The sequence below is a fragment of the Synechococcus sp. MIT S9504 genome (genome assembly GCF_047497135.1).
Classification (GTDB): domain Bacteria; phylum Cyanobacteriota; class Cyanobacteriia; order PCC-6307; family Cyanobiaceae; genus Synechococcus_C.
Window position 1 is genome coordinate 985,299 of sequence record NZ_CP138942.1, and the last position, 51,865, is coordinate 1,037,163.

Sequence of the window (51,865 nt, forward strand, 5' to 3'; positions counted from 1 at the left end):
TCCAGTGTTCAGTAGAAAAGGTGCCAATTGACAAAATCAAAGTCTGAATCAAGATGATTTTACGTAACTCAAAATTATCAGCAGTTTTGTTGCCTGGATTTGGTTGTGATCTCGACTCCATGTTGGAATTAGATCATGCTATAAATGAATTTCCCAGTGTCAGTCATACAAGATGCGAGTTATTCACTTCAGAAGTATCATTAGAGGAAATGGCTTGTAAAGTTGTTAAGCAATATTCTGACTCAGAGCTTCTTTTGTTCGGCTTTTCAATGGGTGGTTGGGTCGCACAGGAAGTGGCAAGCAGGATGAGATCTCAGGTAAAAGGCCTGGTGATGATTTCGTCTTGGTCAGAAGCACCTTTTCAATATCTTCAAGTTATTCATAGCCTCTATAATGACCTGAGATCCGGGAAAGAATTGGATTCATTTAGATCAATTGTTGAAGAGGGATTTATCAATAAAAAGACCAGCCATTCCATGGCTAATCGTTGGTTATCAATGGCAAAAAGAATAGGTCCTGATACTTTTCTCAGGCAAATAAAAGCTATACTTGAAAGGCCAGATGTGAGTGAAAATATTCCTAATATTCAATGTCCAATACTTGCAATTGCTGGAGCCGAAGATACATTGCTAAAGCCTTCTGAACAATTTGAATACGTGCAGCATCACAACAAGTGTGAAACAGAAATACTTGATTTATGTGGTCATAATTTAATCTGGGAGAGACCATTAGCACTTTCTAAAACTGTTTATCAATGGCTTCATTTGAATCTCGATTTACAGGAGAGATCTTAATAACTCAACCTAGGAGCATCTGAAAACCTCTCGCCAGTTAAAAGTAAAAATATCTCAATAACACTTTCATGTGCAATGATTTTCATTGCTTCTAAGCTGCATCTGTTTTGGATACACTTTTGGGAGTGTAAAAGATATTTTGTTTGTGATTTGAATAACGCTCAATAAAAGATTTCTGAAGAAGAGTTGGAAAGAGCGGTTGATCGTTTATCTTTTTCAGATTGTTAGAATGTGGCATAGCTGCAAACAACCATATGATATTGTATTAAAACGTATTTGCTGAGTGTTGCTTGCAAGATCATACAGTTGCTGAAGCTCACTAGATCTCTAGCGATATGGCGATAAGGTTCGGCTGAGCAGCCAGGGAAGTTCCTTCGATTGCCGTTCTTTTTACTGTTTCAATCGCCTCCAAAGATTACAACTCAGCTCTTAATGCGCGGCTATTTTGTTCGGAGATGGATAGTGACTACTCAATGCCATCTGCCTTATTTTTTGGGTCTCATTGCACGTGGCTTCGCTTTGATCATTTTACGATTCCCGACAAGTAATATCTTTGCTTTAGTTTGATTGTCAGCCATCATTGCTCATCAAGAATTTTGAGTATTTTTCCATGTTGACCAATAGCTATTGAAGCCTTAAAGCCCAGTTTTCCGCCTTTACATTTAGATTGGGCCAATAGGAATTACTGCATCGTTTGTTATATCCATGATCTTGTTTTGGCGATGATTATCATCTGAAGTTTGAATAAGTTATGAACTGCCAAATTGCTGACCTGCCACGATGCCACGATAATTTATTTCCAAGACCTTGTAGGCTATCAATACAGCAGCCTGCGATCATGCTAAAGGGAATCGCTTGGGGGATCAGCACTTCTTTCCTCTTTAGCGTCTACATTGTGTTGTCTAAAAATCTTCTCGGGCATTTCGCCTCCCCGTGGCTGCTGCTAGCTTCTGGTATCGGAATTGTTGCTTTATTATTATCAATTATAAAGCGACGTCATGTTTACAAAGAGTGGAATCGGAGACAGTGGAGTCTTGTTGTCTCAATGGCTTTATTGAGTGGAGTATTTAATTTTTCTACGCTCTTGTGTATTAATTACTTGCCTGCATCAATTGCTGCAATGTTCCTCAGTCTGTCCTCTGTTGTGCTACTTCTTAGAACCTGTAGAATTGAATCAAGACCGCCGATACCATTGGAACTAGCGGCTGTTATCTTTGCTGCTGCAGGCGCTTTTCTGGTCTTAGGAGTGAAGATTCAGACATTTCCATTCATTGGACTGTTGTTTGGGGTTTCCACTCTGATATTTAGCACTAGCGCTGACATTTTGACCGGCAGAATGCGCGGAATGGTCAACACGAAAGAAGTCGTTTTTTCAAAACAGCTGAGCAAAGTTGCATTTGCTTGTTTAGGCTTGATTTTAATTTCTCGATTACCGTCTACACTTACCCTGCGCTAGCAGTTCTTTGGTCTTTATTGCTAGCTGCAGGCATTTTGAGAATGCTGGAAAGCTTTACTGCATCAAAGACTGTATTTGCCCTGCCACCTGTAACCTATCAGAATATATTACTGCTTAATCTGCCGATTGTTGCATTTGCAGAATCCTGGATATTCGATATTCATCTAGATTTCTATCAGTGGATTGGTGTTGTACTTATCATGCTATCTGCTCTTAGCGCGATCTTTTCCGGTCAGAAACGCCTCAAAGCACTCTGAAAAAAACAAAATCATGGTTGGCATATTTCTTTTTGCTCAATTCTTTGGCATTGTTAACGATTTTTAGCAGCTGCCTAGCAGTGTCATGTCTAAGAGTACCTTTGTCTGCAGCGATTCCATGCAGGTCTATGGGGCTAGTTCAAACAACTAGGGCTTGGATCTCCGGAGCAGTGTGAGTTTTTAACCAGTTGAACTCTTCATTAGCATTAGCTTGCGTGGAGATCATCTCTTTGCTTCAGTCTTCCGCTTCCATTGCTTCCATTGCCTTGGACAATGCATGATTGTTGATGGGGCGTTGTGGCAACTCTTGTTGATACTCAGCAATCTTTGCAATGATGCTCATTCGCTCCTTTTGAGCAGATTGCATTGCATCAGACTAAATTTCTACAATTGATTTGATTTTATTAAGGAATGAACTAAGTCCTGCAGAGATTAGTTCGCCATCATTTTTAGAAGTAGCATCGTTTATATAGTTGGTTGGACTATGTTGAATAATCCTTTTTCGGTATCAATCTGCTTGGTGATAAGGCTGTTGTTGGCAGATGTGCCAGCTCTAATACATGTATTGCAGGCTACTTAAGTAATGTAAGGATTAATTGGTATGTAGAGGAAAAGCCTCTATACCTGCATTGTTTAAAGGGGGTTTATGGAATTGCCCAAATACACCTTTCTCAAAAACGATAATGGTTTGACTGAACAGTGGTGGAAGGAACGTATCCAGTATTTGCTTATGAATAAGCAATTGCAGGATGCCGATGCTCTTTACCGTGAGTTTGATGTCTCTCACGACGGTTACTAAGTTCTTCTTCGTCTGTAGCAGCAACGGCTGCATAAAGAGCTAGTGCTTTGATACGCTTGTTTCTTTTTCGAGCTTGCTCGCCAAACAGTTTTGTTTCTGTGTATCAGTGTTTCTTTCCAGATTGAATAATAGATATGTAGCTTTAGGAATCATCAGGATGTCAAAAGGCAGTGTTTCAGTTCTTGCTGTGACTGCTGCAAAGCCTCTTTTACAGCCTCATATTCCATCATTTTGGAGTGATTGACAGTGCCTCTTTCCCGTTGCGGCATGTGTAGGGCCGCGTTTTTTGATCTGCCTGAGCTGCTGGTTCTTCTCAGTTCCTTCTCATCCGACTTGCTGACCGCGATTCACTCCATGTGGGAATTGAAAATGGCTCATTTCTTCAGGAACGATGTCAAATGATATTTGGAAAATTGCTTTTTTCTCTTCTGTTGGTTTCCGTTTTCCTGTGATCCATTGCGACACAATGGATCTTACTAATCAAAGTACCACTGTTCAATTGAACACACAGATGCTCTGATGAAGATTCGTCAGATTGCCCCACCCCTGGACGGTTCTAGATGGATTCTGTTCGTGTGTTGCCTGCCTTGCTCTGGATCGTGTCTGTTCGCAGCAACTTGCGTCGTTCGGCAGGTACTGAGATGGGCAGATCGAACTCGAACGTCCTTTGAGTTGGATGATCTTTGATATCCATTCATAGCCAGCTGTTACAAGCTTCGCTCACAACAAACCGCCAGACCCCATTGTTCATGCCATAACTCTCCCATCCGTATTGCTAAGGGTCTTTTCATCAGCGATCCCGATCGACGTGGAGCTCGGTCTCTCGCAGAATGGTCTGATGGTCAGCCCACGACTTCACCCCCGCACCATCGAGGCCGTTAAGGAACGCGCCGACATCGTGGATGTGGTCGGTGAGCACGTTGTGCTCAAGAAGAAGGGCCGTGAGTTCGTAGGGATCTGCCCGTTTCACGATGACAGCAAGCCGTCCATGACGGTGTCTCCTGCCAAGCAGTTCTATTACTGCTTCTCGTGCGGCGCGGGAGGGAACTCCATCAAATTCCTGATGGAGTTTCAACGCCAGAGTTTCAGTGAGGTGGTCCTTGATCTTGCCCGCCGCTACCAGCTTCCGGTGGAGACCGTCGACGGTCCTCAGCAGGAGAAACTCAAACAGCAGCTATCCCGCCGCGACAAGCTGCACAGGGCACTTGCGCTGGCCTCCGGCTGGTTTCGTGCACAGCTCAGGACCGACGCCGGTTCTGAGGCTCTTCGCTACCTGCGTGAGACGCGCGGATTAAGCGAAACCACTCTCGACCAGTTTGAGCTCGGGTATGCGCCGGATCAATGGGACGGCCTGCTCAGGCATCTGCAGCAGGTGGAGGGTCTCGCTCCCGAACTTCTGGAGGCAGCTGGTCTGGTGGTTCCCCGCAAGGGCGGGAACGGTTTTTATGACCGCTTCCGCCATCGCGTGATCGTTCCCATCCGTGATCGTCAGGGCCGGGTGATCGGGTTCGGTGGGCGCAGCCTTGATGGCAGTGAGCCCAAGTACCTCAACTCACCTGAAACGGAGGTGTTCGAGAAAGGAAAGCATCTTTTCGGGCTCGACCGAGCCTCTTCGGCAATCCGCAAGGACGACCGTGCTGTCGTTGTGGAGGGTTACTTCGATGTCATCGCACTGCATGCGGCAGGTATCACCAATGCGGTGGCCTCCTTAGGCACTGCTCTCAGTAGTCAGCAGATCACCCAGCTGTGCCGGTGCAGTGATGGCAAACGCATCATTTTGAATTTTGATGCCGATGGAGCCGGCGTCCGTGCCGCCAACCGGGCGATTGGGGAGGTGGAGCAGCTTGCACTCCAGGGACAACTGGAGTTGAGGGTCCTGCACCTTCCATCCGGCAAGGACCCTGATGAATTTCTCAAGGATCGCGGCGCCGGTGATTATCGGGCTTTGCTGGATCAGGCGCCGCTGTGGCTTGACTGGCAGATCGAACAGGTCCTTGAAGGCAGAGATCTAAGCAAGGCGGATCAGTTCCAGCGTTCGGTGGCTTCGCTGGTTGCGTTGCTGGGCAAGCTTCCCCAGTCCGCCATTCGCACCCACTACATCCAGCAGGTGGCAGAGCGCCTCAGCGGTGGGCAAGGCCGTCTTGCTCTGCAGCTGGAAGACGATCTCCGTCAGCAAGTCCAGGGCCAGCGTTGGCATGGTCGTTCAACCCGACATGAAAAGGCTGGAGAAGCTTCTCAGCGTGAACGTTCGGAGGCGGAGATCCTGCTGCTTTATCTCCATTGCCCATCCCATCGGGCTGGCATCCGCCAGGAATTGAGGAGCAGAGAGCTCGAGGACTTTGCACTTCAGCACCACCGGCTGCTCTGGTCAGGCATCACGGATCTCGAGGAAGGCAATCTCGGCAGTGTGCGTCTGGAAGCGATCAGTCGCGGTGAGGATCGCGGCGACGAATTGGCGGATCTCGATCTGCCTCGACTGCTCACCGATCAGCTCCTGCTGGAAAACAGTGATCTGGTGGCGCGCCTTACACCCCTGCTCGAACCGGATGAGCTGCAGCGTGTGTCACTCTCGCGGCCTATGGATCAGCTGCGGGGAACGGCAGCGATGCTCGAGCGCCAGAAGAGCCACAAACGCTGCCGACATCTGCTCGAAGCCTGGACTGGACAGCGTCTGCAGACCCTGGAGCGATGCATCGCCGTCTTGATCGAGCAGGAGAAAGATGAGCAGTCATCTCCCGCTGCTGAGATGGAAGTTGACATGGAGCAGCGCATTCACGCCATGTTCGAAGACCTCAACGCTGAAGCCCTGCGTTTTCAGGAGCTGTATTACAGCGAGCGTCGACACATCCAACATCTCGATCAACAGCGCTGTGCCGGTTATGCCTCGGACACCAGCTCCGCTCCTTCTGCTTCCGTCAACGGTTGAGTCAGCTGCCCGCGGACCAGTCGTGCCAACAACGCCATTGAGTGCCCTGGCCAGCGCTGCTCTTTCAGCAGCTTTTCCAGTTCGCCCGCACGTTGGAGTGTGAGCTCAAAGGCCTTCCGATGCTGGTTTGGCTCAAGCGTTGAGACATAGACGTGAGCCCTGGCCTGCGTGTTTGGGACTCCCTCATTCGAGAGGCCGAGACCTCTCCGGAACAGATCGGCATCAAAGTGTCCCAACGCTGCCGTCATCCCCATGGCATCGGCGACGATTTCGTCGTACAGATTGATGCGCATTTCACCAACCAGCCTGCGGCAGGCGATATGGGTGAGTTCATGTTCCAGCCTCCAGGTCTGCGACAGGTCCAGCCAGCGTTCCATTGGTGGCTCACCAGGAATTGTTTCCATCGATAGAGAGGCGTAAGGAGCCCGGTGTAAAAGGAGGATCTGGCATCGTGCTTGCACGCCTAACGCGCGGATCAAACCCCAGTGGATCAGGCCTGAAATCGCCTGAGCGTGCACAGTGGGTTGAATCGGAACCGCTTCACAGCGGTGGGCCAGACAGCGCACGGCCAGCACGAAATCCTCATGGTTGCGAAAAGTCAGCACTGGAACGGCACCGGTCGGATGCTGCGCAATGGTGAGCGTTGTTCCTGACGGGTCACGCAGGACTGGCGCGTGCTTGAGGTCTGCAGCCTGTGCTTGTTCACCCCGCATCACCAGTCGTTGATAGGCATCGCTGCTGTGTACGTCGATTCCCGGTTGCAGTAACAGCTGCGGTAGGAGCTGACGGAGATCATCCCAACACCCCGCAGGGTCCCTGTCCGCCAGCCAGCGATCCCACCACTGTTGCCGGTCATCGGAGACCATCGGCAGATCGGGCCAGATGGCGTCGGCCTCTTTAAATCTCCGGCAATACTCCTCCAGCGTCTGCATGGGCCACCGACTTCGCTGCCCCGTGTCTAGCCATGCCGCATCCAAACGCTCTCCTGATCTCCTGAGAGCTCAGCGACCCATCCAACCGCCATCCACGACCAGTGTTTCTCCATGCACGTAGCGCGAGGCCTCACTGGCCAGAAACACCACCGGTCCGCGCAGATCATCAGGTGATCCCAGGCGCCCGGCGGGGATGCGTTCCAGAATCTGACGCGATCTGAGTGGATCTGACTGCAGTGCCTCAGTCATCTCTGTGTCCACGTACCCGGGTGCGATGGCGTTCACCCTCACACCGCGTCCTGCCCATTCATTGGCCAGTGAGCGTGTGAGGTTGGCCAGGCCCGCTTTGCTGGCGGCATAGCTCGCCACATTCAATCCACCCTGATCGCTGAGCACGGAGGCTGTGGAAATGATGCTTCCCTTGCCGCGAGCCAGCATCACTGCCCCGATCCTGCGACTGACTCTGAATGCTGCACTGAGGTTGACCTCCAGCACCGTGTCCCAGAGCTCATCGCTGTGCTCCTCCGCCGGTGATCGGCGCACGATGCCGGCGTTGTTCACCAACACGTCGATGACCGGATGCTGGCTGAGAACCTGGTCCAGAACGAGGTCGACGGTATGGCGGTCGCTGAGGTCGCAGCGAAAACCAGAAAATCGACGACCACGCTTACGGATTGCATCTCCCACTTCACTGCTGTCGGGGTTGAGCGATGCACTGATGCCAACAATGTCCGCTCCTGCTTCGGCCAGTGCATCCGCCATGGCCTGGCCGATCCCACGCCGGCAGCCCGTTACCAGTACCACCTGACCATCAAGCCTGAACAGCGAATCCTGCATTGTTCTGCTGGTCCCTCAATCTCCATTCTCGAGCTTTTAGGCACTGTGCAGTGGCCCAGGTCGTAGCCATGATCAACAAGCTCATTTCCCGTGTCCGATGTCTGAATTCTTTGAAGCGTTCTGGCATGGGGAGGGCATTGGCGATGGCGGAGATTTGGAGGAGGCGTTGCAGGCCTATGTGTCCGTTAAACCGGATGACAACGACTGGATTGCGGCCTGTGCAATGAAGGAGGCTGCTCCCCGGATTGAGCGGTTTTCGTCATTCGAGGCCTACCTCGATAACAAGGATCCTCTGGAGGTGATCGAGGTCTCACCACAGATGATTGTGGTGGCGATTGAACAGCTGCCTGTCTGATGTCCCATCCTTCAGTTGATTTTGCGGCCAGCGCTCCAGTGAACAACCTCTGGCCTGCTCTTGTGGAGCGACTCGGACTGGAGCGTTCGCAGCGTGCAGTTCGCCAGGCTTTGGATCTTCAGGCCATGCAGGGCAGTGCTGCAACGTTGCCGGTGTTGTTCTGCGAGACCTGTGGCCTGGCCCTTGCCAGCACTGATTTGCTGCGCGAGCAAACTGGGCTTAATGCTCATGGCGATGATTACGTGCTCTTGTACTCCCCAAAAAGCCAGTCAGTGCAATTGGTTTGCCCGAAGTAGGCATCAATCAAAAACGCTGTGTTGAGTTTTGTAAAATGACTCTGTTAGAAGAATGTTAGAAAATTGTCTCAAAAATCTGTGCTATGGAGGCTTTTCAAATCGCTGAGATCGGTTGCAGCGTAGGGGTTTTGGGGGATTGAGGCAGGAAAGACTTCAGGAGGTTCAGGTGCAAATTGCTCAGATCTGTTCCAGTGCAGGGGTTTTCACTGACTTTTTGCCTCTTTGGGACTGACTATCTGCCTCTTCGGGCTAACTCTTTTGATCCATGCAACACTTCAGCTCTAGGGCAAGAATTGGGGCCGTTGCACTGCTCGAATGATCTTTAATTTCACCCGACTTCTTGATGCTGGTGTTGCGGTGAATGACGAGATCCACGTGCACATCCACGAGCTGAAGAACCCCCTTCTGACCCCTGAGGACCGGGAGCACATTCAGCGAAACATGGCCGGTGGTTGCGCCCGTGGCCTGCAGGTCGTGGCGCTCCATCAGATTCACCTCAGCCACATGCTCGATGAGTTGGCGGTTGAGATGGCTGAAGCTTGATCAGGCCGTTGGAGCAAATCAAAGAGAAGCAGGGTTAAACCGCTGGGAGAATGTGGGTCACGAGATCAGCGTTGACCCACCTGATCACGCCTGAATCCACATCAGCAATCTGGAATAGGTTGTGCATTGAAGGGTCTCGGGCAGCACCGCCGCAGTGGATCACCTGCCCCATCCACCAATCCTTGTCGGCCTTCTCTCCCGTCAGATAGTCGTGGCGCACGATCACCGTCATGCCTGGAACCACGCTGAGGAAGATCGGCTGTTCTGAGGGGTCCTGTTGGTTGTAGATCCCGTGATCGACTGACACACTATCTAGGCTAGGACGCCTGTACTAGCCATGAGAGCAAAAAGGGCTGCTCAGCCAAAGGGTTTGTTTAGGAGCCATAGAACCACTGCAAATATTGATGCGGTCGTCGCTGAATTGCGGTTCACGCAAGCGATCTTTCCGGTGAGTGCAGCGCCATAGGCCGCCCCGTAAACAAAGCAAAACAGCACTGTGTAGAGAAGAAGGAGCCAGGGATTCATTAATGCAGTGAGCAACTGACCAGAGCTCTAGCAACACTGCTAAACCCGAGCCAGAACCCTTTCAGCCGCAGCAATCAGCTCTGACTCTCTGGCAAAAACAAGCCGGATGGTGCCCGAAACGGGTGACGCTGCTGCTGGCCATCGCTATGACTTTTGTACTGGCCAATCACCCATGTCAGAAGAACAACTCAAAGCCTTCCTGGAGAAGGTCAAAGCAGACACAAGTCTTCAGGAGAAGCTCAAAGCTGCTGCTGATTCAGATGCAGTTCTTGCGATTACAAAAGAGGCTGGATTTATGATTTCAGCCAGCGATTTTAAGAACGTTCGATCTGAATTATCAGAAGAAGAACTGGAAGGCGTAGCTGGCGGCACTATACCCCCCATTGTTAATTGGATTGGTGAGAAAATGGACAAGGGTTGTGCTGGTACCTTGTTTGCTGCTAGCTACACTAGCTGTGTAGCTATGGGCACTGCCAATAAGGAGTGTGGTTAATTTAATTTTTATCTGAAACCTACTCGTCTAAGCACCCAGCCGCCGCATGAAATTTATTACTTCAATGCTCTAAATAATCCCATAAATCAGCCTCCGATGCCTGGCACGATTGAGCGCAGTAATTATTAGCCAAAGACACTTCAGCAGACCATTGCCATAATAAATAATTAACAGACTTGACACCTATGTCAGAAGAACAGCTCAAGGCTTTTATCGCCAAAGCCAAGGATGACCAGTCCATTCAAGACAAACTAAAGGCAGCAAAGACTCCTGAAGACGTCGTAGGGACCGCTAAAGAGCACGGCCACGAATTCACTGCTGATAATGTCGCTGAACTCAGTGAAGAGGAACTGGAAGGCGTGGCTGGTGGGCGTAGTTATAACTGGGCCTCCTGGTGTTCTGAGTGAGCCTACAACTCAAAGTATTGTGGTATTGAAGTATAACTGGGCCTGCTGGTGAAGCCTGGCTGCCTTTGATTGGTTGTGGATTGATTCTGAGCCTACTTATTATAAAACAGCCTCACACCAATCACCCCCCGCCACGAGCGTGGTTTTTTATTGCCCTGGAGCCCTCGGCAGGATATGCGTCATCAGGTCAGCGTTGCGTTGAACCAGCGGATCCTCACTGAAAAGCCCCACTCGTGAGAGCGGGGCATTGCGTTGAAACGTTGTGGCTCAGGAAGCGCCTACATCGCAAAGCTCACTCCAACCGAGTTGTGGTTCCAGGTAGCTCCTACAAAGCGGTCCAGTAGTGCTGCTATCTCCGGGGACAGGGCTGAGCGACCCTGCGAAGCTGTGCATGCCAGGGACTGGCTCGAAGGTTTCGGACATGTCTTCGAAAGTAGCTCCGGGGCCAAGACGGTATCTCTCAGAAGTATTTCCAGCTGCATCACGAAAGTTTCCAGCCTCATCTTTGCCCCAAATACTGTTCATCGCGCCTTGATGCATCGGCATCTGGGGAGGTGTTGTATCTAGGACGATCCCACCGCCAGGTGCTTCAAGACCGCCAATCTCTGGATCAGGTCGTTGTCCAATCTCAACGGGTTTCACTTCACGAGGATCAAAGCTGCCGGTCAGCTCATCTGCCTGTTTAAGCGAAGCACCTACATCACAGACTTCACCCCAGCTCAAACCCTTCCGACCGATCAGGTCATCATTCGTAGAAACGTCCTGCAACTTTGCTTGCCTTGGTTCAAAGCTTCCAAAGCTGTCCTTTTCGGGGTGAGGTACGACGTCGAAGGTCACGAAATGAGGCATGGATCTGAAAGCGGTGGAGGCTTGTTTCCTCTCGAAGGACACACCATCTCCGTAATCAACAGCTGACTTGATGACCTGCCTCAAGGAGAGTTGTGAGGTTCGTCACATCTCCCTTAGATCGCAAGAAGGATATGGGTCACCAGATCAGCGTTGACCCAGCGGATCACGCCTGAATCCACATCCGCGATCTGGAACAGGTTGTGCATGGAGCGGTGGTGAGGAACCGCTGCAACATGCACTGCCTGTTAGAGGTGGGCTTCCTCATGATCCCCCAAAAGCCCCGTGACCACATCACCTGATCGGGTGATTTCGAAAGCTTTTCCGAACTCGCTTGACGACCCCTGCGATCCTGACTTAGTGCATTTGTACTACGGCGAATAGGGGTGATGGAGGAGTGGGATTTTGTGGATGAACGGGAGCTGCAGAACTGGAAGGGAGCCCGGATCTGCCTGACCTGTCAGCACTTCGCCTATGGCGTGGATGGTCATTGCAGAACGATGGTGGCTTGCAATCTCAGGCAGCAGCAGCTGCAGCAGGGCGATCACCTGATCAAGCGTTGCCGCCACTGGACGCCCACCTGGCAAGACCAGGCCGGATGGTGCCCGGAGTACGGGTGACGCTGCAGCTGGCCATGGCTAAGCCTTCTGTACTGGCCAGTCACCCATGTCCGAAGAACAACTCAAGGCATTCATCGCCAAAGTCAAAGGCGATTCCAGTCTTCAGGAAAAGCTCAAAGCAGCTGCTGATATTGACGCAGGTCTTGCAATTGCGAAAGAGGCTGGATTTAGTATTTCTGCTGATGACGTTCGGACTAAGATTTCAGATGATGAGTTGGAAAGGGCTGCTGGGGGTGAATGCGGAAACGTTAGCTGTGTTAATATTTATTTGCTGACGTTAGGAAAGGATAAGGAAGTAGAGCTGTAGTTTACTCATCAAATCCCTTGCATTAGCAGAGAATTTTTATTTCTTCAATCATCCCAAATAGCCCACGAATCAGCCTTCAATACCTGGCACAATTAAGCGCAGTAATTATTAGCCAAAGTCACTTCAAGGCATTGTTGCTATAACCGCTAGATTCTCCCTATACCCATGTCAGAAGACCAGCTCAAAGCGTTCCTAGAGAAGGTCAAAGCTGACACCAGCCTTCAGGAAAAGCTCAAAGCAGCTGCTGATAATGATGCTGTTGTTGCGATTGCAAAAGAAGCTGGGTTTAGTATTACTGCTGACGATTTGAAGATCGCTCAGTCAGAGATTTCAGACGAAGAATTGGAAGGGGTGGCTGGTGGCGAACCAACGCCATGGGATCCTGAGTGGTACAACTGAGCTGGATGGGTGTGGATTGCTAGCTGGTGGGGTTGTATTTCGTGAGCCTATATTGCACTCATCAAAGCCCCTGCAACCGCAGGGGCTTTTTATTTCTTCAATCTCGCCAGTAATCCCACAAATGAGCCTCCGATACCTGGCTCGATTGAGCGCAGTAAATATTATCCAAAGTCTTTGGAGTAGACCGTTGCTATAACCGTCTAAGACACAGGCTACTAATATCAGAAGAGCAACTCAAAGCGTTCCTAGAGAAGGTCAAATCTGACACCAGCCTTCAGGAGAAGCTCAAGGCTGAGCGTGTTGATGTTGTAGCTATTGCTAAGGCTGCTGGCTTCTCTATCACGCCTGACGACATAAATTCACTTCGAGAAAACATTTCTGAAAAAGAGCTAGAGGCTATCCTTGGTGGTGCCGGATCTGCTAATCCTCAGGGCGAGGATCCATGGTGCACTTGGGATTACCCCATTTGCATAAATAATAAATAACACAAAGCAAACTTTAATACCTGGCACAATGGAGCGCAGTTGAGCAGAGATAGTCAGGGCCACATTAGTAATCAAGACTGCAATCAACTAGCAACTCTGGCCAATACTCGTTCAGCAGCAGCCCGATCCATAGGGACGCCCGAGCACCGGTGGTTCGTTATGGCCTGCAGGGATCCCCAGGCACTGCCTATGGGCCGGCTCCCGCACTCATGCCACCAAGCATTGATGGTTTCTTAGAATAATTAAATCCACTGCCGATCCTCATGGATTTTGAGTTTGAGAATCGTGAGGTCAGGCCCAGATTAATTGGCCACACTTTCAAAAACTCAATTTACAGAACTACCTTGCATTGCAACTGGAATTCGAGGCACGGGGAAGCCAGCTTTTCCCAGAACTTCAACAATCATGCGGTTGGTGTCAAAGTAAACCTGCCAATAGTTAGTCACTTCAGTGTAAGGTCGTACCGCCAATCGAGGACCACGTTCACTGAACTCAAGGACTTCGACATCAGCTTCTACACCGTCCATTTGGTTCGGAACAGATTTAATGCCTTCCTTCAATAATTTGATCGCTTGTGCAACGTCTGCACTGTTATCAAGTTGAGCAACAAGCTCTACCATCCTATAAGGATTGGCGGAATAGTTCTTGATTGTGTCGTTAAATAGTTTTCCGTTGGGGACGTAATGAATAACATTATCAATTGAAGTAATCGAAGTAACGAACATCCCCACCTCTTTGACTGTTCCTTCAACTCCACCACCATCAATATAATCTCCCGTAGAGACTGGGCGTAACACCTGGAGAAATACGCCTGCTGCGAAATTTCCGAGCATGCCGCTCCAAGCAGCGCCAATTGCAACACCAGCACCAGCAAGGAGTGCGGCGAAACTTGCAGTTTGAATTCCAAAAAATCCAAGGATTGCAACAACAAGAACCACCCTGAGGGTGACACCAAGAATATTTAGGAGATATCTGACGACTGTCGGGTCGAGAGCCCATTTCTTTAAAGACTGGCGCATGACCCGCAAAGACAGGCCGATCAGCCAGCCTCCGGCGATCCATAAAGCGACAGCTCCCGCCAGTTTAAATAAAAATGAAATAATAATTGCCGAAATTTCTGCACTGTCAAAGAACGACAGGGCAGAAGATGCCCCTAGCAAAAACATCAAAAGGAATGCAAAGATACAACTACTAATAACTCAACACGTTCCTGCACGTCATTTGAATTATTGCAGCCAGAAACAATATGAAACAACTCGGTATTTCCTAATTGATTAATGTAAAAGTGCAATTATATCTATTGGCGAGGAATCATGTTCACCTTGTTTTCTCATTACGTACTCACCCACCATTAAGACATAATCGGTTAATGACCTCGCTCTGAAATGAAGGGTTACTACTTGTTCCTGGCATTACCTTTGGCTGCGTAGATGTCCTTCACCCTGCGCAGATATTCACGAATTAGGAAGACGCCTCGGTTGGGGGCAAACTCATCGGTGTTGTGCTGCAGGGCCAGAGCTTTCTCGTTGATGCCCATCACCTCTAGTGCCAGGGACAGGATGCTGAGCAGGTCTTCCATGCCCTCGTCGACTGCCTTCTTTGCCTCAAGGCCAGCGATGTTGATCGCCTCTTCTGTGATGTTGGCTGCTTTGTTGATCAGCTCTTGGTTGTCCTGTGCAGCAGTGTTCAGAGCACCGACTGAACGGCTGGCATCGTTGGTTTGCTGCTGCAGGTCTGCCAGAGCTCTGCGATACGTCTCGAAGGAGCCGTTGATCTGCTCCCGATTGTTTTTCGGCAATGCCAGTGACTGCTGTTGCAGGGTCTCGCCCGTCTTTGCAGCTTCTGCCATGGCGGTGGTTCGCTCAAGCAGATCGCTAACGGTGGCTTGCATCCCGGCAACCTCCTCAGAGAGCTGCATCGACCTTGCGTAGATGGCGCTGCTTGCAGCGTTCCACTCAGTCATTGCCGTCACGTCGGGGCTGGTGCCGAACCGTCCTGAGAGCTCTGCCAGCCCAGCATTGACCTGCTCAACATCAGCCTGCAGCTGACCGAAAGTGTCCTGAGTCTGTTGCTGCTGAATCCTGGTGTTGAGCAGTTCACGCTCACGTTGTTGGCGTTCTGCTTCTGCCGCTGATGGGAGCTGAACCTCGCGGTGCTGACTTTCGATCCAAGCTTTTCGGCCATCGATCGGAATGGAGTCGGGGACTTCCCAAGAGCTGCCTTTCAACTCGTCGATCTCTCCTCTGTAAGTGACCTTCTGCATGGGTCAGTAACCCCTTTGAGCGGCTTACAGCAGTTGGGCCTGCTGCATGGCGATGCCTTGCGCGTACATCTGCTGCATGGCGTGCTCATGCGCCTGCTGCTGAGCAGCTTCGGCCACTGCTTTTTCAGTCGGTGTCTGCACCCCTGCCTCAGTCCTGAGTCGCTTGGCTGCTGCAGGGTCGAGCTCCTCCAGGCGTATCGCTTGAGTGAAGTTCCGGGCTTTGTACGGACTGGCCTTGATCAGCTGTTTCACCTCAGCTGAGATGGACTCCTTCTGACGTTGTTCTTGGGTTTTGGGGGTGGGGCTGAGGCTTCCTTGCAGGGCATCAGCCACCAGGCCGGCTGGTGCAGATCTGCTCAGCAAGCTCACCAGCTCGGGGTCAGACGCTGCTAGCTCAAAGAATTTCGATGCGTTCTATGGTTAGGGGTCACGGATATCACTGGCGATCAGGGCTTGATTGAGCCACCAAGGAGTTGAGTCGATGTCCACGTGATGGCACGCAAAATTCAGCTTCCACTGTCGAAAAGCTCCAGCTCCAGTACCGCAGCCTGGGCCGCAATGACCTTCGCCTGTATTACAGCACTGGCGGTCTGGGGGCTGGCGAATGCTTATCCCCACCTTTGAACACTGAGCTTCTGACTAGAGCAGCTTCTGTGCTGAACAGCTGAAACCCCTGCCCTGAGATGTTGGATGCGTTTTGTATCCATTTGAACGACTAAACCATTGGCGTTTGTTCTATAAGGAGTTTGTAGCAACAGCTACCAACAACGTTCACCTCTTGCTTCAGAGAGGCGCAGTTCGATTCAGGCCAAGGAACGGGGACCTGAACTTGCTTCGAGGAACCATCCATGACAGCTCTTATCTACAGAGGCCAGACCTACACCCCCCATCACACTGCTGTTCCAAAGCAGAGTGTTGAACTCACATACCGGCGCGAGCACTACAACGCCCGTCGCAGGCAGGCAGCGCGGGACCTTCATCCCAAGCTTGCCTATCGCGGTGTCTCCTACGCCAGGTAATCCAATATCGCTTGGGTATGTGGCCTCGCCTCGGCGAGGCTTTTTTTGTCGAAGTCTGATGTCACAACGCGTGTTGGTCCATAAAGAGGAAGGCCGCCCTTCCCGCTGGAAAGACGGCCTAACTCGCTCGTTTGTGCATTGTTCAACCCATCGCTTGTGGAGATAGGAAGGGGTCGAAGCTTCTGGCTAGAGGCGCCCTGGGGCCATCGCTCTAGGTGTCGGGTTGTTTCCTTCTGGGGCACCTCAGGCGGTGCAAACGAAGCGGCGATTGGCGTGACGTCTCTGATGTGTACCTAACCAATCGACCAACCCAGGTCATTGTTGAGACTGTTGGAGCAGGGGCCAGAAGTCAGTCTGCTTCTCCGATCTGCTCAGGTGGAGTATCGACCATGTTTGGTTCCTCCGGTTGCGTGGCCTTACTATCCACCCGCTGTGGTGCTTTTGGCATCAGTCGAATCGCGCATTGCCTTCGCTGAGAAAAGCTTTAATAGTGGGAATGGCGTGCCCTGATTCGGAAGCAGGCCAGATCCGAGACAGCTTTGATCAACAGCAATCAAGCTGCTTGCCGGGGCAAGGCTTGCATTCTCGGCTAAGGCATCTGCTGCTGAGATTCTGATCATTCGCGGTTATCGCACCCTTGATATCTGCCTTATCCGTTGGGGAGAGGATCCGACTGACCTGGATCGAAAATTGTGAGCTGAGGTGGTCGCGACTCCAGCTGCAGCGTGCCAATGAAGCGTTCGACAGGCTGCTCGCCATGGACGCCAGCCGCCAGGCGGAGCTGCAAGCCCTTTTGTCCATCAGTGCTCCAGTGCGCTGATGACGGTCTTTGCAAGGACAAACAAAAAACCCCACTCGATCGGGCGGGGCCTGGTTTATTCAAAGCGTGTGGTCAGAAATCAGCAGCACTCGCAGCCGCTGCAGCACTGATCCCCTCCGGCATGTCCATCAGCGCAAGGCTGAGAGCAGAACAGCTTGCCGTCTTTTTCGACAGCTGTTCGGGGAGCAATCGTGCAATCGCAGGGCTCACAGGCGCAGGTTGGGGTTGGGATCGACATAAGCAGTCCTCTTCAGTCATTCCTTTCTACGACGGGTTGTGTCCGGACTCATCCCCCAAATGGGTGCTCGTCTCCATCCCATCACCTCAGTGCAGTGGCCATTCACCCGCTTGCCAGGGCTCTGGCTTTTCAGCAAGTTCAGGATTTTTACTGATCGCCAGGATGCACGATCGCTCGCTGGGGGGATGTGTTCTGCGTCTGGATCAAAGAGTCTTGCTCCAACTTGTTTCAATGAATGGTCTGTCTGCGTCGGGTTGTCGTTGGTTCTGCTGTTGGCGGGCTGTTTGCTGCAGCTGCGCTTTCAGCAATGGAAGGATGGATCAACTTTGCTAAGGCCGATCAGGTCTATCTGCGCTGCGATGTGTCTGGAGTGAACCGAACTTTCTGGGAGATCACCCTCGACGAGGAGGCTGGTAAAGCATGGATTTACCAGCCTTCATTCCGGAGCAGCACTGAATATCCAGCTGAATTCACCAGCAAAACAGTTCGTTTTGGCAAGGAGCTGCCCTACACAGGGTCATACTTTTTCAACGTCTTGGACCGTTCAACCGGAGCACTCACCAGTGATATCCCCGGGTTGGGAGCACCTCCTGTGACCGGAACCTGTGAAATTCTCGCCAACTCAACTCCCTCTGCTTGAACTGATGAATCCCTCTTTTGGGTGATGTGTTGTTGCTCAACTCGGGTGACATTGGAGATGCCCACCTCTGAAGCGCAGTGTTGTCGACAGTCTCACCAGCTCGCTGAATGAACAGGATTCTGTCGACCACTGCCCGCACCAGGCTGTTGATCTTTTAGCGCCTGATCGCAGACTGACCCGATCAGCCCTGGATGTGAGTTCAGTCCTAGCCCCTGCGCTGACGCCAGGCCTACTGTGAAGAGAAGAGTGGTCTCTTCTGGCCAACGCTTGAATCAGCTTTCACTGTGATGATCTAGGGATGTTGTTGGGAACCCTCTTGATGATTGCTCAGCAGTAGCGCTGGTCAGCCCGGCAGAGTTTCTGGTTGGCGTGCCAGGCTGGCCACGACTCTTCAGGCCTTGGACGCCTGTACATCAATTTCAGTGGCCACAAAGCGAGGGTCAGAAGCGTCTGCATGCAAATCATCGCGAGCCACTCGGAAAGATGAATCAAGACATCTGAAGAACGACCTGAAGACGGATTGCTGAAGAGTTCGGTCATGCTCAACGTACCGATGCTTCAGTCGTAGCTCATGGACCGTCGAAGAGCATCGGGAATTCAACCCATTGGGGTCAACTGAACAGACCAAACACCTGATCGAGGATTCCTTTGCCGGTCACTGCCTCAACGGTGACCCCGATGGCCAACCCCAGCATGGCCATGCGTCCATTCAGGCGTTCGGTGTAGAGATTGACAGGGTCAGCAGTCGTCTGCCGGGGCCCTAGAGGTGAATTCGTGAACTGCAAAAGAGACGATCAAATGATTATTCAGAAAACCTTAAGAGCGTGCATCTGTTGTCGGTTGTGCCAAAAGCGCGTGCCGTGTCATTTGTGCTGACATCTTTGAATCAGGTTGAACAAGACATCTGTCTCTGGATACAGACCCCGTTGTCCAAGGCTTGTTCAAGCTTGGCTTGGCTTGAGCGGTCAAACTCGTTGCCGTGATGCTGATTCACCCTTCTTGTACGTTCTTCTCCGCAGGCGTCCGCTGCTCGTTGTGATCGCTTCGATTCTCTTGCCGGTGTCAATCCGTCTCTTGCGCAGGAACAGGAGCGTCGTATTCAGGCTGTGAGGCGTTGCCAAAAGCTTGAAGAGCGTTTCACTCCTGGGCGCGACCTGGGGGCGCAAACCGGTTTCAAGATGGGTGCTGGAAGTCAGTTGACATCCATTGTTCGCCAACGTCAGGAGGTGGCCGCGATACGTGCGATCGATCAGTTTTCAGCTGGAATGAGGTTGAGCAGGATTACATCAAGGTGTATGCCGAGACTTGCAGCCCGGATCAGCTCGATTTCATTTTGAGCTCTGCTGGGACCCCCGCTATCAGCAGCTAATGCAGCTCGAAGTTCTGATGACCAAGGATACTCTTTCTTTGAACGAGAACTATATTTTTCAAATTCAGCAAGCCGCTTTAAAAGCTGTTCAGGACATTCTGTAAGGCTATGTTGGTGGGTTTTTAAATGCGAATATTAATCTTTTACTGACTGTTTAATCTCTCCCTTAATGGCCAGATCTGTTGTTCTGTAGACGAGAACTACCCGTCAGGATTGCTGAGTTGATCACTTTTTGATGGCGTTGTGAAGGGTTAGGGCTTGTGTCTGTGTCAACGAGTTGATCGAAACTCGCTCAGACTTGCAATTCAGGTCTTTGTCGATTTCATAGAGCAGTGCGAAAGCAAACACCACCACTGCACCACCCAGAAAGATCCAGGTTTGCCTCCAGGAGTGCTTTTCGCTGAATTGTTCGATATGGATCCAGGAGTCAGTGGTGTCTCTGTCGTTCATGCCGCCACGTGTCCTCGTTCAATCATGACTCCAGTGCGCGTTGATGGCCTCTGAAGGGCTGATGTTTTGAGCCCTTCGGAGCCAGCGATTTGAGGCTGAGTGGTCGTCCTTCAGCTGTTGGAGTGGGGTGTTCCGCGTGTTCCCGGATATACGGGACGGGCCAGGAGCGTCAGGGGTTTTGGCGCTTCGGCTTTCTTCTGTTGCGTTGCGTTCTTGTCGATTGACGGCATAGCACCAAAAGCGGTTCTTTCCGGTGTAACCCAGGTCGGCCCTTCCGTGCACCTCGACTCAGCAGCAAATCAGACCTGGTTTCTGCGGTTTTCTCGCAAAACAGTCGGCGGCTGATTGCTGGAGTGGCGCGAACCGACGTGATCAATTCCGATGGGCTTGATCAGCCGATGCCTCTGAATCGATGCCGAGGCGCGCATGACCGGCTCCGCTCAGTGGCGTGGACCCATCAAAAAAGGGAGGTCTGATTGTCCAGCCTCCCCCAGGATCAGCATTGTCTCCGGAGCGTTCAGGCCACTGAAATGCTGTAGGGAGCTGCCGGACAGCTTGTCGGCATCGGGTCAATGTCGCCGTTGGCCATTGCTTTTGCACGTCGATACATCTGGCTGTCAGTGGCGCCTTGCTTTTCCATGGCCGCAGCGATCACGGCCCAGTTGCGGATTTCGTAAGTCATCAGAACCAGCAGTTGAAGAACACGGAAACCATCGCTAAATCCGGTTGTTGTCCGTGATCGAGATATCCGCACGGCTGCGGCTCGCGAACAGATCAGCTGCTGTCTAACGTCCCCGCGAAAAGTGGATACCGTTGCTGCTGCTACGTCAAGGCGGCATGAAAACTTGTAATAATTTCTTCATCCCTTCGTGTTTCCCATGAACGAGCCTGTCGCCACCTTCTCGTACGACTTGAACGCTCTGCGGTTGGAATACAAGACCACCTGTGATGCGTTGCGCAATTGGCCCGGAGGTGATCCCAATGAGCAGGATTTTCTTGAATGCAAGAAGCAGGAGATTTTCCGAGCTCTGGCTGAGCAATCTCTCCAGCTCACGGCTTAAATGCTTCGCTGTTGCTTCTCCTGCCTGAGTTGGGCCGTCCTTCGCGTTAGCAAAGCGTCTAACGCGCTCGACTACCTGTTGTTCAAATCATCATTTGAGATCAAGCCAGGAGATTCAAGTTTCTGGCAATAGGCTCTCTTGTTTCATACTCCAATGTTTGGATTGTGATCTGCAGGATCACTTCTGGCAATTAATCAGCGTTGGCAGTCGTGATCATCTTCATTTTTGGTGTCTTTTTTCAGCCGTTGATCTGCTGTGACAACGGTGAAATCGCGCATGGCACCAGGAGGCATTCCACCGAGCTTGCACATCCTTTGCTTCTGTCTGGCTCCCCGTCCCTAGGAAAGATGATCCCCGTCGTTTGTTGATACACCCCAAATGACAACGTTGTCTCTGGCCCGTTTTGTGATCAGTTTGATAACTGCGGTGGGGACTGAGCCATGGCCATGGCTGCATTGTCGATTCTTTGGCCTCTGATCTCCGCTGCTCTGGGCGGCTTCCTTCTCGGGTACGCCGAGGTCATTGTCAATGGAGCAGCAGATCCGCTTCGCGTCAGCTTGGGTTTGACTCCGGCGCAGCTGGGCCTCGTGGTTGCGGCTGATCCGATAGGAGCTGTGCTCACGGGTCTGTTCAGTACCCGACTGACAGCTTCCATCGGCAGGCTGCCGGGAATGCAGTTGGCAGCGTTGGCCTTCATGGGCTCCTTCATCGGCTCAGCGCTCAGCAGCGCGATGCCCTCACTGTTTCTGTGGCGACTGCTCGGTGGGATCGGCATTGGCCTCGCCAGCGTTGTGGTTCCGGCCTATCTCACTGAAATTGCTCCAGCCAGCATGCGTGGCCGGATCGGCAGTGTCATGTATTGCTCCATTGGACTGGGGATTCTGCTCGCCCTGGTGTACGAGGCGTTGCTCGCTCTTGCTGTGCCTGGTGCTGAGCCTGTCCAGCGTCTCGGATCGATGGAACTCTGGCGCTGGATGCTGTTCTCCGGAGCACTCCCCGCACTGCTTTATCTGCTTCTGTTGCCACGGGTTCCGGAGAGTCCACGGGTTTTGGTGTTGGTGCGTGAAGGTCGGCTTGAGCAGGCTCGCAGGGTGTTCAGTGTTTGCGGAGCCTCTGATCCTCACCGTCTGGTGCAGCAGGTTCAGAATTCATTGGCGGTGAAAGTGAAAGGTTCTCAGCAAACAGATGCCATTGGCCTCTGGCAGGTCCTTGCTTTACCGGTTGTCTGGAGTGGAATCGTTCAGGCCTGTTTTCAGCAATTCAATGGCATCAATGCCGTTTTTTATTAATCAACTCTGATCTGGCGATCGATTGGTTTTTCTTCAGAAGTCAGTCTCGGATGGAGTGTGGTGACAGCACCCGTCAATCTGCTTGCCACATTCATCACGATGTTGCTTGTGGATCGACTGGGCCGCAAACAGCTCCTTCTGATCGGTTCCGCCGGGATGACCTTGAGCCTGCTGGCATTATCCATCGGGCTCAGAGGTCTTGTGATGCCGCAGGGTCCTGATTCGCTCAGCGGTTCTTCAACTGTTGTGGTGATGATTGCGGTGAATTTGTTTGTGTTCTCGTTCGGCTGTTCCTGGGGTCCCGTGCTCTGGATTCTGCTTGGTGAGTTGTTCAGCAACCGCATTCGTGAGAAAGCCCTCGGTGTTTCTGTCACTGCCAAATGGTTGGCCACGATTCTGATTTCCCTGAGCTTTCCTCTTTGGCTCAAGCATGCATGACCATCGCTTCCATTCGCCTGCTTTGCTGTGTTCAGCTTGATCTCGTTCATTTATGTCCTGATCGCGCTGCGAGAAACCCGCGGTCGCGAACTTGAACAGATGGGTTGATCAATTTCGACAGATCAGTTTCTTTGCAGTTCAGTTGTTGCGGTTTGTTCCGCAACTGTTGTTCCGTGCAACGCGGACTTCTGAGTGCACCATTGTGAGAACACGCTTGGCCTGAGGCGTCAGGATGTCTTGAGCTGTTGTTGTTCAGTGCATCGTTTTTTCATCGCTTTCGCTGCTGCTTCCTGTCTTTTGCATTCTCCGGTGATGGCTATTCCGGCCATGGATGATCTGGAACTCAGATTGCAGGGTGAAGCCAAGGGATGGCTTGATGCCACTTGCACTTACTACGGATTGGGGTGGATCACTGCCGATCAGGGAAGGAAGGCTCTGAAGCGTCTGATGCTGCTGCTGACGGCGCACTACCTCGATTCAGAAGAAACAGAGCGGGCAAAATCCGCTGCACTCTCGAGAGACCCGCAATGCATAACCATCTGGCCGGAGTCGCCTCAATGATGTCCGCTCAGTCTCAATCCAGCTTCACGCCCACCTGCATCGAGATGCTGTTGTTCACTTTCGGACTGCGCAGTTCGTTGTAGATCGTCTGACCGTTCAGGGATGTGAACAGGCGCTGATTGTTCATGGGGAAAACCTTCAACGCGATGGAAAAGATGTTGTTGGTTGAGATCCCGTTGACGTAAGCCCCGGTATAGGTGTTAGTCAGCGTGAGACTGGCGGCTGAGCTGGGCTTCCACTCCAGCTCGGCTCTGGCCGTTGATGCTGCGAATGTCTCGCCGCAGACAGGATCTGCGAGGCAGCCATCGCCTCCCCAGATCGTCTCGATCGAGGGACCGAGGGACACGGTGAGTCGTGTTTTTGGAGTCTTGATCAGGTTGTAGCCAAGACCAATCGAGCTTTCAAAAACATCAGTACCGGTGAAGTTCAGTGTGTCGTAATTGAAGCGCGCACCTGCATAGGCGTGCAGGCGGCTGTTCAGGTTGCGGATGTAGCGCAGCTCGGCATCGCCCTCATTTGTGTCTGTTGTATTGCCGCTCTCTCCCTCGTCACGGGACACCTCGTATTGGGCACTCACTTTCAAGGACACCTTGTCGGCGCCTGCGCTGTAGCTGGTGTCGAGCTGCGCTGTTCCCCCGGCGGAGAGATCGTTGTCGGTGTTGGATCCCGTGATTCCGCTGGAAAGACTCAGCTTCCATGGCTTCGGCTTGGGTTCTGGCATCAGCGCCGTTTTCGGAATGCTCAGCCGTCCCAGCACCGGGTGCTGCAGCACCGTTGTGGTGTCTGTGCTTTCGGATGGGATGAGTTCTCCGTGCAGGGTGTCGCCGTTGCTCAGCTTGAGGGTGACCTGGTCGGCGAAAGTCGCTTGGGCTCCCAGCAGGACAAGCCCCGCAGTCATGATCGGGATTCGCCGCAACACAACCCTTTCGTTACTAAAGGCCAGATTTTTTCATACAACCCCGTGTCTGCTGTTCAGGTCTTGACCACCGGCACGTCACTCAGGCGTGTGGTGGCTGCCCGGCCCAGGCGTTCCCGTCGCATGGACCAGCTGGAATGCAGACCGCAGGCTGCCCATTGCACGGTGCCTTGTCCATAGCGGCGGTTGAGGCCATCAATGGTGTTCATCAGGGTGTCCCGCCGTTGCAGGTTCACTGCACTGCACGGCACCAGCAAGTGGTGCTGCAGTTGCTCCATGTCCTGCAGATGCTCCATCAGTACGCCGGCCTTGGCGAGCTGACGGTTTGGCTGAAAGATCCGTTCCACCAGTGGTAACGCTGCGTTCAGCAGCGTCTGGGTGTCGTTGCTGGGGAGGTCCAGCTGGGTGCTGGCGCTGCGGCTGTAGAAGGCTGGCACGAATGGGCTGGTGCGGGTGTAAACGCTCAGGGATGCGGCGCGTTGCTGCTGTTTGCGTAGCTTTTCCGCGGCGCGCACCACGTAGGTCGCCACGGCTTCTCTCAGCTCCACCAGGGACGTGATCGGTCGACTGAAACTTCTGCTGACACAGGTTTCCTGTTTCGGGGATGGGGCCAGGTCGAGGGGGAGACAGGCATGCCCCTGGAGTTCCCTCTGCAGACGCAGGCCGACCACACCTGCCTTGGCCCGTAGTGGTCCGCTGGCCATGTCCCGCAGTTCCCGGGCGTTGCGCACACCACGCAATCGGCACCAGTAGGCCAGTTTGCGCCCGATCCCCCACACGTCTTCGATGGCGATCGTTTCCAGCCAGTGGTCCCGATGGCTGCAGTGCCCAAGGTCGAACAGGCCTGCATGGCCTGCCTCCACCTTGGCCAGACGGTTCGCCAGCTTCGCCTGGCCTTTGCTGGCTCCCAGACCGATGGCGATCGGCAGCCCCAGATTGCGACGGACCAGGGCACGCAGTTGCCGTCCCCAGGGCCGCAGATCCGCTGCCGCTGGACGACTGATGCGAGCGAATGCTTCATCGATGGAATACACCTCCAGTTCCTCCACCTGACTTTCCAGGAGGCTCATCAGCCGCTGGCTCATGTCGGCGTAGAGGGCGTAGTTGGAACTGCGCACCACCACTCCGCAGCGTTCCAGCGTCTGCTTGGCCTTGAAATACGGCGTACCCATGGCAATGCCGAGTGCACGGGCTTCGGCGCTGCGGGCCACGATGCAGCCGTCGTTGTTGGAGAGCACCACCACGGGGCGGCCGATCAGGGCTGGATCGAGGCTCTGCTCGCAGGAGGCATAGAAGTTGTTGGCGTCGATGAGGGCGGTGACCTGAGCCATGGCGTTCAGAGGGGGTGAATCACATGGATGGCGACCCCCCAGATCTGCACGTCGTCGCAGGACTGCAGATCGAGAGGTGGATAGCTGGGATTGGCCGCTTCCAGGCGCAGCCGGCCCTGATGGCGCATCAGGCGCTTGAGGGTGAAGCCGCCGTCGAGAACGGCCACCACCACTCGTCCGGGACAGGGGTTAAGGCTGCGGTCCACGACCAGAAGGTCGCCGTCATGAATGCCGGCACCGGTCATGGAGTCTCCGCTGACACGCAGGAAGAAGGTGCTGGTGGGATGACGGATCAATTGGTCGTTGAGGTCGATCCCCACGTCCACGTAGTCCTCTGCCGGGGAGGGAAAGCCAGCGGCCACCCGCTCTCCCGCCAGTGGCAGCTGCCTTGGCGTTCGCTGGGGGCGCAGGGGTTGTGGTGGCTGGAGAAAGGAGCGATCGATCTCCATTGCCATGGGGCCAACAAACCAACACGCTTAGAATAGTACAAATGTTCTATGACGGTTGTTCTGGGTGCGCCGCTCAGATTTGGGCGATGAGATCGGAAAGGCCTGAAGCAATCGCGGACTGGGCCTGGCTGTCGAAATGGATGCCATCAAGGGATGAGGCCGTCGCCACGGTCTGAACATCGAAAGCGAGCAGCTCCAGTTCATCGGCGAGCTGGAGATAGCGGCTGGCTAATGCCTGGGATTTCGTGTCAGCCCCAGCGAACCCCCAGTTCAGCGACTGCGCGGTGATCGTCACCAAGGGCGGGGTCATCAGAACAATGCAGGGGGGCTGGTCGGGCCGCTCACGCGGGCCACAGTTGAGCGCGCTGCGGATGTCGTGAATCAGGATGCGTGCGCCGTCTGCGATCTGCTCGGCGGACAGGTTGAGATAGTCCTTGCAGTCGTTGCAGCCCAGCGCCAGGATCACAACGTCGATGGGTTTGTGGCTGTGCAGAGAGGTCATCAGGCCTGAGCGGCCGCTGCAGCTGTACTGCGCGCCATACCTGGCGGCACCGATGGGATCATCGAGCAGCCAGGTGCGGGAATTGAGGCCGTCCTCAATCGTGCGCCAGGCTTTGCCGGACGCACGCCGGTTCAGCTGTTGCTCCAACTGATTCGGCCAGCGCGTGTCATGGGGCAGCCGTCCTCCACCGTCGGGATTGAATCCCCAGGTGTTGGAGTCGCCAAAGCAGAGGACGGTTCTTGCTTCCTGAGCTGATGCTGTCATGGATGGCAGGTTGTCTGCGCAAATTCAGTTCAGCCATGATCCGGATTCGGCGCCACTGCGGCCTTGACCGGAGAGGATGCGCTCACTGAGGTTGTCGTGATGACTGCTGCTCCATATCTCGTTGCCCTCGCCTTGATCGAGCAGGAGGGGAAGAGGGCTCTGCCGCTTGCTGGGCGTTCCCTGAGTGCGCAAACCGCCACGCAGGAGCAGCCCACCCAGGTGGCCCATTCCCTGGCCCTGGAGCTGCTGCTGCGGCTGTGGCAGCGCAGTGACGATGGACCGTTGCGTCGGGCTTGCGGCGTGGAGAGTCTGCTGCTGGTGGAATTGCCGATGGAGTGTCTCCCGGAGGATCTCCCCAGGCTCAAAGCTGACTGGCTCAACAGTGGCGACACCGAGGCGTTTCAAACGAGTCTTCAAGCCATCTGTGGTCGTGCCTGGACCATGAGCATCGCCAAGTTCGAGCCTGTGGCGCTCAGCGCCTGGCCGGCCTGATCAGTGGTGATGTCGCCGTCCGCTGCAGGCTCACTAGAGCCATTTCAGCCACAAGAACCTCATCGACTCAGGGTGCTGGCAGGCGCATGCGGACTGGGCATCGGTCTGGGATTGATCCGATCCGACTTCGGCGTGATCGGCCGGGAAATGGTGGTGCAGGAATGGATGTCTCAGGCCGATATCGGCGAACTCGCCGCACTCAACATGGTGGGTTACCTGTTGGGCTGTGTGCATCAGGCGCAACTGAAGGGCAAAGCCCAGTTGCTGCGCAGCCTGCGGTTGGCATTGGTTGTCGGAGTGCTTTGCCTCTGGTTGGGGGCTGTGCCGAGTGGCCAACTCGGTGAGGGTGGTCTGAGGGTGTTGGCCGGCTGGGGCGCTGGACATCTGATGAGCGGTCTGCCAGGCCTGGCTCTCACGGGCGTTCCCGCTCGTCATCAACGCCAGGCGGTCGCCACGGTGTTGGGAGGTGGTGCACTGGTGGCTCTGCTGGGAGCCAGTGCGGTGGCCTGGTTGGCTCCGAGTTCGGCTGTAGGTGCTTGGCTAGTGCTGGCTTGCTTCGCCACGGTGTTGTCCCTCCCCACACTGTGGCTGATCGATCGAGGTCAGCGCCGTTTGCGCGCCAACGAACAGTGCGGAGAAGAACAACAGGTGGCGATTGCTGACAGCGGTGTGCGATCAATTGGCTGGTTTCCGTTGATTGCGCTCACCTGCGCGTTTGCTCTCACGGGAGCGGCCCAGGTGCCAATGGCGCTGTATGAGCCGATCGTGGCTTCGAGCCGCATCGGAATGGATGCCTCGATGAGCAGTGCCTCCTTCTCCGCCATGGGACTTGGCGGCCTGATGGCCTCACTGCTGTTGGTGGGTTTGCCCAGGGCCTGGCCAACGGCACTGTTGCTCCCGGTAGTGGCCATGGTTGGTGGATTGGGGGCCTGGATCTATGCGTTGGCGCGCTCGCCACAACTGCTGCTTTTGTCTGCTTTTTTGATCGGTTGGTGGTCAATCATGACCTCATCGCTCACGCTCGATCGACTGCCTGACCTGGTGCCGGCCGAGTTGCAGAGACGTTGCTGGGCAACACTCACCACGCTCAATGGCCTTGGTTTTGTGATCTTCTCGATGGGAACAAGCTCGATGGCCTCGAAGGGCTTGCAGACCTTGCTCTGGCTTGGGGTGGCACTCATGGCATGCGTGCTGTTTGCGCAGTTGTTGCAGATCTCTCGCCGATCCGTTTCGAATAGCCAAAGCTGATGAATATGAAAGTCATCGCGCTTGATCACAGCCATGACGAACGATCGCTGTGTGACCCCCGAACAGATCATGGGAACGTCTCAACAGAGTGCTAATGGCCACCGAAAAGGGACCACCTCGGCGTTTTTTCTGAACGCGGAATGGGCCCTCCGCAGGCCCTTGCTATCGGATCAAGACCGACTGCAGGCTGAAGCCTGCAATCGCATGCTTCGGCGTCAGATGGTCGACATTGTGCGTTCCAACGGCGTTGGTGACCTGTTCGACTGGCGCGACCAGGACATCGCTGAGATCTGTCTAGAGGAGATGGCCAAGCGCGGCGATGAGCAGGTTCAGGGTTTTGATGCTGACAATCTCGAGGCTCTGGCCTCAGGTGAGGTGTGCGGATTCACCGGTGAGGATCTGTTGCCGGGTGCTCAGGATTTCGGTGCATCAGCTGAGCAGACCGCTATCAGTAGCCATCGCACCGACCCTGTGCTGCAGGAGCATCTCAACCGTCAGCGGGGAGTTCGCAAAGGAACCTTCGGTGCTTTTTGCGCGAACTATCGACTGGCCAGGACTCAGCCTGATCCGGCTGCGACAGAAGCTGCTGCGATGATGCTTGAGCTGCTGCCTCACGTGCATCAGCTTGGATACCTCAAGTGGTGGGTATGCCGTGATGCCTGGGCCGAGGCTCTGGTTGCCTTGGGGGCTTGAATGGCGCGGCATCTGGGCGTTCGTCCTTGGTTTGGCTGTCACGCCCGGTGATAGGGACTGCCCTGAAGGATCGACTGTGCTCTGTAGAGCTGTTCAAGAAGTAGCAGCCGGGCTAGTTCATGGGGGAACGTCATTGGCGAAAGGCTCAGCTGCCAGCGGGCTGAGCTCTTGAGTGCATCGGTGAAGCCTTCAGCGCCACCAATCACAAAGGCCAGACGCTCAGAACCCAAGTCCCGCAAACGATCAGCGAAGCCCACAGAGGTCAGGGTGATGCCCTGCTCCATCAGCAGCACCGGACATTCATCGCTACGCAGGGCCTGACGGATCGCCTCCGCTTCCTTCTCAGGGTTGCTGTCACGCAGTTCGGTGACGCCCAGGCCAGGCAGCCGTTTGAGGTAGAGCTCCACACCTTCCTGAACCCAGCGCTTACGCACTTTTCCGACCGCGATGATGCGGCAGCGGGAGATGTTCATGGCATAGCGGCTTCAGTCCATTTCGTCGTCTTGTTCCTCGAGAAACATCTGCCCGAAAGCCACATACAGACTGTCCTCTTCGCTGCCGGGAATGACATCACGGCGTTGAGGCCGGGTGTTTTTACCCTTGCCCGTCGAACGGGTCGGCAAGGCTGACGGGGATGCAGCCGAATCCTTCGTCACGGTAGAAGGGGCATTCCGCTGCTGGCGTCGTTCACTGTCGACCCGCTCTTCTGCATCACGCAATCTCGCTATCAGATGCTCTGGAACGGTGCCGTCCTGGCTCACCTGCATCAGTTCATGGAACAGAGCTTTGGGATCCTGCTCAGTTTCCACTTTGTGGCGGGGCCGGCTGTCTTTGGCGGCGCGTTTCGTTTCGGTTGCCGGTGCGGGGATGGCTTCAGGAAGCTGACGTCCCAGTTGCCTGAGCCGCTCCAGGCTGCGGGGATCGAAGCTCATGAGCAGCCAAGGGTGTCGCGTGTTTCGCGGCCTGTTACTGGATTGGTGCCGTCGGCGGCGGCGCAGAGTGTTTTGAGTGCGTCACCGCGGAAAGGCACGTTGGTGAAATCGGCACCTGTGATCGTCACGTTGATGAAGCGGGTGTTGAAGGCAAAAGCATCTTCGAGAACAGCGTCCGTGAGGTTGGTGCCATCCAGCACCGCTGAATCCAGCGTTGCGTCGCGCAGGTTGGCTCCTGCGAGGTTGGCGTCTTGAAGCTTGGCTCCATAGAGGCTGGCGCCCTGAAGGTCGCTGCCAGACAGATCAGCTTCACGCAGGTTGGTGAGGTTGAAGGTCACGCCCTGCATCTCCCGGTTGGAGAAATCAGCACCGATCAACACCTGTTTGGCGTAATCCATCGCAGCCTCAACCGGCTGAGCAGGCAGACCCACCAGCAGAAGCAAAGCAAGCAGAGAGGCCAGTAGATGTCGTTGCATCAGCGGATGAAGAACGCTGTTCAAGCCTAGAGCGCGTTGAACACTGTTTTAAGCGAAACGCTGAGTGAAGGTGTCGAGGAGCTGTTTGTGAAGGATTGGCATTCAACTGCAGGCGAAGAATCACATTGCCGAGGTATCAGGCTTTTTGGTACCAGGCTTTGTTTTTGCCGGGAAGACCTTGAACTGTTCTTCTGTCATTGCTTGTCAGCATATTTTTGAATGCATCACTTTTGGCAATCAACCAGTCGGGATCATTCGATCAAAAGGGCGAGGCAAACTTTAAATGACAGATTCAAATATATTATTCCAGTCGATCAGCCAGATTAAAAACTTTGATACGGGTTCACAATTAATGATGCAGCTGATGTCTAAGGTTGTGTGCTCAAATTGGATTGCCCCCTTGTGCTTTCGTTGAGTGATTGAACTGGAATGCCCTTGACCCAATGATCAAAAATCTTTTCTGTTGCACCGGTTGTATATTGAAAAAACATCCAGTCATCCCAGATACGCAGAAGAGTTTTTGCTTCCAGTGGCAGAATTCTTTGTTTGGGAACTTGTTGTACTGGCATTGGCACAGTGATTCTCAGTGAAGGTTCAAGAACTGTCCAGGCGCTTGCCTTTTCCGTTGTCATTAAAACGAGATCGACCTGATTGTTGTTTAAGGCTTCGATCAGTAAACGATTGGTGCGTTGTCGTATAAAAATCGCTTCAGGTGCAGCCTGGCTCAATGTTGAATCAACCAAATTTTTGCCTTCTAGAATTCCGATCCTCAACGTTTTATATTTTTTAAGATCATTCCATTGTTTGATGGTGCTGAATTGAGGCTGCTTGCTTAGGAACGAAAGACTCAGGTCTCTAAGAGATCTTGTAGACAGAAATTTGGAAATTACTTTGTGGCTGGTAATAACGTTAGAAAGGGTCATGTCGCAATTATGTGATGCAAAAAAGTTCTTACTCAGTTTTGTGCTTTTGCCGATTGGTTTGTTGAACGACTTGAACAGTTTGAACTCCGGTTTCAAGCCCATCTCTTCAGCAAAAAGCAGGCCGATTTCAATATCCAGTCCGACAAGATTGCCTGAGGAGTTTTTGTATGACATTGGGTAGTCATTTCTCATAATGCAATAATGAATAATTCCTTGTTTCTTGATCCTTTGCCATGAGCCAGGTTCTGAAATCTTTGTGTGTGAGAGATCGATTTTCGCAGTTCCTTTTGCCACTGCAAAGCCCTGCGAAAGCATTTGCTCTTTCTCCCAGTTGACGGGTGCAGGAACCCTGTTGAAGATTGCATTAATCGTTGCAATGAATAGGGGAATGCTTAGATACGATATTGCCGCTGGCAAAAGCCTTTGTTGTTGTTCGTGTGTATTTCCCAGGCTGATCCAGGTGCTTATGATCACGAGGCTGAAGACACTGCTGCATTCCAGTAGGGTTCCGAGTCGAGCAATAATTGTTTGATCAAGAGTCACATAAAGGTCAACAAGTTGATTGGATAGATTCAACCTGTTGATCATGAATGTCATTGCCATGACTCCCTCCATGAACGTGCTGGCAAGGCCTGTGAGCAGAAACTCCGGATAAGCTTCGATGATCAATGGTCTGCCAGTCATCCATTCTGAAAAAGGAATGAATGCAATAGAGGCGATTCTGCCCATGCCAGGAAAGACCAATGCCAGAGGTGTAAGTAGCTCAATGGGGAGTTCAATCTCCTTGATAAGGGCTGAATTTGCGGATTGATTATGAGTGCTGATATGGTGAACTTTGCGTTTTTCTTCTAAAATCAGCTGCTTAATGATATTGATTATTGAAGGTAAGACGACAAGCATGTTTGCTGTAGCGAACGCAATCAGCATGGGGTTCTTGAATCTATTGATAATTTTCTTGGCTTTGAAAGGGGTTAGGCCTTGGACGATTAGGGGGAGAATGAGGAATGTCAACAGCAGCGCAATTCCTGCCTGTAAAGCTACGTAGATCCCGATTCGTGGGATCTGTGAACTGCCTATTTTATTGGCACTGCTCGCCACAATTGCAAGAACTCCAAGTGGGGTGAATTTAGAAATTGTTGTTGATATTTTTAACAATCCACTGCAAAGAGTATCAAATATTTTGATGAGTGATTTTCTTTTTGGGATTCTGATTAACGCAATTCCTAGCATTAATGAAAAAAGCACAATTGCCGGTATCTGGGTTTGTGCAAATGCCTCAAATGGGTTTGAAGGGATAAAGAGTTCGACTAAATCAAATGATTCTCCTGTTTCCAGAAGACTGGGTTGGTAAAACGATCCTTGTTGCCAATCAGGAAAGCCCAGCGGTATGAGGCAGACAGTCAGCAAAATAAGTGCCCAGAAAAAGACAAGCACAGCTCCTGCTCTGATTAAGAGCCGACCGGCCTGATGCATTTCCAGCCTTCCCACGCCAGCGATGAGAGATAGGCTGATAAATGGTAAAACAGGCATTTGAAATAGCCTTATAAATCCATTGCCGACGGGTGATAAATAAGTCGTTGCTTGGTCGGGTAGGAGCTGTCCCAGTATGAAGCCGACACCCATGCCCTCGATAACCTGGGCAGCAAAGTTTTGTCGATTGAATCGTTTGATTAATTGCATGAAATCCCGTGAAATTGATTTCATGCTTTGGCTGTCCTATGGATAATTCATAGCGCTTCCAGTTATTGCGGCACCCCATTTGCAACATGCCTGGGTTTCTTTTGTTGTATGAACTGGCTTGCGGCGGCGATGCGTCAATGTTTTTGATCGAGTGATTTTCTTCCTGGTTGTTGAGCTCTGATTTTTCTGATCATCCTGGCTTCAGCACGGTCTGCTCCGATGAATCGAATCGCTCTGGCGTGTCTTTTCAATGGCATGCAATGTTTGAACTTGCTTCCATCCATGTCGTGATGAATTGGCATCTCAGGTGATTGGAGCAAAATATGCTTTTTCAATGTTGTGTTGTTCAGGCTCTTTGTTTACACGGCTTGGACACTTGGTCGGGTTGGTGTTGCTGCCATCCAATGATCGTCTTCTTGGGTGGGTTCAATAGTCGTTCAATCAAGTCATCGTCATCAGCACTGTTTGTGAATGAACGTCATCAGGAGTTGTCCGCTTGTCTGATGACAACCCTTTCAGCAGCTGATGGGGAATGCTTTCTGAATCCAGGGGGCTGATCTTGAGCGCTGTTGATGCAAAGAGTGATCCCGGTCGCTGGGCGGAGCAGCGTGCTCTCAATCTGTTGAAGAACCGTGGCTGGAGCTGCCTGGCTCAGCGCTGGGCCTGTCGTTATGGCGAACTTGATCTGATGATGATCAAACCGGGTCGCTCCGGGCCACGCATGCTGATGGTTGAAGTCAAGGCCAGGCGGCGATGCGGCCTCGATTACTGGGGGGTGAAGGCTTTTGTTCCGATGAAACGCAGACGCCTGGCGCGGACCGTTGCCTGTTGGCAGTCGTGCAACCCCTGGAGTGATCAGGGGCATCTGGAGGTGGTGCTCGCGCTGGTACCGCTACCTCCCAGTTCCAGGCCTGTGCGCTGGATCAGGGTGCCAGAGCTTGGGATTACCTGATCAGAACTTCAATCCTCTGCACAGCCTGAAGAAGGCCTTGCGGAATATCACTGATGACCAGATCGGCAGAACGTTGAAGCGGATGGATATAGCGCCGTTCCCCAGGAAACATGTTCAGCAGCATCTGGCGAAGCACAGATGGCACTGAGCGCGCACGTTCGCGCACATCGCGTCGCAGTCGCCGTATCACCCTGATTGGGAGGAATGCGCTCACATAAATCAGAAGATCAGGATGGAGATGATTCATCAGCAGCTGCGGACCAAAGGCTCCCTCCAACAGCACGACGTCGCAGGTTGTCTTCAGAGACTCCCAGCTGACGGCCCTGGTGCTCATGTCGTAACGACGTCGATGCTGCAGACGGCGCTCGAGCAGAGCCTGAACGTCTCCGATCAGTGCATCCCTATCGATGGCATCGACCGTGTCGAATCCATAGATCGAATTCGGTGTCCAGTGCTCGCGGTAGTAATCGTCGGAGCCGATCACCAAAGCAGCAATCCCGCTTTGCGCGAGCGACGTCTTCAGCTCCTTACTGAAGTGGGTCTTGCCTGCCGCTGAAGGGCCTGCGATCAAAATCAGCAGGGCCGGTCTGGTCATCAACCGCCCGAAGTCTGAACAACAGCATCATCGCGTTCTGCATGCACCCTTTCCGCTCCTTGATGCTGCCGCTCAGCACTGTCTCCGCTCAGCACTGTCTGCGCTGATGCACAGTGAAACCATGCCCCGCATGACATGAGCTTCGCAGGACATACGGCCCGCAAACGGTTTGGTCAGCACTGGCTTCGGGATGAACGGGTTCTGGATCGGATCCTCGAGGCTGCAGAGCTGACGCTGGCGGATCGTGTGCTGGAGGTAGGGCCTGGCCGTGGTGTCCTGACCGAACGTCTGCTCAGCAGTCCTGCTGCCTTCGTTCACGCTGTTGAGTTGGACCGTGATCTCGTGGCAGGTCTGCGTGCGCGTTTCGGTCCCAAGCCGCGGTTTTCGCTCTGTGAGGGGGATGTTCTTGAGGTGCCTCTGACGCTTCCGGACGGCGCTCTGGCTTCCAAGGTGGTGGCGAATATTCCCTACAACATCACAGGGCCCCTGCTCGATCGTTTGATCGGTCGTCTGGATCGGCCCGTCGAGCCTCCCTACGAACGACTCATTCTCTTGGTGCAAAAAGAGGTGGCAGAGCGCATTCGTGCCCGTCCCGGACACAGCAGTTTCAGTGCTCTGAGCGTGCGTCTCCAGCTTCTGGCTCGTTGTGCAAGCGTTTGTCCTGTGCCGCCTCGTTGCTTTCAGCCACCTCCAAAGGTGCAGTCCGAGGTCATCCGGTTGGATCCCTTGCCGGCGGATCAGCGCCCAGATCCGGATCTCTGCCGTCGGGTGGAACGATTGCTCAAACAGGCTTTTCTCGCTCGACGCAAGATGTTGCGAAACACGCTTGCCGGTGTCAAACCTCCGGATCAGCTCCACGAACTGGCACAGCAGGCGGGGATTGATCTGCAGCAGAGGCCTCAGGAGGTGGCACCTGAGAGCTGGGTGGCCCTGGCCAGGGGATTGAGTCAGGCGGAAACAGGCGAGTGAGCTGCCGAAGCGGGATCGATGTCTGCGCCTGTCTTGGATCTGCGATCCGCAAGGCATCGTGCCCACGATTCCCTTTGAAAACTGGGCTCTGACCGTGGTTTAGCCTCCTGAATTCGGTCGGAGTCCGGCCAACTCCGCTGCGTTCTGTTCATGACGGCTCCGGTTTGCGTCAGCGCTCCGGCCAAGATCAATCTGCACCTCGAGGTGCTTGGCCTGCGCAGCGACGGGTTTCACGAACTCGCCATGGTGATGCAGAGCATTGATCTCGCCGATCAGCTCGATTGCGAGAACACCGCTGACGGGACTCTTTCCCTCAGCTGTGATCAGCCCGAACTCAGTTGCGGTGACGACAACTTGATCATGCGGGCGGCCAGGCTGCTGCGACAGCGATCCGGATTCTCAGAGTTGGGTGCACGCATGCATCTGCGCAAACGCATTCCCATCGGCGCTGGTCTCGCGGGAGGTTCCAGCGATGGTGCAGCAGCGCTGGTTGCACTGAATACGCTCTGGAGTCTTGGGCAGACCCTCTCCCAGCTTGAGACTCTTGCTGCCGATCTCGGATCCGACATGCCGTTCTGTGTTGCTGGCGGCACCCAGCTCTGTTTTGGACGAGGAGAGCGGCTTGAGCTGCTGCCAGAACCGTCCGTGCCGATGGGTGTTCTGTTGGTGAAGGATCCGTCCATCAGTGTCTCGACTCCGTGGGCCTATGGCGAGTGCAAACGCCAGCGTTTCGATCACTACCTCGATGGTGAGTCAGCCTTTGAGCAGCGTCGTGAAGAGCTTCGATCCTCTGCATGGCTGCACCCTCTGCGAGCTGAAGCTCCTCCGCCATTGCGCAACGACCTTCAGGCCGTGGTGGCACCGCAGAACTCCTCGGTGCGAAAGGCGCTGCAGCTCCTTGAGGCATTACCGGGCCAGTTGCGGGCGGCCATGAGTGGTTCAGGGCCGAGCTGCTTTGCTCTGTTCCCCAACTTCGCTGCGGCTGAACAAGCCCGTCAGCGAACGACCGAGCTGTTTCTGGCAGAGGGTTTGCAGTCCTGGAGTTGCTCACTGTTGCCACACGGCGTCAAGCTGGCGGCATGAGTGACAGCAACACAGCCTCAGCGAAACCCCGTAAAGGACCACTCAGTTTCCTTTCGGGATCCATCACCAGCCTGGTTCTGGCCTGGTTGAGTTTTGGCCTGAGCAAAAAAGTCGTGATCTATCTGTCAACTCACTCTTCGAATTTCAGCAGCACCACAGCGCAGAACATCGCTTCTGCCATGAAGACTCTGTTCATTGGCATGTGTTTTCTGGCCACATTCAGCTTTGCCTTCATCGGAATTGGTTTGTTCCTGGTGTTTCTTCGCAGTCTTTTCATGAAAGACAAGCTGGACGCTGCCTAGCCTCAGCCAAGATCCCTTGCAGCCATGACCCCCCACGATCTCGGTCAGCTGGTACTGCTGCTGTCTCCAGGTCTGCTTCTTTCAGTGCTGCTGCTGGCGACCTTTGCCGCCGGGGGCTGAACACACCTGGACTGAGATAGCTTGGCCGCTGACGCCGGCATGGCCGGGATTGCAGCAACGCCGTGGCAGGGACGCTTCTTTTTAACGCACTTCGCGAAGCCATCGATGAGGAAATGGCCCGTGATCCCCACGTCTGTGTGATGGGAGAGGACGTAGGCCATTACGGCGGCTCCTACAAAGTCACCAAGGATCTCTACGAGAAATATGGCGAACTGAGGGTTCTCGACACCCCGATTGCCGAGAACAGTTTCACCGGAATGGCTGTAGGTGCCGCGATGACAGGCCTGAGGCCGATCGTGGAGGGCATGAACATGGGATTCCTGCTGCTGGCCTTCAATCAGATCTCCAACAACATGGGCATGCTCCGCTACACCAGCGGCGGCAATTTCACGATTCCAACGGTGGTGCGGGGGCCGGGCGGAGTTGGTCGACAGCTGGGAGCTGAACACAGTCAGCGGCTCGAGGCTTATTTCCATGCCGTGCCCGGTATCAAGATCGTGGCCTGCAGTACGCCAACCAACGCGAAGGGTCTGATGAAGGCTGCCATTCGCGACAACAATCCGGTTCTTTTCTTCGAGCATGTGCTGCTCTACAACCTCACGGAGGACCTACCGGCAGGCGACTACACCTGTGCCCTCGATCAGGCGGATCTGGTCAAGGAGGGCAGTGACATCACGATCCTGACCTACTCAAGGATGCGTCATCACTGCCTCAAGGCTGTGGAACAGCTCGAGGCCGACGGGATCAGTGCCGAACTGATTGATCTGATCAGCCTCAAGCCTTTTGATATGGAGACGATCGCCCGCTCGATCCGCAAGACCCACAAGGTGATTGTGGTGGAGGAGTGCATGAAGACTGGCGGCATCGGTGCCGAGCTGATCGCTCTGATCACCGAGCAGTGCTTCGATGAGCTCGATGCCCGGCCGATCCGGCTGTCCAGTCAGGACATCCCCACTCCCTACAACGGCAACCTCGAGAATCTGACCATCATCCAGCCGCATCAGATTGTCGAAGCGGCTCAGACCATTGTTCGTCAGGGGCTCTGATTGATGGCCCGCCAACAGGGCTGGTTCGCCCTCATTCTTGCGCTTGCTATCGCGGCAGCAGCGGTTCTGTCCAGTTTCCCGCTGCAGCTCGGACTTGATCTGCGCGGGGGCAGTCAGCTCACGCTCGAAGTCCAGCCGGCGGGGGAGATCACCACCATCGGCGCCGAACAGATGGAGGCGGTCAAGGCGGTGCTCGATCGCCGTGTCAACGGCCTGGGTGTGGCTGAATCCACACTGCAGACCGTTGGTGATGATCAGCTCGTGCTGCAGCTGCCAGGCGTCACCGATCCGACCCGCGCCGCAGACGTGCTTGGAAGCACAGCCTTGCTGGAGTTCAGGGCTCAGAAGGAAGGCACGCAGGAGGAAGTGCAAAGCCTGCGACAGCTGAGGGGGCAGCTGCAGAGTGTGCTGGCCACGCGCACTGAGGATGAGGCCTCTGAGCTTGACCCCGAGCAGCAGCAGGAGCTAGCCAACCGTCAGAAGGAACTGGGGCTTGATGGAACGGCCAAGACGGAAACCGATCAGCTGCAACAGCTGTTGGCAAAAACCAACCGGGAAATTCTCGATCGATTCGAACCCACGGCTTTCACCGGCAAGCAACTGATCAGCGCAGGTCGTCAGCAACAGCAGAACGGCTCTGGTTGGGAGGTGACCCTGAATTTCAATGCTGAGGGTGGTGAGAAATTCGCTGAACTCACCCAGTCGATCGCCGGCACGGGGCGTCTGCTTGGCATCGTTCTCGATGGTGAGCTCATCAGTGAAGCCAGCGTCGGTCCCCAGTACAAAGCCGCTGGAATTTCGGGGGGCACGGCGTCCATTTCCGGCAATTTCACGGCAGAAGATGCACGTGACCTTGAGGTTCAACTGCGGGGTGGTTCGTTGCCTTTGCCGGTTGAAATCCTTGAAGTGCGCACCATCGGACCGTCTCTTGGTGCTGAGAACGTCCGTCGCAGCCTGATCGCCGCCCTTTCAGGTCTTGTGTTGGTCGGCATTTTCATGCTGCTGATCTACCGGCTTGCAGGAGCTGTTGCGGTGATGGCCCTCAGCCTCTACGCCTTGTTCAACCTCGCGGTGTATGCCCTCATCCCCGTCACGCTGACGCTGCCAGGCATCGCCGGGTTCATCCTGAGTATCGGCATGGCGGTCGATGCCAATGTGCTGATCTTCGAGCGCATCAAGGACGAACTACGGCGCGGCAACACCTTGATCCGCTCCATTGAAACAGGTTTTTCCGAGGCCTTCTCATCGATTGTTGACGGCCACCTCACCACGTTGATCAGTTGCGCCGCACTCTTTTTCCTGGGCACTGGTCTGGTCAAGGGCTTTGCGGCGACTCTCGGCATCGGCGTTCTGCTGAGTCTGTTCACGGCTCTGACCTGTACGCGTACGTTGCTGCGCTTCCTGATGAGCTATCAGGGCTTGCGGCGTCCAACGAATTTCCTGCCTGCAAGGCAACTTCCCAAGACTGCGTCCTGAGCCATGGCTTTCACTTCACACGAAACCGATGTGCGATCTCTGCGCTTCCCCCTCACCAGCCGTCGAAGGCAGGTCTGGTTGGTGTCAGCCGTTTGTCTGCTGCTGAGCCTGCTCGGAATTGTGCGCTGCTGGACGGACCCTCAGATTGGTTTGCCGTTGAGGCCCGGTCTTGACTTCACTGGAGGAACCCAGATTCAGCTTGAGCGCAGCTGCTCTGACAGCTGCGATCAGCTCAGCACCGTCGCCGTCGAAGCTGAGCTCCAGCAGATCAAGCTGCCAGTTCAGGACGGAAAAGCATTGCCCAAGCTGGAGAACGCTCGCGTTCAGCTCCTCGATGCAGGTCAGTCTGTCGTGCTTCGCATGCCAGCTCTCACTGCGGGCCAAGGGCAAGCTGTGATTGAAGCACTTGAGCCGGTTGCTGGGCCTTTTGAGCCTGGTGGACAGTCCGTTGACACGATCGGTCCGAGCCTTGGTGGACAACTGCTGCGCAGCAGTCTGATTTCCCTGCTGGTCGCCTTCACGGGGATCGCTCTGTACATCACTGTTCGCTACGACCCTCGCTACGCCTTTCTGGCCCTGGTGGCTCTGGCTCACGACATCGTGATTGTGTGCGGCGTGTTCGCCTGGCTCGGACTCATCACAGGTCTGGAAGTTGACAGCCTGTTTGCCGTTGCTCTGCTGACCATTGCCGGATACTCCGTGAACGACACGGTTGTCGTTTTCGACAGAATTCGCGAGCGCCAACGCATCGATGGTGACCTTCCTCTCTCGGTGCAGGTTGACCGTGCTGTTTCAGCCACGCTGACCAGAACCATCTACACAAGCGGCACCACACTTCTGCCCCTGGTTGCCCTCATTCTGTTCGGCGGTTCAACGCTCTACTGGTTTGCCATTGCTCTCGCGCTTGGTGTGGTCGTTGGCAGTTGGTCCAGCATTGCCCTGGCGCCCTCTCTTCTGAGCATCTGGCCATCTCGGTCCGCTGCAGCTGCCAGTGCCTGAACGTTCAGCGACAGCACGAGTCCGCTCCCAGCGCTGGATACCGCTGCTGTTGCTGCTGCTTGCTCTGAGTGATCTCAGAACAGAACTGCGATTGTTGGCGGATCAGGTCACCCTGACGGCTCTGATCTTTGCGGTACGCCATCATTTGCTTGCTGTGGTTGTGCTGGTGTTGCAACCTTCGCTTTGGTTCCACTACGGCCCGCGCCATCGGCGCGTCAGTAACGAAATTGTCGATACCCTCTGACCTCCAGTGAGTTCTGCTGTTCTCTGCTGACTTCCTCATTCCTGTCAACGTCGTATTCAATGCAGTTGAGACGTCGATAAGAACTCACAGGAGTGCATGTTCGGCGCGGGCGTTGACTGGTCTGAACACGAACATCCTCAATGACTTTGGTGGAGGGAACACCGCCGGTATCACCTGCACCCGATGCGGTCGAATTCTCGTTGGGCGGTAACTGCTGAAAGGAACAGAGTTCTTTGGCAAGATCCGTAGCCGCTTGATTGAGACAGGCTTCATAGTCCGCCTCAATCAGGGCTCTGCGCTTCTCATCAGCCAAAAGCTCGAGTTTGCGCCGTTCCTGGCGGGTGAGGGGAATAGTTCTGCGGAAACGCTGTGTGGTCTTGACCGTGAAGGTGCCCCCCTCCTCGATCCAGCGTTCGGCTTCCTGCTCGGCCTGCGCTTGAGTTGGATAGGAGGGGAGAAGCTCCTGATGCTCCAACGTTGAACTGGTTCGACGCAGGTTGGAGTAAAAGAAGCCGGCGTAGATCAGCAGGCCTACCACTCCGCTTCCGGCCACCGTTGCGAACAGACTCAGGGAGGAGGGCCGGTCCAGGGATCCTGCTCAGAAGCCGTCGAAAACTAGCAGTCTGCCTCTGGTGTCTGCAGCGCTGACACGTTGTGCTGTCACGGTTTTGCCTATTCTTCCCACATCGTGAGCAAGAACCGCCATGTCACTTGATCTGGACGCCAAGAAGACACTGTTGCGGAAAATCCCTCATGGGTTGTTCATCTGCGGCGTCGCGGAAGGTGATGAGGTGAATGGATTCACTGCAAGCTGGGTCACCCAGGGTTCATTCGAGCCGCCTCTGGTGGTGATGGGGGTGCGTGCCGACAGCACCAGCAACGGCATGATCAAGCGCACGCGTCGTTTTTCGCTGAACGTGCTGGCTGCCGACCAGAAGAATCTGGCTGCGACATTCTTCAAGCCCCAGTCCGCGGTGGGAGGCCGGTTTGAGGCTGCGCCCTTTGAGCTCGGCTCCCTTGGTCTGCCGATTCTGAAAGATGCCCTGGGCGGTGTTGAGTGTGAACTGGTGGGTGAGCTGGCTCACGGTGATCACACTGTCTTCATCGGTGAAGTCAAATCAGCGGTGCTTCACAGAGATGGAGATGCCCTTGAGCTGAGCACCACCGGCTGGCAGTACGGCGGTTGAGTCTTCTTGGGCTGAAGCTCTGAAGACCAGATCTGAATGGCGTCTGCTTCGACATGGACAAGCGTTATTCAGATTTTTTCTCTGAAGCTGCTGGTTGTTGTTGCGTCTTGAGGATGACTCCCGACGTTTGTAGTGAGTTCTTAATGTGTTAAAAGTGAGTAGTTGAAGATTATCTATGCTTCGTAGAACATTTATTGGTTTAACAACATTTACATTTTTGTATTGGGCAGTTTTGGATTGATGAAGCGCTCAAAAGCAGAAGGACGAAATAACAACATTCAAAATCAATTTGTCAACACTCAGGTTTCTGAAACCGCCAGTGTTTTGATTAACTTCTTCCAAAGATATGGCTATAGGTTGGTTCAATCCGGGCCCTTGGTGGCCGGCCATGAGTTTAACGGAGGTTTGTAATTTGACGACAATCTCCGGCTGATTAGCGTCAATGACTTTTGTATACAACCGACTTCACGGGGGGAAGATGTCAGCGAAAAGTCCAGGCCAGGGACGCTTCCGCTCTTTCACATAATCAGCCTGGGATCACTGGACGGTAGCAAGCCCAATCAAAGTGTTGACCTCGCCCTGAAGTTGTTGGTTGGCCGGATCGGCCTCGCGCCTGATCGATTGAAAATCACTGGAACAGAACATGTCCTGGCTCATTTGCCTTTGCTTCAAAAATACGGAATTCAACAATCGCAGATTCGCTTCGTTGACTTGAATGAGGCTCGGATGGCTGGAAAAGGATCAGGCTATTTTGAACTCAAGGGTCATCCCCGTTCGCCGTCCTTGCAGACGTATTCGATTGAATATGTTTTGCCCGACGGCCAGGAAATTGAAATTGCTGAGATTGGCCTCAACACAGACTGGGGTTTTGGTGTAGGTGTCGAACGTTTGACAATGGCTCGTCACGATCAGGCACTGACCTGGGATCAAGCCCTCAAGAGTTTCAGGACTTCGGTTCAATCAAGCGCTGATCGTCAAAATCTCCCATTGCCTGTGGGGTACTACAAAATCCTTGAGCTCTCGCAACCGGCTTGAAACGATTCAGACGCTTAGGTCCAGCGGTCCATGATCTTTTTAACCACAACCTGCTCCATCCCCACCTGAAGCACCACCACCAGAGGAAGCGCCAGTAAAACCCCAGGTAGTCCCAGCAGAGCACCCAGGCTCAGCTGGGAAGTCAGGGCAACCGTGGGCAGGAGATTCACGGTGCGCCTGAGCAACAGCGGTGTGAGAACGAAGGCTTCCAGGTTCTGCAGTGCAAGTCGCAGCACCAACACCTGAAGCATTGTTCCCGGTGAGATCATCAACGCCAGGCTGAGAGGCAGAAGCGTTGCCGCTGTGGGCCCGATCGTCGGCACGAAGGTCAGCAGTCCACAGACCAAAGCAGAAAGTAGGGCCAGGGGAATGCGCAGAATTGCCAGACCTGCCCAGGTGCAAAGAAACATCGCCAGGGCAGAGAGGGTCATGCCAGCCAGCCAGCCACCCAGAGCGGTGCGGCACTGGTCCAGCAGATCCTCCATGGATGCGCGGGCTGGCCGCGGAGTTGCAGCAATCACCATGCGTCGGTGTGCTGAGGGGTCCAGGGCAAGCAGCACAGCCAGCAGGCTCATCAGCAGCACCTGAACCAGGCCATTGGCCGCTCCACCAGCCACGCCGAGCAATTGAAAGCCGAACGGTTGAATGCGCTCCCAGCTGAATTGGTCGGGCAGGCTGCGCGCCAGCTCACCAAGCAGGGGCTGACTGGACAGCAGGGCCTGAACCTGGCCGAAAAGCGCAGGCAACAGGGTCGTGAGCTGTTCGAATTGGTTGATCAGCTGTGGCAGCAGCAGCTGCATGACCAGCAGCCCCCCAATGATCCCGATCAGCAGCACCGTCAGCAGAGCGAGCGGACGGGGTAATCGGTAGCGCTTGATCAAATGGTCAACGGGAACATCGAGGGCGACAGCCAACACCACGGCACCGAAAAGCACCAACAGCACCCAACGCAGCTGCCAGGTCAGCAGAGCAAGCACCACAAGGGTGAGAGCTGCCAGCAGATTGCTTGGATTCATGCGGCCGCGCGACGCTTCTTCCATGGATCCAACAGGTCGTGGATCACGATCTCCCGGATCAGCACCTGTATCACCACTGCCAGAGGCAGGGCCATCAGCAACCCCAGCGGTCCAAACAGCACCGTGAAGATGAACTGTGCAGTCAGTGTGAGGCCAGGAAGCAGGTTCACCTGGTGCTGCATCACTGATGGTGTGATCACGTAGCTCTCAACGTTTTGAATGACCACGTAGAGACCCAGGACGGCAAGAGCCTTCCAAGGGGCGTCAAGCAGAGCCACCGCCATGGGGAACACAGTGCTGAGGGTGGGCCCCACATTGGGAATGACGTTGAGCAAACCAGCCAGCAGAGCGTTGGCCATCACCAGCTTCACGCCAAGCAGGGATAGTCCGATTCCCGCCAGCAGCCCCACGCACAGCGAACTGATCAGCACTCCGATCATCCAGCTGCTCAGGGCTTCGCCACATTGCAGAAGAATGGTTTTGGCCCGTCTCCTATAAAAAGACGGCACCAGCTGAATGGCCACATTGCGATAGGACTCCGGCTGAATCGCCACCATCAGAGCCACTGCAAACATAAGCACCAGCTGAATCAGTCCGTTGCCGAGATTGCTGGCAAGACCCAGCAAACCTTTGATTCCTCCACTGACGCCGGAGGCTAGAGCCGTGCTGTTGGGGAGAGATGACATGTCACCCGGAGCGAACCGAGCTCCGCCATCAGCTGAATCACCTGCTCCGTAGACGAGTGATGAGGCATGGTTGAGCCATCCCATCACGATCTGTTGGAGCTCGCGGGCCGCAGCAGGCAACTGCTGTAGCAGCTGTTGAAACTGACTGAAGAACGGCGGAATGATCACGGCCACTGCAACAGCCACGATCAAAACCAGACCGAGAAGACAGATGATCAGGGCCAAAGGCCTCTGGATCGTCCATCGCCTGCGCAGGGCGCCTACAAGAGTGCAAACCGCCATGGCCAGAACCACAGCTGCGAAGAGATGAATCAGAACTTCGCGGAGGCTCCAAAGCAACAGCCCGGTTGTCAGCAATGCCGCAAGTCCGAGCCAGTGCTGAAATTTCACCCGTTTGTTCCTTCCTCACTGGATTCATTGTCGCCGGAGTTCTGCGAATAACCCATTCCATTGGCATCCGCATAACGTTGCGCAAAGCGCATAAAACGTTCGAAATCCGCTTCGCTTTTCCAGGTGTAGGTCGCTTCCAGAGCAAAAGCCTTGCCGTTCACGAAACGGCCGTTCACTTCACGGGTCACCATTTCGCCTTCTTCATCCACCATCCACATGCCGGCGATCGCTTCCATCGTTTCCGGTGCGAGTGCCTGCGGTTCCTCGAAAACAAAGATGGCCTGCCCGGTGCGACCATCGCGGCTGCGGGTCATGCGGATATCGGGAACAACCGGCTCGTCAGTGCCGCGGAAGAACTGAATCGCCGCCTTGTCACCTTCTGCCATGGTTCATCAACTTGGAGGTGTGGATCTTAATTGGAGATCCCAGGGATGATGTGCCCTTTATCCAGAAGCAGTTTTGCCGCTTGCTTGCTGTCGAGTCCATGGAGATTCACCGAGGATCTAGTCGGTGAACGCTCAAGTTCACGGTCATAACAGCTGTCGTAGTAATCGAGCATGGCCTCACAGGCCGCATCCCAGTTCTGGGAATCGATCGCTTCAATGGCCTCACGGGTGCGCTGAGGGCCAAGGCGTTTCTGTATCCGTTCCGTGGCCTGCCGCAGTTCGGCCTGCTCATGACACGAGTAGACCTCCACAAGTCGCTGAACCCGTTCCTGGTCACTGCGCTGGATCTCCAGTACCGGAGACGTTTGCATCTGATCGAATAACCCTTTGGGAATCCTGCAGCGACCCACCTGGATGCTTTCGGCTTCCAGCCAAATTTCCTGAATTCCTTTGAGGCGCAGGGTCTCAAGGCATTCCGCCAGTTTATTTTCGTAATGCTCGCTGGTTGGTTGCGGCGGCAACCCCAGATTGCCGAAACTGCTGCCGCGGTGGCTGGCGAGACCCTCGAGATCGATCACGCCAACGCCCTGTCTGTTTAATTCCAGAAGCAGATCGGTCTTGCCCGTTCCTGTCTTGCCGCCCAGCACCCGCAGCGGCCAGGTCTGGTCGAAGCGATCCAGCACCCACCTTCGATAGCTCTTGTACCCCCCATCCAGCACGGAGACAGGGTGATCGCTCAGGCCAGCCAGCCAGCCCATGCTGTTGGACCGCATGCCTCCACGCCAGCAGTAAATCCTCAGTGGCTTTGTGGGTCCTCCGGCTGCAGTTGTGAGTGCAACAGACAATGTCTCGAGGGAAGGGCCGCAGAGCTTTAATCCCAGTTGGATTGCTTCTAGCCGACCCTGTTGCTTGTAGGACAACCCCACCTGATGACGCTGATCATCGCTGAACAGGGGGATGTTCACAGCCCCTGGCCAGTGGCCTTGAGCAAATTCCGTGGGTGTTCTTACATCCACGATGGTCCCGGTCGCCATGCGGAAGCAATTGAGGCCGGTCACGATGCTGTTACCCATGCCTGACATAGTGGGCCAATGCTGAGCAAGTCAGTGCCGGCACCTCGCCATGCTTTCCGGACGACCACCCTCCACACAACTCGGCATTGATCAGTTGCTGGATCGACTGATTTCGGGATCATCTCGGCAGAAGCGTTCGACGGCTTCAGCGCTGGAGAAGGTTTCAGAGGAGCTTTCAGGCAAAGCTGTTGTTGCCCTGAAGGCCTATTCGCCCGAGGGGGATGACTGGAGAGCAGGCTGGATTCTGCAGATCCTGCAACGTCATCAGCCCAAGGCTCTGGAGGCCATTCCAGGTGTCTCCAGTGGTTGGTTCCAGATGCCGTCGTCCTGTGGGATCGATTACTCGGCTCTGCAGCAGGCATTACTTCGGGAACAGTTTGAGGAGGCTGATCGCCTCACCAGTTGCGCCCTGCGTCAACTCGCCGGCGACCAGGCGGTGCAACGGGGATACGTGTATTTCAGCGAAGTCCCTGCCATGGAGGCCCTGGATTTAACCACCATCGACAGACTCTGGATCGCCTACTCCCAGGGACGATTCGGATTCACGGTTCAATCTCGACTCCTCAGTGCACTCGGCGGGCGGTACGACAGGCTTTGGCCAAGGATCGGCTGGAAGAAGGATGGTGTCTGGACCCGCTATCCAGGCAGTTTTGAGTGGTGCATGGATGCGCCTGAAGGACACATGCCATTGGTCAACCAACTCAGGGGAGTGCGTCTGATGGATGCTCTTCTGCAGCATCCCGGACTGGCGAGCAGGTCCTGACACCCAGGGTTTTCTCTGGCAGAACGTCAGCAGGCCGGTAATGTCGAAAAGGATGAAACAGCGCTGATGTTCAGCCGATTTCTACCTTCGTTCCGGTGGGCTGATTTCATCCTTCCGTCAACGTTTCAGCTCAGTCCGTTGATGGAGCTGTTGTTGGAGCCGGTTGACTGCAATGAGACTTCGTGTCGACTGCAACTGGGTCTCCAGGAAGCACTGGTCAATGCCGTGCGTCACGGCAATGCCGGAGACCCTCGCAAGTGCCTGCGAATCCGTCGGATTCTCACGCCGAACTGGTTGATCTGGCAGATCCAAGATGAGGGCGATGGTTTGTCGAGAGATGCACGACAGGGTTGTCTGCCGGATCGAGTCGATGCCAATCAAGGGCGCGGTCTTTTTTTGATGCACCAGTGTTTTGATGACATCCGCTGGAGCCGTCGCGGCAACAGGGTGCAGCTGGCCTGCCGTCGACCAGGATCAAGCCAGGGGGCGATCAGTGCCGAGGGCAGCCAGGGTCTTTCAGCTCTCCCCTGATCCAGCCCAGAGCCTGCTGAGTGAGTGCTTCAACATCATCATTGCGTCCATTCTGGAGCAGCTGTGCCAGCGCCGCAGCCAGTAATTCGGCTCCGCGTCGATCGGCATCAGCTTTGAGCCTGTGCCATTCACGATCACTGATGCTGAGGCTCTGATGCAGAGTCAGGGCCTGTTCAATCGCTTGTTCTGGCCATTTCTTCGCGGACACGTTGGCGTTGGATCAGCATGGTTTCTCTATCCTGACCTGTGTGACCGCTGGTGGTGGTGAACAGGCAGCTTCGCAGTCGGGGAGGTTTGCATGGACTGCAATCTCTTCTCCGTTACCAGCCCAGATCCTGGGAGGCCAAGGATCGCCGCTCGATCCGACGGATCCAGCAACGTCGATTGCTGCGTCAATTGATCGAGGCGGACCCTGAAGCTCTCAACTGGCTGATTACACCAGAACGAGGTCAGAGGTTCTGGAGAGCCTTGCGCTGGGGTGGTCCTGCTCTTGTGCTGGGGTGGTGGCTGACTCGCTGAACCTCAGGCTGCTACTGCTGCGCTATCCACCACCACCAGTGAATCAGGGGCTTCCTGAAGGCGCTCCTCAGGATGGGGCTGGCCCTCCTGCGGTGAAGGAAGGGGTTGGCCTTTTAGCCAGGCCTGATAAAGAGCCCGCCGGCGGCGATCTTCTGCAAGCACCAGACGATCCGCGGCTGCTGTTGGGCTTTCCCCGGAATTCAATGCCGTTCTCAGGCAGATTCCGAAACCTTGAGCTTCAACCTGAACCTTCCCTTCCATGAAAACGATCTGGAAGGTCCATCCCCGCAACCAGCGGATCCGAAAAGGATTCGACATGGACGGAGTCCCTGAGTGAATGCACCATATGGGGTTGCCGTGCCCCTGCAAGCGTCTATGTCAGGGAATCACTGTGTTGAGGTGATGAATTCTTGGTGGCCGTCCACACCCTGGTCATGAAATGAGATTCGGCCTGAACATCACTGAAACCTGCATCTTCGAGGCGCTGGTCAATGTCGTCACTGATGAAATTGCGGTAATAGGGCTCGTGAAACACTCGCCTGAAATTGTCCATGGCAACGTCGAACTGAGGCGAATCCTTCAATTGAACAGAATCCGCCAAAACCAGAACCCCGCCGGGTTCGAGCAGTCGATAGCAGTCCTGTAGCACTGCCTGCCGTGCATCGGCTGGCAGTTCGTGGAATAGGAACACGCAGGTGATCGCCTGGAAGCCGGCGTCATCAAAGGGCATTCGTTCTGCATTGCCCTGAACCAGCTGTACCAGTGGCTTGTTGGATTGGTTCAGCCATCGATTGGCCTGGCGCAGATAGGCCTCGGAAAGATCCACTCCCACCAGAGTGGCCTGTGGTAGCGCAGCACGGATCTGATGCAATGTTCTGCCCGTGCCCGTGGCGACATCAAGAATGCGCAGGCTGCCCTGGGCACGATCGTCAAATCGGTTGAGTCCCTTGTGCAGCGAAGGAAGGATTCGACGACGCATGGCATCAGCGGCGCCGTTGAACAGGATGTCGACCTGAAGGTCGTACAGCTCAGCGGAATGATCACTGAGGTAGCCATCGGTCTGATGGTGAAAATTCTGGAGGTAATAGTCCGGATAAAGATCACGATTGGCGAGATCAGGGATGTCCTTGACGTCTCTTGCACGCCTTCTTGCCCAGTTGGAGGGCAGGTCCAGCCAGACCCGTGGATAGCGTTCTGCCCATTCCAGCCAGGGGATATCAAACAGCAGGGACTGGGGGTAAATCCCGGACTGAGAATCCTGCCAGTCACGTGCGTGCAGCTCATCCAGCGACTGACGCAGCGCATCGACCATCGCGCTGGGAACAGGTTGGGTTTTGGGCACCACATCAGGCGCCACCACTTCCATCACCTTGGTGCTCAGTTCCTTGTGAATCAGACCAGCCAGGCTGCGACCCTGCTGCATGGTCCGATAAGCGATTTCAGTGAAGCTGGGCGCCATGAACAGGATTGAAATCCAAGCGGACTTATTTCAATGGATCGTGCCCCGCTCTGTGGGCTTTTGCTGCTGCGATCACGAAAGTTATGTGAAGCCCTCGTGAAAACGGTAGCCGTTGCTACAGAATTGACTCAAGTCCTCCAGGAGCTCTTGATGGCCGTTGAGATCACTTATGCAGGAACGATGACGTCATACTCAGGCAATGTGCTGGAGCGGCGGCAGCGAGCGGCTGCCGAGTTTCTGGCGTGGGCAGAGCACCATGCTCACGATGTGCTGAGGCAGCAAGCGGCCCATGTTCAGGTTGAAGGTCATGATGATCGCCTTGATCAACGCAGCGCTATGGCGCAGCAACAGGTCTGTGCTCGCCGTCGTCTTCATGCCAAGCAACTGCACGACAGTTCGATGGCTCTGCTGAGGCATGGCTGAAGAGACCGGTCCCTGATGCTTTGCAGGGCTGGCACAAAAAAAGGAGCCGAAGCTCCTTTGTGATGAAGGTGACCTGTGGATTAATGAAGGATCAGGCGTCGTAGTACATCACGAATTCGTGGGGATGCGGCCGCTGACGCAGCTGCTGCACCTCTTCGTATTTCAGGTCGATCCAGTTGTCGATGAAGTCCTTGGTGAAGACGCCGCCTTCCAGCAGGTAGTGATGGTCAGCGTTGAGAGCTTCCAGTGCACCGTTCAGGGATGCGGGAACGGTGGCGATCTTCTTCAGCTCTTCAGCGGGCAGCTCGAAAAGATCAACATCAACACCGTCGCCGGGGTCGATCTGATTTTTGATGCCGTCGATGCCGGCCATCATCATCGCGCTGAAAGCGAGGTACGGATTGGCCAGGGCGTCACCGGAGCGGAATTCAAGTCGCTTGGCTTTCGGACTGGGTCCGGTGAGTGGAATGCGCACTGCTGCAGAGCGATTTCCTTCCGAATAGACCAGGTTCACCGGGGCTTCAAAGCCTGGAACCAGTCGTTTGTAGCTGTTGGTTGTGGGGTTGGTGAAGGCCAGGAATGAGGGCGCATGCTTGAGGATGCCGCCGATGTACCAGCGTGCCGTCTGCGAAAGATTGGCGTAGGTCCCTTCCCCGAAGAACAGGGGTTGCCCGCCTTTCCAGAGGCTTTGGTGCACGTGCATGCCTGAGCCATTGTCATTGAAAACCGGCTTGGGCATAAAGGTTGCGGTCTTGCCGTACTTCTTGGCGACATTGCGCACGATGTATTTGTACGTCATGACGTTGTCGGCGGCCTGAATCAGCTCGGCGAACTTCATGCCCAGTTCGTGCTGACCAGCTCCCGCCACTTCGTGGTGGTGCTTTTCGATGGGAATGCCCAACTGAGCCATCATCAGCAGCATTTCCGAGCGGATGTCCTGGGCGGTGTCGTTCGGGGCGACGGGGAAATAACCCTCTTTCTCCTGAATCTTGTAAGCAAGGTTGCCGCCTTCTTCGATCCTGCCTGTGTTCCAGCCGGCTTCGATGGTGTCAACGCTGTAGAACGAACCGCCTTCGGCGGAGTTGTATCGCACGTCGTCAAACAGGAAGAATTCCGGCTCCGGACCGAAGAACGCCATATCGGCAAGTCCGGTGCTTGCCAGGTAGGCCAGTGCTTTCTGGGCAAGAGCCCTGGGACAGCGTTCGTAGGCTTCTCCCGTGCGGGGATCCTGAATCGAGCAGATCATGCTCAACGTTTTATGTCTGTAAAACGGATCGACC

At 54.4% G+C, this 51,865-nt stretch carries 67 protein-coding genes and 1 pseudogene (1 of these 68 running past the window's edge); 36 read left to right on the forward strand and 32 right to left on the reverse strand.

Annotated elements, in window-relative coordinates:
- The first annotated feature begins 53 nt into the window (after positions 1–53).
- The 3 genes from SIB58_RS05655 (at position 54) to SIB58_RS05665 (ending at position 2,507) form a co-directional block, all read left to right on the forward strand.
- Positions 54–794, forward strand: coding sequence for an alpha/beta fold hydrolase (locus SIB58_RS05655; protein WP_082823302.1), 741 nt, complete (start codon positions 54–56; stop codon positions 792–794).
- Positions 795–1,632: 838 nt separating this feature from the next.
- Entirely contained in the window at positions 1,633–2,250 is a 618-nt protein-coding gene (locus SIB58_RS05660) for an EamA family transporter (RefSeq protein WP_074162587.1), read from the forward strand.
- A gap of 41 nt (positions 2,251–2,291) precedes the next feature.
- The gene (locus SIB58_RS05665; RefSeq protein WP_067325701.1) at positions 2,292–2,507 is read left to right on the forward strand and encodes a hypothetical protein; all 216 of its coding nucleotides are present in this window, start codon (positions 2,292–2,294) and stop codon (positions 2,505–2,507) included.
- Positions 2,508–2,742: 235 nt separating this feature from the next.
- On the opposite strand, the gene SIB58_RS05670 is transcribed toward SIB58_RS05665, so the two are convergent.
- A complete protein-coding gene (locus SIB58_RS05670) occupies positions 2,743–2,874 on the reverse strand; it encodes a hypothetical protein (protein WP_255355633.1) in 132 nt (43 codons plus the stop codon).
- 1,270 nt (positions 2,875–4,144) lie between these two features.
- Between SIB58_RS05670 and dnaG the strand changes: the two genes are divergently transcribed.
- Positions 4,145–6,232 (forward strand): DNA primase, encoded by a 2,088-nt coding sequence (dnaG, locus tag SIB58_RS05675; protein ID WP_067325776.1) that lies wholly within the window; start codon positions 4,145–4,147, stop codon positions 6,230–6,232.
- On the opposite strand, the gene SIB58_RS05680 is transcribed toward dnaG, so the two are convergent.
- Positions 6,184–7,164 carry a DUF7005 family protein gene (locus SIB58_RS05680; RefSeq protein WP_066906462.1) on the reverse strand — a complete coding sequence of 327 codons (981 nt, stop codon included), beginning with the start codon at positions 7,162–7,164 and terminating at the stop codon, positions 6,184–6,186. The genes dnaG and SIB58_RS05680 overlap by 49 nt on opposite strands.
- A 69-nt stretch (positions 7,165–7,233) precedes the next feature.
- On the reverse strand, positions 7,234–8,001 hold the full coding sequence (locus SIB58_RS05685; RefSeq protein ID WP_066906460.1) for an SDR family oxidoreductase: 768 nt from the start codon (positions 7,999–8,001) through the stop codon (positions 7,234–7,236).
- A gap of 97 nt (positions 8,002–8,098) precedes the next feature.
- Here SIB58_RS05685 and SIB58_RS05690 point away from each other — a divergent pair, with 97 nt between their 5' ends.
- The 3 genes from SIB58_RS05690 to SIB58_RS05700 all read left to right on the forward strand — a co-directional run bounded on the left by SIB58_RS05690 (position 8,099) and on the right by SIB58_RS05700 (position 9,195).
- Positions 8,099–8,356, forward strand: coding sequence for a hypothetical protein (locus SIB58_RS05690; protein ID WP_066906458.1), 258 nt, complete (start codon positions 8,099–8,101; stop codon positions 8,354–8,356).
- Complete coding sequence (locus tag SIB58_RS05695) at positions 8,356–8,652, forward strand: hypothetical protein (RefSeq protein WP_066906456.1); 297 nt, start codon at positions 8,356–8,358, stop codon at positions 8,650–8,652. The genes SIB58_RS05690 and SIB58_RS05695 overlap by 1 nt, the downstream gene beginning before the upstream one ends.
- Positions 8,653–8,967: 315 nt before the next feature.
- Positions 8,968–9,195, forward strand: coding sequence for a hypothetical protein (locus SIB58_RS05700; RefSeq protein WP_066906454.1), 228 nt, complete (start codon positions 8,968–8,970; stop codon positions 9,193–9,195).
- A gap of 34 nt (positions 9,196–9,229) precedes the next feature.
- Here the strand turns inward: SIB58_RS05700 and SIB58_RS05705 are convergent, their stop codons facing one another.
- Positions 9,230–9,502 (reverse strand): DUF3104 domain-containing protein, encoded by a 273-nt coding sequence (locus SIB58_RS05705; protein WP_082823300.1) that lies wholly within the window; start codon positions 9,500–9,502, stop codon positions 9,230–9,232.
- Between the two features lie 390 nt (positions 9,503–9,892).
- Here SIB58_RS05705 and SIB58_RS05710 point away from each other — a divergent pair, with 390 nt between their 5' ends.
- Together SIB58_RS05710 and SIB58_RS05715 are read left to right on the forward strand one after the other, a co-directional pair.
- Positions 9,893–10,213 (forward strand): Nif11-like leader peptide family natural product precursor, encoded by a 321-nt coding sequence (locus SIB58_RS05710; protein WP_082823312.1) that lies wholly within the window; start codon positions 9,893–9,895, stop codon positions 10,211–10,213.
- A 185-nt stretch (positions 10,214–10,398) separates the two neighbouring features.
- A complete protein-coding gene (locus SIB58_RS05715; protein WP_066906630.1) occupies positions 10,399–10,620 on the forward strand; it encodes a Nif11-like leader peptide family natural product precursor in 222 nt (73 codons plus the stop codon).
- Between the two features lie 267 nt (positions 10,621–10,887).
- Here SIB58_RS05715 and SIB58_RS05720 read toward each other — a convergent pair whose 3' ends face one another.
- Positions 10,888–11,469, reverse strand: coding sequence for a hypothetical protein (locus SIB58_RS05720; protein WP_156486570.1), 582 nt, complete (start codon positions 11,467–11,469; stop codon positions 10,888–10,890).
- A 113-nt stretch (positions 11,470–11,582) separates the two neighbouring features.
- Positions 11,583–11,708: a DUF3104 domain-containing protein gene (locus tag SIB58_RS05725; RefSeq protein WP_156486569.1), complete on the reverse strand. Its 126-nt coding sequence runs from the start codon at positions 11,706–11,708 to the stop codon at positions 11,583–11,585.
- Between the two features lie 147 nt (positions 11,709–11,855).
- Here SIB58_RS05725 and SIB58_RS05730 point away from each other — a divergent pair, with 147 nt between their 5' ends.
- The 4 genes from SIB58_RS05730 (at position 11,856) to SIB58_RS05745 (ending at position 13,277) form a co-directional block, all read left to right on the forward strand.
- On the forward strand, positions 11,856–12,086 hold the full coding sequence (locus SIB58_RS05730) for a hypothetical protein (protein ID WP_066906450.1): 231 nt from the start codon (positions 11,856–11,858) through the stop codon (positions 12,084–12,086).
- A gap of 46 nt (positions 12,087–12,132) precedes the next feature.
- Positions 12,133–12,393, forward strand: coding sequence for a Nif11-like leader peptide family natural product precursor (locus tag SIB58_RS05735; protein WP_066906448.1), 261 nt, complete (start codon positions 12,133–12,135; stop codon positions 12,391–12,393).
- Positions 12,394–12,558: 165 nt separating this feature from the next.
- Positions 12,559–12,792: a Nif11-like leader peptide family natural product precursor gene (locus SIB58_RS05740; protein ID WP_066906446.1), complete on the forward strand. Its 234-nt coding sequence runs from the start codon at positions 12,559–12,561 to the stop codon at positions 12,790–12,792.
- Between the two features lie 218 nt (positions 12,793–13,010).
- On the forward strand, positions 13,011–13,277 hold the full coding sequence (locus SIB58_RS05745; protein WP_074159297.1) for a Nif11-like leader peptide family natural product precursor: 267 nt from the start codon (positions 13,011–13,013) through the stop codon (positions 13,275–13,277).
- A gap of 326 nt (positions 13,278–13,603) precedes the next feature.
- Here SIB58_RS05745 and SIB58_RS05750 read toward each other — a convergent pair whose 3' ends face one another.
- From SIB58_RS05750 to SIB58_RS05760, 3 genes are all read right to left on the reverse strand, one after another.
- Complete coding sequence (locus SIB58_RS05750; RefSeq protein WP_066906444.1) at positions 13,604–14,443, reverse strand: mechanosensitive ion channel family protein; 840 nt, start codon at positions 14,441–14,443, stop codon at positions 13,604–13,606.
- A gap of 230 nt (positions 14,444–14,673) precedes the next feature.
- Positions 14,674–15,540 carry a hypothetical protein gene (locus SIB58_RS05755; protein ID WP_066906442.1) on the reverse strand — a complete coding sequence of 289 codons (867 nt, stop codon included), beginning with the start codon at positions 15,538–15,540 and terminating at the stop codon, positions 14,674–14,676.
- Positions 15,541–15,564: 24 nt separating this feature from the next.
- Positions 15,565–15,903 (reverse strand): hypothetical protein, encoded by a 339-nt coding sequence (locus SIB58_RS05760; protein WP_156486568.1) that lies wholly within the window; start codon positions 15,901–15,903, stop codon positions 15,565–15,567.
- A gap of 129 nt (positions 15,904–16,032) precedes the next feature.
- Here SIB58_RS05760 and SIB58_RS05765 point away from each other — a divergent pair, with 129 nt between their 5' ends.
- The gene (locus SIB58_RS05765) at positions 16,033–16,164 is read left to right on the forward strand and encodes a hypothetical protein (RefSeq protein WP_255355632.1); all 132 of its coding nucleotides are present in this window, start codon (positions 16,033–16,035) and stop codon (positions 16,162–16,164) included.
- A 224-nt stretch (positions 16,165–16,388) separates the two neighbouring features.
- The gene (locus tag SIB58_RS05770) at positions 16,389–16,559 is read left to right on the forward strand and encodes a DUF4278 domain-containing protein (protein ID WP_074159291.1); all 171 of its coding nucleotides are present in this window, start codon (positions 16,389–16,391) and stop codon (positions 16,557–16,559) included.
- A gap of 649 nt (positions 16,560–17,208) precedes the next feature.
- Here the strand turns inward: SIB58_RS05770 and SIB58_RS05775 are convergent.
- Together SIB58_RS05775 and SIB58_RS05780 are read right to left on the reverse strand one after the other, a co-directional pair.
- Positions 17,209–17,394, reverse strand: coding sequence for a hypothetical protein (locus SIB58_RS05775; protein ID WP_414494713.1), 186 nt, complete (start codon positions 17,392–17,394; stop codon positions 17,209–17,211).
- A gap of 64 nt (positions 17,395–17,458) precedes the next feature.
- Positions 17,459–17,617, reverse strand: coding sequence for a metallothionein (locus SIB58_RS05780; protein ID WP_074159290.1), 159 nt, complete (start codon positions 17,615–17,617; stop codon positions 17,459–17,461).
- 235 nt (positions 17,618–17,852) lie between these two features.
- Here SIB58_RS05780 and SIB58_RS05785 point away from each other — a divergent pair, with 235 nt between their 5' ends.
- Entirely contained in the window at positions 17,853–18,257 is a 405-nt protein-coding gene (locus SIB58_RS05785; RefSeq protein WP_066906434.1) for a hypothetical protein, read from the forward strand.
- Between the two features lie 611 nt (positions 18,258–18,868).
- Here the strand turns inward: SIB58_RS05785 and SIB58_RS05790 are convergent.
- From SIB58_RS05790 to SIB58_RS05800, 3 genes are all read right to left on the reverse strand, one after another.
- Positions 18,869–19,042, reverse strand: a complete 174-nt coding sequence (locus SIB58_RS05790) for a hypothetical protein (protein ID WP_197461094.1) — start codon at positions 19,040–19,042, stop codon at positions 18,869–18,871.
- Positions 19,043–19,851: 809 nt separating this feature from the next.
- A complete protein-coding gene (locus SIB58_RS05795; protein WP_066906428.1) occupies positions 19,852–20,076 on the reverse strand; it encodes a hypothetical protein in 225 nt (74 codons plus the stop codon).
- Positions 20,077–20,593: 517 nt separating this feature from the next.
- On the reverse strand, positions 20,594–20,758 hold the full coding sequence (locus SIB58_RS05800; RefSeq protein ID WP_197461092.1) for a hypothetical protein: 165 nt from the start codon (positions 20,756–20,758) through the stop codon (positions 20,594–20,596).
- A 196-nt stretch (positions 20,759–20,954) separates the two neighbouring features.
- Between SIB58_RS05800 and SIB58_RS05805 the strand changes: the two genes are divergently transcribed.
- The 3 genes and pseudogenes from SIB58_RS05805 to SIB58_RS05815 all read left to right on the forward strand — a co-directional run bounded on the left by SIB58_RS05805 (position 20,955) and on the right by SIB58_RS05815 (position 23,425).
- The gene (locus tag SIB58_RS05805) at positions 20,955–21,137 is read left to right on the forward strand and encodes a hypothetical protein (protein ID WP_066906425.1); all 183 of its coding nucleotides are present in this window, start codon (positions 20,955–20,957) and stop codon (positions 21,135–21,137) included.
- A 446-nt stretch (positions 21,138–21,583) separates the two neighbouring features.
- Positions 21,584–22,864, forward strand: a pseudogene (locus SIB58_RS05810) (sugar porter family MFS transporter).
- A 312-nt stretch (positions 22,865–23,176) separates the two neighbouring features.
- On the forward strand, positions 23,177–23,425 hold the full coding sequence (locus SIB58_RS05815) for a hypothetical protein (RefSeq protein WP_231857022.1): 249 nt from the start codon (positions 23,177–23,179) through the stop codon (positions 23,423–23,425).
- Between the two features lie 13 nt (positions 23,426–23,438).
- Here SIB58_RS05815 and SIB58_RS05820 read toward each other — a convergent pair whose 3' ends face one another.
- The 4 genes from SIB58_RS05820 to SIB58_RS05835 form a co-directional block, all read right to left on the reverse strand.
- Entirely contained in the window at positions 23,439–24,323 is an 885-nt protein-coding gene (locus SIB58_RS05820; protein ID WP_231857021.1) for a DUF481 domain-containing protein, read from the reverse strand.
- Positions 24,324–24,397: 74 nt separating this feature from the next.
- The gene (locus SIB58_RS05825; protein ID WP_066906421.1) at positions 24,398–25,672 is read right to left on the reverse strand and encodes a Y-family DNA polymerase; all 1,275 of its coding nucleotides are present in this window, start codon (positions 25,670–25,672) and stop codon (positions 24,398–24,400) included.
- Between the two features lie 5 nt (positions 25,673–25,677).
- Positions 25,678–26,121, reverse strand: a complete 444-nt coding sequence (locus SIB58_RS05830) for a LexA family protein (protein WP_066906419.1) — start codon at positions 26,119–26,121, stop codon at positions 25,678–25,680.
- A 73-nt stretch (positions 26,122–26,194) separates the two neighbouring features.
- On the reverse strand, positions 26,195–26,887 hold the full coding sequence (locus SIB58_RS05835; protein WP_066906417.1) for an SGNH/GDSL hydrolase family protein: 693 nt from the start codon (positions 26,885–26,887) through the stop codon (positions 26,195–26,197).
- 99 nt (positions 26,888–26,986) lie between these two features.
- Between SIB58_RS05835 and SIB58_RS05840 the strand changes: the two genes are divergently transcribed.
- The 3 genes from SIB58_RS05840 to SIB58_RS05850 are packed head-to-tail and all read left to right on the forward strand — an operon-like array spanning position 26,987 to position 29,320.
- The gene (locus SIB58_RS05840; RefSeq protein WP_066906626.1) at positions 26,987–27,379 is read left to right on the forward strand and encodes a hypothetical protein; all 393 of its coding nucleotides are present in this window, start codon (positions 26,987–26,989) and stop codon (positions 27,377–27,379) included.
- Between the two features lie 9 nt (positions 27,380–27,388).
- Complete coding sequence (locus SIB58_RS05845; RefSeq protein WP_066906415.1) at positions 27,389–28,627, forward strand: YbfB/YjiJ family MFS transporter; 1,239 nt, start codon at positions 27,389–27,391, stop codon at positions 28,625–28,627.
- Between the two features lie 33 nt (positions 28,628–28,660).
- Positions 28,661–29,320, forward strand: a complete 660-nt coding sequence (locus tag SIB58_RS05850) for a hypothetical protein (RefSeq protein ID WP_066906413.1) — start codon at positions 28,661–28,663, stop codon at positions 29,318–29,320.
- 38 nt (positions 29,321–29,358) lie between these two features.
- Here SIB58_RS05850 and SIB58_RS05855 read toward each other — a convergent pair whose 3' ends face one another.
- From SIB58_RS05855 to SIB58_RS05870, 4 genes are all read right to left on the reverse strand, one after another.
- Positions 29,359–29,793 carry a 23S rRNA (pseudouridine(1915)-N(3))-methyltransferase RlmH gene (locus SIB58_RS05855; RefSeq protein WP_066906412.1) on the reverse strand — a complete coding sequence of 145 codons (435 nt, stop codon included), beginning with the start codon at positions 29,791–29,793 and terminating at the stop codon, positions 29,359–29,361.
- Between the two features lie 12 nt (positions 29,794–29,805).
- Entirely contained in the window at positions 29,806–30,252 is a 447-nt protein-coding gene (locus SIB58_RS05860; RefSeq protein WP_066906410.1) for a hypothetical protein, read from the reverse strand.
- A complete protein-coding gene (locus SIB58_RS05865; RefSeq protein ID WP_066906624.1) occupies positions 30,249–30,728 on the reverse strand; it encodes a pentapeptide repeat-containing protein in 480 nt (159 codons plus the stop codon). The genes SIB58_RS05860 and SIB58_RS05865 overlap by 4 nt, the downstream gene beginning before the upstream one ends.
- A gap of 368 nt (positions 30,729–31,096) precedes the next feature.
- On the reverse strand, positions 31,097–33,355 hold the full coding sequence (locus SIB58_RS05870) for a cation:dicarboxylate symporter family transporter (RefSeq protein ID WP_066906408.1): 2,259 nt from the start codon (positions 33,353–33,355) through the stop codon (positions 31,097–31,099).
- 508 nt (positions 33,356–33,863) lie between these two features.
- Between SIB58_RS05870 and SIB58_RS05875 the strand changes: the two genes are divergently transcribed.
- Positions 33,864–34,283, forward strand: coding sequence for a YraN family protein (locus SIB58_RS05875; protein WP_066906406.1), 420 nt, complete (start codon positions 33,864–33,866; stop codon positions 34,281–34,283).
- Here the strand turns inward: SIB58_RS05875 and SIB58_RS05880 are convergent.
- Positions 34,276–34,878 carry a uridine kinase gene (locus SIB58_RS05880; RefSeq protein ID WP_066906405.1) on the reverse strand — a complete coding sequence of 201 codons (603 nt, stop codon included), beginning with the start codon at positions 34,876–34,878 and terminating at the stop codon, positions 34,276–34,278. The two genes, SIB58_RS05875 and SIB58_RS05880, sit on opposite strands and share 8 nt — an antisense overlap.
- 135 nt (positions 34,879–35,013) lie before the next feature.
- Between SIB58_RS05880 and rsmA the strand changes: the two genes are divergently transcribed.
- From rsmA to SIB58_RS05915, 7 genes are all read left to right on the forward strand, one after another.
- A complete protein-coding gene (gene rsmA, locus SIB58_RS05885; protein WP_066906404.1) occupies positions 35,014–35,847 on the forward strand; it encodes a 16S rRNA (adenine(1518)-N(6)/adenine(1519)-N(6))-dimethyltransferase RsmA in 834 nt (277 codons plus the stop codon).
- A gap of 150 nt (positions 35,848–35,997) precedes the next feature.
- Positions 35,998–36,930, forward strand: coding sequence for a 4-(cytidine 5'-diphospho)-2-C-methyl-D-erythritol kinase (gene ispE / locus SIB58_RS05890; protein WP_066906402.1), 933 nt, complete (start codon positions 35,998–36,000; stop codon positions 36,928–36,930).
- Positions 36,927–37,232: a DUF3082 domain-containing protein gene (locus tag SIB58_RS05895; RefSeq protein WP_066906400.1), complete on the forward strand. Its 306-nt coding sequence runs from the start codon at positions 36,927–36,929 to the stop codon at positions 37,230–37,232. Before ispE ends, SIB58_RS05895 begins: the two co-directional genes overlap by 4 nt.
- A gap of 182 nt (positions 37,233–37,414) precedes the next feature.
- Positions 37,415–38,398 (forward strand): pyruvate dehydrogenase complex E1 component subunit beta, encoded by a 984-nt coding sequence (locus SIB58_RS05900; RefSeq protein ID WP_066906398.1) that lies wholly within the window; start codon positions 37,415–37,417, stop codon positions 38,396–38,398.
- A 3-nt stretch (positions 38,399–38,401) separates the two neighbouring features.
- On the forward strand, positions 38,402–39,874 hold the full coding sequence (gene secD, locus SIB58_RS05905) for a protein translocase subunit SecD (protein WP_066906396.1): 1,473 nt from the start codon (positions 38,402–38,404) through the stop codon (positions 39,872–39,874).
- Positions 39,875–39,877: 3 nt separating this feature from the next.
- Positions 39,878–40,873 (forward strand): protein translocase subunit SecF, encoded by a 996-nt coding sequence (gene secF / locus SIB58_RS05910; protein WP_066906394.1) that lies wholly within the window; start codon positions 39,878–39,880, stop codon positions 40,871–40,873.
- A complete protein-coding gene (locus SIB58_RS05915) occupies positions 40,866–41,117 on the forward strand; it encodes a hypothetical protein (RefSeq protein WP_066906392.1) in 252 nt (83 codons plus the stop codon). Before secF ends, SIB58_RS05915 begins: the two co-directional genes overlap by 8 nt.
- On the opposite strand, the gene SIB58_RS05920 is transcribed toward SIB58_RS05915, so the two are convergent.
- Positions 41,089–41,670: a hypothetical protein gene (locus tag SIB58_RS05920; RefSeq protein WP_231857020.1), complete on the reverse strand. Its 582-nt coding sequence runs from the start codon at positions 41,668–41,670 to the stop codon at positions 41,089–41,091. The genes SIB58_RS05915 and SIB58_RS05920 overlap by 29 nt on opposite strands.
- A 151-nt stretch (positions 41,671–41,821) precedes the next feature.
- On the opposite strand from SIB58_RS05920, the gene SIB58_RS05925 reads away from it, so the two are divergent.
- Both SIB58_RS05925 and SIB58_RS05930 read left to right on the forward strand, forming a co-directional pair.
- Complete coding sequence (locus SIB58_RS05925; RefSeq protein ID WP_066906390.1) at positions 41,822–42,304, forward strand: flavin reductase family protein; 483 nt, start codon at positions 41,822–41,824, stop codon at positions 42,302–42,304.
- 588 nt (positions 42,305–42,892) lie between these two features.
- Entirely contained in the window at positions 42,893–43,339 is a 447-nt protein-coding gene (locus SIB58_RS05930) for a hypothetical protein (RefSeq protein ID WP_156486565.1), read from the forward strand.
- A gap of 14 nt (positions 43,340–43,353) precedes the next feature.
- Here SIB58_RS05930 and SIB58_RS05935 read toward each other — a convergent pair whose 3' ends face one another.
- The 4 genes from SIB58_RS05935 to mnmH are packed head-to-tail and all read right to left on the reverse strand — an operon-like array spanning position 43,354 to position 46,899.
- Positions 43,354–44,355, reverse strand: coding sequence for an AI-2E family transporter (locus tag SIB58_RS05935; protein WP_066906620.1), 1,002 nt, complete (start codon positions 44,353–44,355; stop codon positions 43,354–43,356).
- Positions 44,352–45,431 carry an AI-2E family transporter gene (locus tag SIB58_RS05940; protein ID WP_067325693.1) on the reverse strand — a complete coding sequence of 360 codons (1,080 nt, stop codon included), beginning with the start codon at positions 45,429–45,431 and terminating at the stop codon, positions 44,352–44,354. The genes SIB58_RS05935 and SIB58_RS05940 overlap by 4 nt, the downstream gene beginning before the upstream one ends.
- Positions 45,428–45,817 (reverse strand): photosystem II reaction center protein Psb28, encoded by a 390-nt coding sequence (psb28, locus tag SIB58_RS05945; protein ID WP_066906382.1) that lies wholly within the window; start codon positions 45,815–45,817, stop codon positions 45,428–45,430. Before psb28 ends, SIB58_RS05940 begins: the two co-directional genes overlap by 4 nt.
- Before the next feature lie 26 nt (positions 45,818–45,843).
- On the reverse strand, positions 45,844–46,899 hold the full coding sequence (mnmH, locus tag SIB58_RS05950) for a tRNA 2-selenouridine(34) synthase MnmH (RefSeq protein WP_067325692.1): 1,056 nt from the start codon (positions 46,897–46,899) through the stop codon (positions 45,844–45,846).
- A gap of 40 nt (positions 46,900–46,939) precedes the next feature.
- Between mnmH and SIB58_RS05955 the strand changes: the two genes are divergently transcribed.
- Together SIB58_RS05955 and SIB58_RS05960 are read left to right on the forward strand one after the other, a co-directional pair.
- The gene (locus SIB58_RS05955; protein ID WP_066906378.1) at positions 46,940–47,653 is read left to right on the forward strand and encodes a GUN4 domain-containing protein; all 714 of its coding nucleotides are present in this window, start codon (positions 46,940–46,942) and stop codon (positions 47,651–47,653) included.
- A 66-nt stretch (positions 47,654–47,719) separates the two neighbouring features.
- Entirely contained in the window at positions 47,720–48,184 is a 465-nt protein-coding gene (locus SIB58_RS05960) for an ATP-binding protein (protein WP_067325686.1), read from the forward strand.
- Here SIB58_RS05960 and SIB58_RS05965 read toward each other — a convergent pair.
- Positions 48,144–48,392 carry a DUF6439 family protein gene (locus tag SIB58_RS05965; protein WP_066906374.1) on the reverse strand — a complete coding sequence of 83 codons (249 nt, stop codon included), beginning with the start codon at positions 48,390–48,392 and terminating at the stop codon, positions 48,144–48,146. The genes SIB58_RS05960 and SIB58_RS05965 overlap by 41 nt on opposite strands.
- 56 nt (positions 48,393–48,448) lie before the next feature.
- Here SIB58_RS05965 and SIB58_RS05970 point away from each other — a divergent pair, with 56 nt between their 5' ends.
- Entirely contained in the window at positions 48,449–48,703 is a 255-nt protein-coding gene (locus SIB58_RS05970; protein ID WP_156486564.1) for a hypothetical protein, read from the forward strand.
- A 3-nt stretch (positions 48,704–48,706) separates the two neighbouring features.
- On the opposite strand, the gene SIB58_RS05975 is transcribed toward SIB58_RS05970, so the two are convergent.
- Positions 48,707–49,021: a copper-binding protein gene (locus tag SIB58_RS05975; protein WP_066906370.1), complete on the reverse strand. Its 315-nt coding sequence runs from the start codon at positions 49,019–49,021 to the stop codon at positions 48,707–48,709.
- Positions 49,022–49,076: 55 nt separating this feature from the next.
- Positions 49,077–50,162 carry a class I SAM-dependent methyltransferase gene (locus tag SIB58_RS05980; RefSeq protein ID WP_066906368.1) on the reverse strand — a complete coding sequence of 362 codons (1,086 nt, stop codon included), beginning with the start codon at positions 50,160–50,162 and terminating at the stop codon, positions 49,077–49,079.
- Positions 50,163–50,312: 150 nt separating this feature from the next.
- Here SIB58_RS05980 and SIB58_RS05985 point away from each other — a divergent pair, with 150 nt between their 5' ends.
- Entirely contained in the window at positions 50,313–50,585 is a 273-nt protein-coding gene (locus SIB58_RS05985) for a hypothetical protein (protein ID WP_156486563.1), read from the forward strand.
- 91 nt (positions 50,586–50,676) lie between these two features.
- Here SIB58_RS05985 and glnA read toward each other — a convergent pair whose 3' ends face one another.
- A protein-coding gene (gene glnA / locus SIB58_RS05990; protein ID WP_066906366.1) for a type I glutamate--ammonia ligase crosses the window boundary here: on the reverse strand, positions 50,677–51,865 show its 3' portion. The gene runs 233 nt beyond the window's last position; only the last 1,189 of its 1,422 coding nucleotides appear in the window; its start codon lies beyond the right edge, outside the window — the gene reads right to left on this strand; its stop codon occupies positions 50,677–50,679.

What these genes read in the sequence shown, in the direction of transcription:
- SIB58_RS05660 (WP_074162587.1), top strand. Translation starts at nt 1,633, where the DNA reads ATGCTAAAGGGAATCGCTTGGGGGATCAGCACTTCTTTCCTCTTTAGC.
- SIB58_RS05665 (WP_067325701.1), top strand. Translation starts at nt 2,292, where the DNA reads ATGCTGGAAAGCTTTACTGCATCAAAGACTGTATTTGCCCTGCCACCT.
- SIB58_RS05960 (WP_067325686.1), top strand. Translation starts at nt 47,720, where the DNA reads ATGTTCAGCCGATTTCTACCTTCGTTCCGGTGGGCTGATTTCATCCTT.
- SIB58_RS05655 (WP_082823302.1), top strand. Translation starts at nt 54, where the DNA reads ATGATTTTACGTAACTCAAAATTATCAGCAGTTTTGTTGCCTGGATTT.
- SIB58_RS05850 (WP_066906413.1), top strand. Translation starts at nt 28,661, where the DNA reads ATGACGAACGATCGCTGTGTGACCCCCGAACAGATCATGGGAACGTCT.
- SIB58_RS05880 (WP_066906405.1), bottom strand. Translation starts at nt 34,878, where the DNA reads ATGACCAGACCGGCCCTGCTGATTTTGATCGCAGGCCCTTCAGCGGCA.
- SIB58_RS05985 (WP_156486563.1), top strand. Translation starts at nt 50,313, where the DNA reads ATGGCCGTTGAGATCACTTATGCAGGAACGATGACGTCATACTCAGGC.
- SIB58_RS05925 (WP_066906390.1), top strand. Translation starts at nt 41,822, where the DNA reads ATGTCACTTGATCTGGACGCCAAGAAGACACTGTTGCGGAAAATCCCT.
- SIB58_RS05975 (WP_066906370.1), bottom strand. Translation starts at nt 49,021, where the DNA reads ATGTCGAATCCTTTTCGGATCCGCTGGTTGCGGGGATGGACCTTCCAG.
- SIB58_RS05710 (WP_082823312.1), top strand. Translation starts at nt 9,893, where the DNA reads ATGTCAGAAGAACAACTCAAAGCCTTCCTGGAGAAGGTCAAAGCAGAC.
- SIB58_RS05855 (WP_066906412.1), bottom strand. Translation starts at nt 29,793, where the DNA reads ATGAACATCTCCCGCTGCCGCATCATCGCGGTCGGAAAAGTGCGTAAG.
- SIB58_RS05815 (WP_231857022.1), top strand. Translation starts at nt 23,177, where the DNA reads ATGGCTATTCCGGCCATGGATGATCTGGAACTCAGATTGCAGGGTGAA.
- SIB58_RS05735 (WP_066906448.1), top strand. Translation starts at nt 12,133, where the DNA reads ATGTCCGAAGAACAACTCAAGGCATTCATCGCCAAAGTCAAAGGCGAT.
- SIB58_RS05795 (WP_066906428.1), bottom strand. Translation starts at nt 20,076, where the DNA reads ATGAACGACAGAGACACCACTGACTCCTGGATCCATATCGAACAATTC.
- ispE (WP_066906402.1), top strand. Translation starts at nt 35,998, where the DNA reads ATGACGGCTCCGGTTTGCGTCAGCGCTCCGGCCAAGATCAATCTGCAC.
- SIB58_RS05740 (WP_066906446.1), top strand. Translation starts at nt 12,559, where the DNA reads ATGTCAGAAGACCAGCTCAAAGCGTTCCTAGAGAAGGTCAAAGCTGAC.
- SIB58_RS05825 (WP_066906421.1), bottom strand. Translation starts at nt 25,672, where the DNA reads ATGGCTCAGGTCACCGCCCTCATCGACGCCAACAACTTCTATGCCTCC.
- psb28 (WP_066906382.1), bottom strand. Translation starts at nt 45,817, where the DNA reads ATGGCAGAAGGTGACAAGGCGGCGATTCAGTTCTTCCGCGGCACTGAC.
- SIB58_RS05750 (WP_066906444.1), bottom strand. Translation starts at nt 14,443, where the DNA reads ATGTTTTTGCTAGGGGCATCTTCTGCCCTGTCGTTCTTTGACAGTGCA.
- SIB58_RS05820 (WP_231857021.1), bottom strand. Translation starts at nt 24,323, where the DNA reads ATGACTGCGGGGCTTGTCCTGCTGGGAGCCCAAGCGACTTTCGCCGAC.
- SIB58_RS05830 (WP_066906419.1), bottom strand. Translation starts at nt 26,121, where the DNA reads ATGGAGATCGATCGCTCCTTTCTCCAGCCACCACAACCCCTGCGCCCC.
- SIB58_RS05690 (WP_066906458.1), top strand. Translation starts at nt 8,099, where the DNA reads ATGTCTGAATTCTTTGAAGCGTTCTGGCATGGGGAGGGCATTGGCGAT.
- secD (WP_066906396.1), top strand. Translation starts at nt 38,402, where the DNA reads ATGGCCCGCCAACAGGGCTGGTTCGCCCTCATTCTTGCGCTTGCTATC.
- SIB58_RS05840 (WP_066906626.1), top strand. Translation starts at nt 26,987, where the DNA reads ATGACTGCTGCTCCATATCTCGTTGCCCTCGCCTTGATCGAGCAGGAG.
- SIB58_RS05695 (WP_066906456.1), top strand. Translation starts at nt 8,356, where the DNA reads ATGTCCCATCCTTCAGTTGATTTTGCGGCCAGCGCTCCAGTGAACAAC.
- SIB58_RS05730 (WP_066906450.1), top strand. Translation starts at nt 11,856, where the DNA reads ATGGAGGAGTGGGATTTTGTGGATGAACGGGAGCTGCAGAACTGGAAG.
- SIB58_RS05685 (WP_066906460.1), bottom strand. Translation starts at nt 8,001, where the DNA reads ATGCAGGATTCGCTGTTCAGGCTTGATGGTCAGGTGGTACTGGTAACG.
- SIB58_RS05755 (WP_066906442.1), bottom strand. Translation starts at nt 15,540, where the DNA reads ATGCAGAAGGTCACTTACAGAGGAGAGATCGACGAGTTGAAAGGCAGC.
- SIB58_RS05770 (WP_074159291.1), top strand. Translation starts at nt 16,389, where the DNA reads ATGACAGCTCTTATCTACAGAGGCCAGACCTACACCCCCCATCACACT.
- SIB58_RS05845 (WP_066906415.1), top strand. Translation starts at nt 27,389, where the DNA reads ATGTCGCCGTCCGCTGCAGGCTCACTAGAGCCATTTCAGCCACAAGAA.
- SIB58_RS05720 (WP_156486570.1), bottom strand. Translation starts at nt 11,469, where the DNA reads ATGCCTCATTTCGTGACCTTCGACGTCGTACCTCACCCCGAAAAGGAC.
- SIB58_RS05860 (WP_066906410.1), bottom strand. Translation starts at nt 30,252, where the DNA reads ATGAGCTTCGATCCCCGCAGCCTGGAGCGGCTCAGGCAACTGGGACGT.
- mnmH (WP_067325692.1), bottom strand. Translation starts at nt 46,899, where the DNA reads ATGTCAGGCATGGGTAACAGCATCGTGACCGGCCTCAATTGCTTCCGC.
- secF (WP_066906394.1), top strand. Translation starts at nt 39,878, where the DNA reads ATGGCTTTCACTTCACACGAAACCGATGTGCGATCTCTGCGCTTCCCC.
- SIB58_RS05895 (WP_066906400.1), top strand. Translation starts at nt 36,927, where the DNA reads ATGAGTGACAGCAACACAGCCTCAGCGAAACCCCGTAAAGGACCACTC.
- SIB58_RS05800 (WP_197461092.1), bottom strand. Translation starts at nt 20,758, where the DNA reads ATGACTTACGAAATCCGCAACTGGGCCGTGATCGCTGCGGCCATGGAA.
- SIB58_RS05785 (WP_066906434.1), top strand. Translation starts at nt 17,853, where the DNA reads ATGGTCTGTCTGCGTCGGGTTGTCGTTGGTTCTGCTGTTGGCGGGCTG.
- SIB58_RS05870 (WP_066906408.1), bottom strand. Translation starts at nt 33,355, where the DNA reads ATGAAATCAATTTCACGGGATTTCATGCAATTAATCAAACGATTCAAT.
- SIB58_RS05680 (WP_066906462.1), bottom strand. Translation starts at nt 7,164, where the DNA reads ATGCAGACGCTGGAGGAGTATTGCCGGAGATTTAAAGAGGCCGACGCC.
- SIB58_RS05875 (WP_066906406.1), top strand. Translation starts at nt 33,864, where the DNA reads ATGCTTTCTGAATCCAGGGGGCTGATCTTGAGCGCTGTTGATGCAAAG.
- SIB58_RS05865 (WP_066906624.1), bottom strand. Translation starts at nt 30,728, where the DNA reads ATGCAACGACATCTACTGGCCTCTCTGCTTGCTTTGCTTCTGCTGGTG.
- SIB58_RS05935 (WP_066906620.1), bottom strand. Translation starts at nt 44,355, where the DNA reads ATGAATCCAAGCAATCTGCTGGCAGCTCTCACCCTTGTGGTGCTTGCT.
- SIB58_RS05980 (WP_066906368.1), bottom strand. Translation starts at nt 50,162, where the DNA reads ATGGCGCCCAGCTTCACTGAAATCGCTTATCGGACCATGCAGCAGGGT.
- SIB58_RS05805 (WP_066906425.1), top strand. Translation starts at nt 20,955, where the DNA reads ATGAACGAGCCTGTCGCCACCTTCTCGTACGACTTGAACGCTCTGCGG.
- SIB58_RS05670 (WP_255355633.1), bottom strand. Translation starts at nt 2,874, where the DNA reads ATGCAATCTGCTCAAAAGGAGCGAATGAGCATCATTGCAAAGATTGCT.
- rsmA (WP_066906404.1), top strand. Translation starts at nt 35,014, where the DNA reads ATGAGCTTCGCAGGACATACGGCCCGCAAACGGTTTGGTCAGCACTGG.
- dnaG (WP_067325776.1), top strand. Translation starts at nt 4,145, where the DNA reads ATGGTCAGCCCACGACTTCACCCCCGCACCATCGAGGCCGTTAAGGAA.
- SIB58_RS05780 (WP_074159290.1), bottom strand. Translation starts at nt 17,617, where the DNA reads ATGTCGATCCCAACCCCAACCTGCGCCTGTGAGCCCTGCGATTGCACG.
- SIB58_RS05765 (WP_255355632.1), top strand. Translation starts at nt 16,033, where the DNA reads ATGGCACGCAAAATTCAGCTTCCACTGTCGAAAAGCTCCAGCTCCAGT.
- SIB58_RS05955 (WP_066906378.1), top strand. Translation starts at nt 46,940, where the DNA reads ATGCTTTCCGGACGACCACCCTCCACACAACTCGGCATTGATCAGTTG.
- SIB58_RS05835 (WP_066906417.1), bottom strand. Translation starts at nt 26,887, where the DNA reads ATGACAGCATCAGCTCAGGAAGCAAGAACCGTCCTCTGCTTTGGCGAC.
- SIB58_RS05700 (WP_066906454.1), top strand. Translation starts at nt 8,968, where the DNA reads ATGATCTTTAATTTCACCCGACTTCTTGATGCTGGTGTTGCGGTGAAT.
- SIB58_RS05715 (WP_066906630.1), top strand. Translation starts at nt 10,399, where the DNA reads ATGTCAGAAGAACAGCTCAAGGCTTTTATCGCCAAAGCCAAGGATGAC.